The 57,047-nt window shown below is 37.9% G+C and carries 58 protein-coding genes and 2 tRNA genes (1 of these 60 running past the window's edge); 35 read left to right on the top strand and 25 right to left on the bottom strand.

Features of this window, described 5'->3' with window-relative positions; genetic code table 11:
* Both rpoC and BLW93_RS08795 read left to right on the top strand, forming a co-directional pair.
* Positions 1-1,662, top strand: the 3' end of a protein-coding gene (gene rpoC, locus BLW93_RS02320) for a DNA-directed RNA polymerase subunit beta' (RefSeq protein ID WP_078058066.1). Its footprint begins 2,772 nt before the window's first position; 1,662 of the gene's 4,434 nt are visible here — the last part of the coding sequence; its start codon lies beyond the left edge, outside the window; its stop codon occupies positions 1,660-1,662.
* A 219-nt stretch (positions 1,663-1,881) separates the two neighbouring features.
* Positions 1,882-2,031 carry a hypothetical protein gene (locus BLW93_RS08795; protein ID WP_158025369.1) on the top strand — a complete coding sequence of 50 codons (150 nt, stop codon included), beginning with the start codon at positions 1,882-1,884 and terminating at the stop codon, positions 2,029-2,031.
* Positions 2,032-2,171: 140 nt separating this feature from the next.
* On the opposite strand, the gene BLW93_RS02315 is transcribed toward BLW93_RS08795, so the two are convergent.
* Together BLW93_RS02315 and BLW93_RS02310 are read right to left on the bottom strand one after the other, a co-directional pair.
* Positions 2,172-3,377, bottom strand: coding sequence for an HD domain-containing protein (locus BLW93_RS02315; RefSeq protein ID WP_076712504.1), 1,206 nt, complete (start codon positions 3,375-3,377; stop codon positions 2,172-2,174).
* A 93-nt stretch (positions 3,378-3,470) separates the two neighbouring features.
* Entirely contained in the window at positions 3,471-3,896 is a 426-nt protein-coding gene (locus BLW93_RS02310; protein ID WP_076712503.1) for a Fur family transcriptional regulator, read from the bottom strand.
* Positions 3,897-4,125: 229 nt separating this feature from the next.
* On the opposite strand from BLW93_RS02310, the gene BLW93_RS02305 reads away from it, so the two are divergent.
* Complete coding sequence (locus tag BLW93_RS02305; RefSeq protein ID WP_076712502.1) at positions 4,126-4,425, top strand: hypothetical protein; 300 nt, start codon at positions 4,126-4,128, stop codon at positions 4,423-4,425.
* 14 nt (positions 4,426-4,439) lie between these two features.
* On the opposite strand, the gene gyrB is transcribed toward BLW93_RS02305, so the two are convergent.
* The 3 genes from gyrB to BLW93_RS02290 form a co-directional block, all read right to left on the bottom strand.
* Entirely contained in the window at positions 4,440-6,851 is a 2,412-nt protein-coding gene (gene gyrB / locus BLW93_RS02300) for a DNA topoisomerase (ATP-hydrolyzing) subunit B (protein WP_076712501.1), read from the bottom strand.
* Between the two features lie 99 nt (positions 6,852-6,950).
* Positions 6,951-7,027, bottom strand: a tRNA-Thr gene (locus tag BLW93_RS02295).
* Between the two features lie 23 nt (positions 7,028-7,050).
* A complete protein-coding gene (locus tag BLW93_RS02290) occupies positions 7,051-8,274 on the bottom strand; it encodes an NRAMP family divalent metal transporter (RefSeq protein WP_076712500.1) in 1,224 nt (407 codons plus the stop codon).
* Between the two features lie 73 nt (positions 8,275-8,347).
* Between BLW93_RS02290 and truD the strand changes: the two genes are divergently transcribed.
* Together truD and BLW93_RS02280 are read left to right on the top strand one after the other, a co-directional pair.
* Entirely contained in the window at positions 8,348-9,424 is a 1,077-nt protein-coding gene (gene truD / locus BLW93_RS02285) for a tRNA pseudouridine(13) synthase TruD (protein ID WP_158025368.1), read from the top strand.
* A 39-nt stretch (positions 9,425-9,463) separates the two neighbouring features.
* Positions 9,464-10,138, top strand: coding sequence for a type 1 glutamine amidotransferase (locus tag BLW93_RS02280; RefSeq protein WP_076712498.1), 675 nt, complete (start codon positions 9,464-9,466; stop codon positions 10,136-10,138).
* Here the strand turns inward: BLW93_RS02280 and BLW93_RS02275 are convergent.
* From BLW93_RS02275 to BLW93_RS02265, 3 genes are read right to left on the bottom strand one after another with little or no spacing between them, the layout of a single operon-like run.
* Positions 10,099-10,443, bottom strand: a complete 345-nt coding sequence (locus tag BLW93_RS02275; RefSeq protein WP_076712497.1) for an FtsB family cell division protein — start codon at positions 10,441-10,443, stop codon at positions 10,099-10,101. The genes BLW93_RS02280 and BLW93_RS02275 overlap by 40 nt on opposite strands.
* Positions 10,421-10,999: a DUF507 family protein gene (locus BLW93_RS02270; RefSeq protein ID WP_076712496.1), complete on the bottom strand. Its 579-nt coding sequence runs from the start codon at positions 10,997-10,999 to the stop codon at positions 10,421-10,423. Before BLW93_RS02270 ends, BLW93_RS02275 begins: the two co-directional genes overlap by 23 nt.
* Positions 10,983-13,724 carry a tetratricopeptide repeat protein gene (locus tag BLW93_RS02265; RefSeq protein WP_076712495.1) on the bottom strand — a complete coding sequence of 914 codons (2,742 nt, stop codon included), beginning with the start codon at positions 13,722-13,724 and terminating at the stop codon, positions 10,983-10,985. The genes BLW93_RS02270 and BLW93_RS02265 overlap by 17 nt, the downstream gene beginning before the upstream one ends.
* Before the next feature lie 47 nt (positions 13,725-13,771).
* Here BLW93_RS02265 and uvrB point away from each other — a divergent pair, with 47 nt between their 5' ends.
* From uvrB to BLW93_RS02225, 8 genes are all read left to right on the top strand, one after another.
* The gene (gene uvrB / locus BLW93_RS02260; RefSeq protein WP_076712494.1) at positions 13,772-15,757 is read left to right on the top strand and encodes an excinuclease ABC subunit UvrB; all 1,986 of its coding nucleotides are present in this window, start codon (positions 13,772-13,774) and stop codon (positions 15,755-15,757) included.
* Positions 15,758-15,808: 51 nt separating this feature from the next.
* Positions 15,809-16,369: an adenine phosphoribosyltransferase gene (locus tag BLW93_RS02255; protein WP_144443986.1), complete on the top strand. Its 561-nt coding sequence runs from the start codon at positions 15,809-15,811 to the stop codon at positions 16,367-16,369.
* A gap of 12 nt (positions 16,370-16,381) precedes the next feature.
* A complete protein-coding gene (locus tag BLW93_RS02250; RefSeq protein WP_076712493.1) occupies positions 16,382-18,310 on the top strand; it encodes a transglycosylase domain-containing protein in 1,929 nt (642 codons plus the stop codon).
* 65 nt (positions 18,311-18,375) lie between these two features.
* Complete coding sequence (locus BLW93_RS02245; protein WP_076712492.1) at positions 18,376-19,860, top strand: sensor domain-containing diguanylate cyclase; 1,485 nt, start codon at positions 18,376-18,378, stop codon at positions 19,858-19,860.
* A 1-nt stretch (position 19,861) separates the two neighbouring features.
* Entirely contained in the window at positions 19,862-20,110 is a 249-nt protein-coding gene (locus BLW93_RS02240; RefSeq protein ID WP_076712491.1) for an AtpZ/AtpI family protein, read from the top strand.
* Positions 20,103-20,498, top strand: coding sequence for an ATP synthase subunit I (locus BLW93_RS02235; protein WP_076712490.1), 396 nt, complete (start codon positions 20,103-20,105; stop codon positions 20,496-20,498). The genes BLW93_RS02240 and BLW93_RS02235 overlap by 8 nt, the downstream gene beginning before the upstream one ends.
* Complete coding sequence (atpB, locus tag BLW93_RS02230) at positions 20,459-21,121, top strand: F0F1 ATP synthase subunit A (protein ID WP_076712489.1); 663 nt, start codon at positions 20,459-20,461, stop codon at positions 21,119-21,121. The genes BLW93_RS02235 and atpB overlap by 40 nt, the downstream gene beginning before the upstream one ends.
* Positions 21,122-21,151: 30 nt before the next feature.
* Positions 21,152-21,475 carry an ATP synthase F0 subunit C gene (locus BLW93_RS02225; protein ID WP_076712488.1) on the top strand — a complete coding sequence of 108 codons (324 nt, stop codon included), beginning with the start codon at positions 21,152-21,154 and terminating at the stop codon, positions 21,473-21,475.
* 38 nt (positions 21,476-21,513) lie between these two features.
* Here BLW93_RS02225 and BLW93_RS02220 read toward each other — a convergent pair whose 3' ends face one another.
* The gene (locus BLW93_RS02220; protein ID WP_076712487.1) at positions 21,514-22,017 is read right to left on the bottom strand and encodes a BCAM0308 family protein; all 504 of its coding nucleotides are present in this window, start codon (positions 22,015-22,017) and stop codon (positions 21,514-21,516) included.
* Positions 22,018-22,124: 107 nt separating this feature from the next.
* Between BLW93_RS02220 and BLW93_RS02215 the strand changes: the two genes are divergently transcribed.
* On the top strand, positions 22,125-23,432 hold the full coding sequence (locus BLW93_RS02215; RefSeq protein ID WP_076712486.1) for a sigma-54-dependent transcriptional regulator: 1,308 nt from the start codon (positions 22,125-22,127) through the stop codon (positions 23,430-23,432).
* Positions 23,422-24,564 carry a sensor histidine kinase gene (locus BLW93_RS02210; protein WP_076712485.1) on the top strand — a complete coding sequence of 381 codons (1,143 nt, stop codon included), beginning with the start codon at positions 23,422-23,424 and terminating at the stop codon, positions 24,562-24,564. Before BLW93_RS02215 ends, BLW93_RS02210 begins: the two co-directional genes overlap by 11 nt.
* A gap of 9 nt (positions 24,565-24,573) precedes the next feature.
* Here the strand turns inward: BLW93_RS02210 and BLW93_RS02205 are convergent, their stop codons facing one another.
* The 10 genes from BLW93_RS02205 to hypD all read right to left on the bottom strand — a co-directional run bounded on the left by BLW93_RS02205 (position 24,574) and on the right by hypD (position 33,569).
* On the bottom strand, positions 24,574-25,440 hold the full coding sequence (locus BLW93_RS02205; RefSeq protein ID WP_076712484.1) for a prephenate dehydrogenase: 867 nt from the start codon (positions 25,438-25,440) through the stop codon (positions 24,574-24,576).
* Positions 25,427-26,017, bottom strand: a complete 591-nt coding sequence (locus BLW93_RS02200) for a class II aldolase/adducin family protein (RefSeq protein ID WP_076712483.1) — start codon at positions 26,015-26,017, stop codon at positions 25,427-25,429. Before BLW93_RS02200 ends, BLW93_RS02205 begins: the two co-directional genes overlap by 14 nt.
* A 1-nt stretch (position 26,018) precedes the next feature.
* Positions 26,019-26,837: an AAA family ATPase gene (locus BLW93_RS02195; RefSeq protein WP_076712482.1), complete on the bottom strand. Its 819-nt coding sequence runs from the start codon at positions 26,835-26,837 to the stop codon at positions 26,019-26,021.
* Positions 26,827-27,444 (bottom strand): dTMP kinase, encoded by a 618-nt coding sequence (tmk, locus tag BLW93_RS02190; RefSeq protein ID WP_076712481.1) that lies wholly within the window; start codon positions 27,442-27,444, stop codon positions 26,827-26,829. The genes BLW93_RS02195 and tmk overlap by 11 nt, the downstream gene beginning before the upstream one ends.
* Positions 27,445-27,453: 9 nt before the next feature.
* The gene (locus BLW93_RS02185) at positions 27,454-27,795 is read right to left on the bottom strand and encodes a histidine triad nucleotide-binding protein (protein ID WP_076712480.1); all 342 of its coding nucleotides are present in this window, start codon (positions 27,793-27,795) and stop codon (positions 27,454-27,456) included.
* Positions 27,796-27,798: 3 nt separating this feature from the next.
* A complete protein-coding gene (locus BLW93_RS02180; RefSeq protein ID WP_076712479.1) occupies positions 27,799-28,695 on the bottom strand; it encodes a fibronectin type III domain-containing protein in 897 nt (298 codons plus the stop codon).
* Positions 28,696-28,727: 32 nt separating this feature from the next.
* Entirely contained in the window at positions 28,728-30,962 is a 2,235-nt protein-coding gene (locus BLW93_RS02175; RefSeq protein WP_076712478.1) for an ATP-binding protein, read from the bottom strand.
* 5 nt (positions 30,963-30,967) lie between these two features.
* Positions 30,968-31,306, bottom strand: coding sequence for a hypothetical protein (locus BLW93_RS02170; protein WP_076712477.1), 339 nt, complete (start codon positions 31,304-31,306; stop codon positions 30,968-30,970).
* A complete protein-coding gene (locus BLW93_RS02165) occupies positions 31,303-32,388 on the bottom strand; it encodes an HD domain-containing phosphohydrolase (protein ID WP_076712476.1) in 1,086 nt (361 codons plus the stop codon). Before BLW93_RS02165 ends, BLW93_RS02170 begins: the two co-directional genes overlap by 4 nt.
* Before the next feature lie 107 nt (positions 32,389-32,495).
* Positions 32,496-33,569: a hydrogenase formation protein HypD gene (hypD, locus tag BLW93_RS02160; protein WP_076712475.1), complete on the bottom strand. Its 1,074-nt coding sequence runs from the start codon at positions 33,567-33,569 to the stop codon at positions 32,496-32,498.
* 122 nt (positions 33,570-33,691) lie between these two features.
* Here hypD and BLW93_RS02155 point away from each other — a divergent pair, with 122 nt between their 5' ends.
* The 6 genes from BLW93_RS02155 (at position 33,692) to BLW93_RS02130 (ending at position 37,733) form a co-directional block, all read left to right on the top strand.
* Positions 33,692-34,486: a TIGR00282 family metallophosphoesterase gene (locus BLW93_RS02155; protein WP_076712515.1), complete on the top strand. Its 795-nt coding sequence runs from the start codon at positions 33,692-33,694 to the stop codon at positions 34,484-34,486.
* Entirely contained in the window at positions 34,470-35,327 is an 858-nt protein-coding gene (gene folD / locus BLW93_RS02150; protein ID WP_076712474.1) for a bifunctional methylenetetrahydrofolate dehydrogenase/methenyltetrahydrofolate cyclohydrolase FolD, read from the top strand. The genes BLW93_RS02155 and folD overlap by 17 nt, the downstream gene beginning before the upstream one ends.
* Complete coding sequence (locus tag BLW93_RS02145) at positions 35,324-35,518, top strand: 4Fe-4S dicluster domain-containing protein (protein ID WP_076712473.1); 195 nt, start codon at positions 35,324-35,326, stop codon at positions 35,516-35,518. The genes folD and BLW93_RS02145 overlap by 4 nt, the downstream gene beginning before the upstream one ends.
* A gap of 55 nt (positions 35,519-35,573) precedes the next feature.
* Positions 35,574-35,879, top strand: a complete 306-nt coding sequence (locus tag BLW93_RS02140) for a hypothetical protein (protein ID WP_076712472.1) — start codon at positions 35,574-35,576, stop codon at positions 35,877-35,879.
* Positions 35,809-36,096 (top strand): RNA-binding S4 domain-containing protein, encoded by a 288-nt coding sequence (locus BLW93_RS02135; RefSeq protein WP_076712471.1) that lies wholly within the window; start codon positions 35,809-35,811, stop codon positions 36,094-36,096. Before BLW93_RS02140 ends, BLW93_RS02135 begins: the two co-directional genes overlap by 71 nt.
* Positions 36,097-36,158: 62 nt before the next feature.
* The gene (locus BLW93_RS02130; protein ID WP_076712470.1) at positions 36,159-37,733 is read left to right on the top strand and encodes an AMP-binding protein; all 1,575 of its coding nucleotides are present in this window, start codon (positions 36,159-36,161) and stop codon (positions 37,731-37,733) included.
* Between the two features lies 1 nt (position 37,734).
* Here the strand turns inward: BLW93_RS02130 and BLW93_RS02125 are convergent.
* The 5 genes from BLW93_RS02125 to BLW93_RS02105 all read right to left on the bottom strand — a co-directional run bounded on the left by BLW93_RS02125 (position 37,735) and on the right by BLW93_RS02105 (position 42,825).
* Positions 37,735-37,809, bottom strand: a tRNA-Val gene (locus BLW93_RS02125).
* Positions 37,810-37,889: 80 nt separating this feature from the next.
* A complete protein-coding gene (gene ccsB, locus BLW93_RS02120) occupies positions 37,890-38,897 on the bottom strand; it encodes a c-type cytochrome biogenesis protein CcsB (protein WP_076712469.1) in 1,008 nt (335 codons plus the stop codon).
* A complete protein-coding gene (gene resB, locus BLW93_RS02115) occupies positions 38,890-40,251 on the bottom strand; it encodes a cytochrome c biogenesis protein ResB (protein ID WP_076712468.1) in 1,362 nt (453 codons plus the stop codon). The genes ccsB and resB overlap by 8 nt, the downstream gene beginning before the upstream one ends.
* A gap of 37 nt (positions 40,252-40,288) precedes the next feature.
* Complete coding sequence (locus BLW93_RS02110; protein ID WP_076712467.1) at positions 40,289-41,446, bottom strand: amidohydrolase family protein; 1,158 nt, start codon at positions 41,444-41,446, stop codon at positions 40,289-40,291.
* Entirely contained in the window at positions 41,443-42,825 is a 1,383-nt protein-coding gene (locus tag BLW93_RS02105; protein ID WP_076712466.1) for a tRNA nucleotidyltransferase/poly(A) polymerase-related protein, read from the bottom strand. Before BLW93_RS02105 ends, BLW93_RS02110 begins: the two co-directional genes overlap by 4 nt.
* Before the next feature lie 68 nt (positions 42,826-42,893).
* Between BLW93_RS02105 and BLW93_RS02100 the strand changes: the two genes are divergently transcribed.
* From BLW93_RS02100 to hflX, 13 genes are all read left to right on the top strand, one after another.
* The gene (locus tag BLW93_RS02100) at positions 42,894-43,565 is read left to right on the top strand and encodes an ABC transporter ATP-binding protein (protein ID WP_173790641.1); all 672 of its coding nucleotides are present in this window, start codon (positions 42,894-42,896) and stop codon (positions 43,563-43,565) included.
* A gap of 11 nt (positions 43,566-43,576) precedes the next feature.
* Positions 43,577-46,036, top strand: coding sequence for an ATP-dependent Clp protease ATP-binding subunit (locus BLW93_RS02095; RefSeq protein ID WP_076712465.1), 2,460 nt, complete (start codon positions 43,577-43,579; stop codon positions 46,034-46,036).
* 270 nt (positions 46,037-46,306) lie between these two features.
* Complete coding sequence (locus tag BLW93_RS02090) at positions 46,307-47,026, top strand: 16S rRNA (uracil(1498)-N(3))-methyltransferase (protein ID WP_076712464.1); 720 nt, start codon at positions 46,307-46,309, stop codon at positions 47,024-47,026.
* A gap of 2 nt (positions 47,027-47,028) precedes the next feature.
* A complete protein-coding gene (locus tag BLW93_RS02085; protein ID WP_076712463.1) occupies positions 47,029-47,580 on the top strand; it encodes a macro domain-containing protein in 552 nt (183 codons plus the stop codon).
* A gap of 40 nt (positions 47,581-47,620) precedes the next feature.
* Positions 47,621-48,838, top strand: a complete 1,218-nt coding sequence (locus BLW93_RS02080; protein WP_076712462.1) for an aminotransferase class I/II-fold pyridoxal phosphate-dependent enzyme — start codon at positions 47,621-47,623, stop codon at positions 48,836-48,838.
* A 9-nt stretch (positions 48,839-48,847) separates the two neighbouring features.
* The gene (locus BLW93_RS02075) at positions 48,848-50,128 is read left to right on the top strand and encodes a homoserine dehydrogenase (protein ID WP_076712461.1); all 1,281 of its coding nucleotides are present in this window, start codon (positions 48,848-48,850) and stop codon (positions 50,126-50,128) included.
* 5 nt (positions 50,129-50,133) lie between these two features.
* Positions 50,134-50,802: a 7-carboxy-7-deazaguanine synthase QueE gene (locus tag BLW93_RS02070; protein WP_076712460.1), complete on the top strand. Its 669-nt coding sequence runs from the start codon at positions 50,134-50,136 to the stop codon at positions 50,800-50,802.
* Positions 50,799-52,001 (top strand): 3-deoxy-D-manno-octulosonic acid transferase, encoded by a 1,203-nt coding sequence (locus tag BLW93_RS02065; RefSeq protein WP_076712459.1) that lies wholly within the window; start codon positions 50,799-50,801, stop codon positions 51,999-52,001. Before BLW93_RS02070 ends, BLW93_RS02065 begins: the two co-directional genes overlap by 4 nt.
* Positions 51,998-53,107, top strand: a complete 1,110-nt coding sequence (gene lpxK, locus BLW93_RS02060) for a tetraacyldisaccharide 4'-kinase (RefSeq protein ID WP_076712458.1) — start codon at positions 51,998-52,000, stop codon at positions 53,105-53,107. Before BLW93_RS02065 ends, lpxK begins: the two co-directional genes overlap by 4 nt.
* Positions 53,025-53,912: a lysophospholipid acyltransferase family protein gene (locus BLW93_RS02055; RefSeq protein ID WP_076712457.1), complete on the top strand. Its 888-nt coding sequence runs from the start codon at positions 53,025-53,027 to the stop codon at positions 53,910-53,912. Before lpxK ends, BLW93_RS02055 begins: the two co-directional genes overlap by 83 nt.
* A complete protein-coding gene (miaA, locus tag BLW93_RS02050; RefSeq protein ID WP_076712456.1) occupies positions 53,891-54,805 on the top strand; it encodes a tRNA (adenosine(37)-N6)-dimethylallyltransferase MiaA in 915 nt (304 codons plus the stop codon). Before BLW93_RS02055 ends, miaA begins: the two co-directional genes overlap by 22 nt.
* Positions 54,802-55,038 (top strand): RNA chaperone Hfq, encoded by a 237-nt coding sequence (gene hfq / locus BLW93_RS02045; protein ID WP_076712455.1) that lies wholly within the window; start codon positions 54,802-54,804, stop codon positions 55,036-55,038. The genes miaA and hfq overlap by 4 nt, the downstream gene beginning before the upstream one ends.
* Positions 55,035-56,123 (top strand): GTPase HflX, encoded by a 1,089-nt coding sequence (hflX, locus tag BLW93_RS02040; protein WP_076712454.1) that lies wholly within the window; start codon positions 55,035-55,037, stop codon positions 56,121-56,123. The genes hfq and hflX overlap by 4 nt, the downstream gene beginning before the upstream one ends.
* Here hflX and BLW93_RS02035 read toward each other — a convergent pair.
* Positions 56,112-56,513, bottom strand: coding sequence for a hypothetical protein (locus BLW93_RS02035; RefSeq protein ID WP_076712453.1), 402 nt, complete (start codon positions 56,511-56,513; stop codon positions 56,112-56,114). The two genes, hflX and BLW93_RS02035, sit on opposite strands and share 12 nt — an antisense overlap.
* A gap of 96 nt (positions 56,514-56,609) precedes the next feature.
* Here BLW93_RS02035 and BLW93_RS02030 point away from each other — a divergent pair.
* Positions 56,610-57,047: transposase (locus tag BLW93_RS02030; protein WP_245791970.1), on the top strand; the 438-nt coding region annotated here is incomplete at its 3' end.

Raw genomic sequence — 57,047 nt, 5'->3', positions numbered from 1 at the left:
TGTGATGACGGTATTGAAATTTCTGCCCTTATGGAAGCAGGTGAGATTATCATTCCTCTTGCCAAAAGGATTGCAGGAAGATATGCTGCTGAAGATATAGCGGATCCTATAACCGGTGAAATTTTGGTCCGTAAGAATGAAGAGATTTCAGATGAAATGGCACAGAGGATTGAAAATCTTGGTATAGATAAGGTTAAGATTAGATCTGTTATGACCTGTAAAGCACCATTTGGTGTTTGTGCTAAGTGTTATGGAAGAGACCTTGCGAGGAGAAGGCCAGTTCAGTTAGGAGAATCTGTGGGGATTATTGCTGCCCAGTCAATTGGTGAACCGGGAACTCAGCTTACCATGCGTACCTTCCATATTGGTGGTATTGCTATGCGTGGTGCCGAAGAGTCCGAATATAAAGCCAAGCATGAAGGTATAGTTAGAATTTTTGACGTTAACACAATTACCGATACGGAAGGTAATGTTATTGTTATCAACAGAGCTGGAAAAATTGCTGTTATTGATGAAAAGACAGGTAAGCACCTTGAAAGGTATGACATTCCTTACGCTTCTTACCTGAGGGTTAAAGACGGACAGAAGGTTAAGCCCGGTACAATACTTGTTGAATGGGATCCTCTTGCTGTGCCTATTCTTGCTCTTAAATCTGGGATAATCAGATACAAAGATATTATCCCCGGTGTTACCGTATCTGAAAATGAGCCTGTTGTGCTTGAATACAGAACCCTTCCATATGAGCCGACAATTGAGATAGTTGATGAAAACGGTGAAGTTGTTGACTTCTATCCTCTGCCTGTAGGTTCTCGTATAATGGTTCATGAAGGTGAGAAGGTAACGATTGGAACGCCTTTAGCAAGACTTCCGAGAAAGATTGGCGGAACAAAGGATATTACTGGAGGTCTGCCGAGAGTTGCGGAACTTCTTGAAGCGAGAAAGCCAAAAGATGCGGCTATTCTTGCTGAAATTGATGGTAAGGTTTACGTTGAAACGGAAAGAGCCAAGAAGAAGATAACGATTCTCAATCCTGAAACAGGTGTTAAGAGGGAATATGAAGTTCCGAAAGGTAAGTATATCTATGTGAGAACGGGAGATTATGTTAAAGCTGGTGAGCCTCTAACGGACGGTCAGCTTAATCCTCATGATATACTTGCCATCATGGGTGAAAGGGCTGTTGAGAGATTTCTCCTTGACGAGGTACAATCCGTTTACCGTGCTCAGGGTGTTGAAATTAACGATAAACATTTTGAAGTGATTATCAAAAGAATGCTCAGAAAGGTTAAGATAGAGGACGCTGGCGACAGTAATTTCCTTGTTGAAGAGATAGTTGACAGAGAAGAGTTTGAAAGAGTAAGAAAGAAGCTTTTTGAGGAAGGTAAGCGTCCACCTAAAGCCAAGCCTGTTCTTACGGGTATAACAAAGGCAGCCCTTTCTACGGAAAGCTTTATCTCTGCTGCTTCTTTCCAGGAGACAACAAGGGTTCTTTCCGAAGCAGCGGTTAGAGGTAAGAGAGATTATCTCAGAGGCCTTAAAGAGAACGTTATTATTGGAAGGCTCATACCTGCTGGAACAGGTAGAAAAGAATACAGAAAGATTACATGGCAGTATTGTGAAAAGGCTAAAGAGTCTGAAAAAACAGAAGAAGCCAGGGCAAAGTAAAATTGTGGTTCCAATAATTTAAAGGGGGCTTTAAAGCCCCCTTTTCTATTTTGAGAGGTTTTTAAGAACAGTTTCAGATGTTTTGATATTGCTGGTCTGGTTAATTTTATTTAAATTTGCTGCGGTAGTATTCCATCAATTATGTTTTACTAAGATTCCAGAAGCAACTTTCTCCATAGATTTTAGAAGTCAAAAAAACTTCTAAAGGAGAAGGTTACCATGAGAGATACAAAACTTTCTCATGAGATTTTCGAAAGGAAATTCATGAGGGTAAGAGATACTATAAGAATTTACAAAACAACTTTTGAAAGGCCCATTTTGGAAGAAAGGGAGATGTATCCTGAGGAAAACATCCATATAAGAAGGTAATACTTACTATGAATCTCTCAAGAAGATATTTCCTGGAGCCAATTTTCAGGTTAGCTATCCCTCACTTTACGGGTCTTCTGAGTGGAAAAACACCTATCAGAAGCTCTATCTGTAAGGGCGGAATAATTCCTCTTGACTATTTATTGTAATGATTTCAGTTCTACTTCCGGTGGAATGAAAAGCAGAGCTTTTTTGACACGGCGGGATAGAGCTTTAAGGGCATCTGTCGGTGCAATGTTTGATACCTCTTCTATTTTACCGTTCATTTTTACAAGTATTGCGTCAAGTTTTTCTGGTGAATAGTAGGAATACGCAACCTTTGAAGGTTCTATCACGTCCATGTAGTATTCAGGGTCAAAACCTTCTTTTATCAGTTTTTCCCTTGCTTTGAGAACGATTTGCGGGCTTTCAATTTCTATTGCTCTGAAAAAGGATCTTTTGACAAACCTTTTGCTTAAATCCTGCAGGACAAAATCTTTTGATAATGTAAATTGATATACGGAAGAGATTATTGAAGCATCTGTTAGCATAAAAAACTTTTCAACGCTTTTTGTTTTTATTGTCTCTTTTAGTAAAGAATCCATTTCAACTGATGAACTGTCTGATAGCAAATGTCTCAGTCGTTTTAACATTTTTTGGAGAAGCACCTGTGCCGCTATGTTTACAGGATGGAAGTAAACTGTCCAATACATCTGGTAACGTGACATGACGTAAGATTCAAGGGCGTTGAAGCCTTTGTAATTCCATACAAGATTACTGTTATCAATCTCAATAGACGCAAGTATTCTGTTAACGTCAACTTTTCCAAAGCTAACGCCTGTGTGAAAGGCGTCTCTTTTCAAATAGTCCAGTCTGTCGCAGTCAAGCTGACTTGATATGAGTTGATGCCCGAAAGGAATAGAAAACTCTTTTTTTATAATTTTCTTTACTTTTTCAACGGTAGAGCTTTCTAAAACTTCTTCTGATTCAAGCATTTCAAGAGCTTTAAGTGTTAATTCTTCGTGACTGTAAGGAACTATTTTTCTCTCAAGGGCGTGAGAGTATGGAGAGTGTCCGAGGTCGTGAGTTAAAGCTGCAATTTTTACGTTGAATTTTAAATTTTCATCAACAGAGTAGCCTTTCTTTTCTAAAAATCCAAAAGCTTTTGTTACAAGCCAGTAGACACCAAGGGAATGTTGAAATCGGGTGTGTTCTGCTCCAGGATAGACAAAGTAGCATGGACCGAGTTGCCTTATGTATCTTAAACGTTGCATAAGAGAAGAATTGATTATATTTTCACCTGCTCCCCCTTTTTCTATCATTACAAATTCGTCATAAACAGGATCCATAAATAGTTTATATTTCATTCTTTCACCTTAATAGAATTTCTTGAAGTTATTCTATCAAATAGAAGGAAGGGGGAGAAAATGTTAAAAGGGCGACAGGAAAAGTCGCCCACATTAGTTTTGACACTTGTCGCAGACACCGTAGTAGATAATTTCACACTTTTCAACGCTGAAATTGTATTTTTTGAGTTTTTCTGTTTCTACATTAACTTCACAGTCTATGTCGATTACTCTACCGCATACTTTACAGATGAAATGGCTGTGGGGTGTTATTTTACCGTCAAACCTTGCAACACCGTTAACCGTTGCAACTTTCATTGCAAGGCCTGCGTTTTCCAGGCTTGTAAGTGTTCTATAAACTGTTGCAAGAGATATTCCCGCAAATTTTCCTTTTAGTGCGTCGTAGATGTCCTCTGCCGAAGGATGGTCGTGTCTGCTTACTAGTTCTCTGTAAATTGCCACTCTTTGTGGAGTGATTTTCATACCTTTAGAGCGTGCAATCTTCTTGAAGTTTTCAATCATAGTTTCTATATTTTTCATTGGATACTCCTTTTATCTGAAATTTCTTGCTAAATCGCATAGTAAATTGCCGTTAAAAGTTTGTTAAACCTAATAATATAACTTTTGGATTTCTGAGTCAATGCTTGCTGCTAATATATAACATTAAGCATTAATAATTTGCAACTATCTATCCTTATTTTCAAATACTACTCATTATTAAATATAATAAGTGGTAAAATAATAGCAAGTTACGTAAGGGAGAGGTGTTATGAGTGTAGAGTCTGTTTCTCTCGTTATTATAGCTGTTTGTATGGTTTTTATTACTATTTCAATCGTTGTTATGGCATTTGGTGTCTATTCTTTTCTTAAAAGATTGAGTGAATTCCTTGAGAGGACAGAGCCTGAAGTTTCAGAAGTGGCTGATACTGTTAAGGATACGGTTGATGTTGTTAAAGAGACAGTGGAATCTTTAAGAAATACGGTTGATTCTTTTCTTGAAACGTTCAGTGTTACCTTTTCTGTTTTAAGGTTTTTTAGCAATAAAAAGAAAAAGAAAAAGAAAAAGTGAGCAGAGCGCTCACTTTATATGTCAAGATTTCTGACTTCTTTTGCGAATTTCTGGATAAATTCTCTTCTTGGTTCTACTTTATCTCCCATTAATACTGTGAATATTTCGTCAGCGTTGACTGCATCTTCTACCGATACTTTAAGGAGCGTTCTGTTTTCAGGATTCATTGTAGTTTCCCAGAGTTGGTCGGGATTCATCTCTCCAAGACCTTTGTAGCGCTGAATGTAAATTCCCTCTTTACCTGTTTTCAGTATAAAGTTGTAGAGTTCGTCTATTGTTTCAAATTCCAGAGTTTCGTTTTTCTTTTTCAACCTGTAAGGCGGTTGGCCAAGATATTCTCTTATCTTAGTTTTTAATCCTTTTGCCCTTTTGAAAAGGTCAGAAATTAAAAGTTTTTCGTCAACAATGATGGTTTTCGTGAGGTAATTATCAAAAGGTATTTCTATTTCGATAAAATAGCAACAGGAGTCTTTGTTTTCTTTGATTTTTATCTCACTTTCTTTCAACGAATCGGGCAGATTTTCCCTGATTTTCTTAACGAGATTCTCTGTTTTTTTTCTGTCGTATAGGTCTTTATAGTCTGCGTGGACTCTTAGAAGTGCGTTTACGATTTCTCTGTTTCTTTTTCTTGAAAGGATGGAAATGATTTCGTTAAGTTTTCTTATCTCTTCAACAATTTTCAAACCTTTTTCTTTTTCTATTTTATTTCCTTTGCCGTCAAGGAGGGTTAAAGTGTCAAGGGCAAAGTCAGCAACAACCTTTTCAAGTTCCGCATCTGACTTTATATACATCTCTTTCTTGCCCTTTTTCACCCTGTAAAGGGGAGGCTGTGCTATGTAAAGGTATCCTTTTTCGACAATTTCAGGAAATTGGCGGAAGAAGAATGTTAAAAGAAGTGTTCTGATGTGAGCGCCATCAACGTCGGCGTCTGTCATTATTATGATTTTGTGGTAGCGGAGTTTTGATATGTCAAAGTGACTTCCGACCCCTGTTCCGAGAGCCGTTATTATTGTTTTAATTTCATCATTAGATAGGACTTTTTCTATTCTTGCCTTTTCTACGTTTATAATTTTACCTTTGAGGGGCAGGATAGCCTGAAATCTTCTGTCTCTTCCCTGTTTTGCACTTCCTCCGGCAGAGTCTCCCTCAACAAGATAAAGTTCTGTCTTTTCTGGCTCTCTCTCTGAACAGTCTGCAAGTTTTCCGGGAAGGGAAAATTCTTCGAGAGCACTTTTCCTGCGAGTCATTTCTCTTGCTCTTTTTGCTGCTTCTCTTGCTCTTGCTGCTGTTATTACCTTTTCTGCTATCTTTCTTCCAATATCGGGCCTTTCGTTCAGGAACGCCGTAAGCTTTTCGTAAACGACAGATGTTACAATAGGTTTAACTTCAGAATTTCCAAGCTTGGCCTTTGTTTGGCCTTCAAACTGAGGGTTTGGAACTTTAACTGAAATAACAGCAACAAGCCCTTCTCTTACATCGTCTCCTGTTATAGAAATTTTTGTGTTTTTAGGTATCAGGTTATTTTCGTCAATGAATTTAGTTATGGCTCTTGTTAGGGCTGCTCTAAATCCTGATACATGTGTTCCGCCTTCTCTTGTGTTGATATTGTTCACGAAGCTAAAAATCTGTTCCGAATACGTGGAGTTATACTGGAGAGCAACTTCTACAATAACGCTATTTTTCTCTCCTTCCATGTAAATAGGCTCCGGGAAAAGAGGTCCTTTTTTTTCATTTATCTTTTTAACAAACTCTACGATGCCACCTTCATAGTAAAATACCTCTTTTTTCGGTGGTTCTTCTCTTTCATCGATGAGAGTTATTTTTAGTCCTTTATTGAGAAAAGCCAGTTCTCTTAATCGATTTGCAAGTATGTCCCAACTGAATTCCGTTACTTCGAAAATTTCGGGGTCCGGTTTGAATGTAACTATTGTTCCTCTTTTGTGTGTTTCTCCGACACATGTAAATGTTGTTACCGGTTTTCCTTTTTCGTAGGTTTGCTTATAAACTCTTCCGTCTCTATGGATTTCAACGATTAACCATTCTGATAGCGCGTTAACTACCGATACGCCTACTCCATGAAGTCCACCTGAGTATTGATAAGCTTCTTTTTCGAACTTTCCGCCTGCGTGGAGCACCGTAAGCACTATCTCTGCAGCGGGTTTTCCGTATTCCGGGTGTATATCAACAGGGATTCCCCTTCCGTTGTCTGCTACGGTTATGGAATTGTCTTCGTGGATTATTACTTCTATTTCCGTGCAGTAGCCGGCTAAGGCTTCATCGACGCTGTTGTCAACGACCTCAAAAACAAGATGGTGCAGTCCATAGCTTCCCGTATCTCCAATATACATTCCAGGTCTTTTTCTGACTGCTTCAAGGCCTTCAAGAACTTTAATCGCAGACGCATCGTATTTTTTGTTTTCTGACATTTAATCCTCCTGAGACGGTAAAACGGTGCTAAAAAGGTAAAACTCTTTTATTTTGAACGGTTTATTATACCATTTCGGGGAAGAAAGGAGGAGAGAGAATGGTGCCGGCGAAGGGATTCGAACCCTTGACCTGGGCATTACGAGTGCCCCGCTCTGGCCATCTGAGCTACGCCGGCATTTTTGAGCAGCGGCTATTATATCAAACAATCATTTGCCAGAGCATAATAACGATACAGGCCAGCGAAATAATAAAGGTTACAAAACAAAATATATTGTTGAAAGCAGTATTTGTGAAGTCTCCCATTATCTTTTTGTTGTTTGCTACGATTGCTATGACGGCTACCAGAAAAGGTAACAACATACCGTCCAGTATTTGACTGTAATAAAGAGCGTTAACCGCTGATATTGGAGAAAGATTGATAATGTCCCCTATGAGAAGGGAGCCCAAGAATACGATGTAAAATCCTTTGGCACTGCTAACTTTTTCTTCAAAACCTTTTCTCCATCCAAATAGATCTGCTATTGCGTAGGCAGATGAACCTGCAAGAACGGGTATGGCGATGAATCCGGCGGCGATGATGCCTATTGAGAATAGAGTGAAGGAGAAACTTCCCGCGACAGGCTTTATTGCAATTGCCGCTTCTTTTATGGTGGATACAAAAATGTGATGTCCAAACAGGGTGTAAGCGGCAGCAATAATTATGAAGTATGCGACAACATTTGAATAGATCATACCGGCAACAGTATCGAGGGTGGCGTCCTCTATTTGAACAACCGTTTTGTGCTCTATCTTTTCTTCCGTTGCCTGCCAGAACATCATATAGGGAGAAATGGTTGTGCCTAACAGTCCCAGAGCGGCCATAAAAAATGCGCCCGAGAATTTTATATGAGGAATTAGTGTGTTTGTTATTAGTGTGCTGATATCAGGTTTGCATTTTATTGCAGAAAATATGTAAACAGCCAGTATTGCTGTAAGAGACACCAGAGTTTTTTTTACCGTTCTGTAAGTTTTAAAGATTACGAGATAGCCTATTAAAATATTTATTGGTATTAACCAGTATATTGCATGGATTCCTGTTACAATTTCAAATATCTGTGCAACTGCTTCCATATCAGCGGCTATTGTGAAAAGGTTTGCTATGAGTAGTAATGATATGACGATTGTTGCTGTTTTTTTTGTGTAAAAGGTTTTTAGAACTTCCGATAGGCTTTTGCCAGTGACTATTGCTATTCTTGCAACAGAATCCTGAACAGCTATCATCATTGGTGTAGAGAAAACCATGAGCCACAGTTGCTTAAGTCCGGTTGTTGCACCTATCATCGTGTAGGTGATTATTCCAGCAGGGTCGTTGTCCGCCCCTCCCGTTATTATTCCAGGTCCAAAATTTTTAATTCGTTCTTTTACTTTATCGTAGTTTTTCATTTTTCACCTGCGACATTTTCTTATGTTTAATATTGTCCTTTTTCATTCTTCAGAAAAGGTTAAGGAGGTAATATTGGCAAGAATAAAGGTAAAGCCGGAAGATTTCAAGGTGAAAGAAGTTTTGAAACCGGGCTTTTTGGAGGGAAGAGGTTATCGGGTTTATTCTCTCTGGAAAAAAGGATTGGAAACGGAAGAAGCTATAAAGAAAATAGCTAAGATTTCTGGTCTTTCTCACAGATTTATAGGTTACGGTGGTTTAAAGGATAAAAATGCCATTACGGTTCAGTTTATCTCTGTGCCTGAAAGATTCAGACTTAAAGAGGTGGCGGACAGGAATTTAAAGGTGATTTTTGCAGGATTTTCCAGAAAAAAAGTTTCTCCGTCTGCAGTTAACGGTAACTTTTTTGAAGTTCATGTTAGAGAATTTTTTAGGTATCCTGAAAGAGTTGATATTTTAGAGGAGTTTGGGATTCCAGGTTATTATGGAGAGCAGAGGTTTACGTCTGTTCGAAGGAATAGTTTTTTTGTTTATTATTTGATTAGAAATGATTTTAAAAATGCCCTTTTCTACCTTTTTACACCGGCAGGTTGGGAAAGTTTGAGGGGGAGGAAAGGGAAAAAACTCTTTGTTGCTGGTAGGTTTGGAGAATCTGCCTGGTTTTTTTCCGGCTGGAGAAAGAAGGTAGCCCTTTTCCTTGAAAAGTCAAACAATTTCAGAGAAGCTCTATCTCTTGTTCCTGAAAGTGAAATAAAGTTTCAGTTTAACGTTTTTCAGAGTTATCTTTTTAATCGCTACCTTAGTGAGTTGGTCAGTAAAAAAACTGATGAAAAGCTGGTTTTCAAGTATAAGTTGGGAGAGCTGGTTTTTCCTCTGGAAAGAATCTATCTTCCAGAGAAGGTTCCGGTTTTTTCTCTTGAAATTAAAGAGTTGTATGTTTCTTTTTTAAATGAGATGGGGTTGTCTCTTGATCAGTTTTCAAACTTTTCTAAATTTTTTCACCGGTTTAATAGGGAAACGATTGTTTCTATAAAAGATTTTGAGATTAAGGAAACGGCAGGTGGAGTAATACTGAAATTTTTTCTTCCGTCAGGCCACTATGCTACGAATGTTCTCAGATTCCTTTTTGATGCTGTGAAAAAAAGAAAATAGGTTAGAATATTAATTGTTATTTTTAAATGGAGGTAAGGTATGAAGGCACTTTTTGTTAAAAACATAGGAATCGAAGGTCCGGGAACACTTGCGCCGCTTTTTGAGAGGAAAGGAGTAGCAGTTGAAACTATTGATGCTTTTCGCGGTGAAATGGTTGATTCGGTTGATGACTATGAGTTTATAACGATATTGGGCGGTCCTATGGGGGTTTATGAGGCTAAAAAGTATTCTTTTCTTAATGATGAGTTTAGACTGGTTGAAGAGGCTTTGAGAAAGAACAAAAGGATTGTTGGGATCTGCCTTGGGGCTCAAATAATAGCTCATGTTTTAGGTGCTAAAGTTTATAAAGGTGAAATGGGAAAAGAGATAGGCTGGTATGAGCTTTATCCTCAAAATGAGTTTGAATTTCTATATAGGCACAAGATGGATGTTTTTGAGTGGCATGGTGATACTTTTGAGCTACCTGAAGGGGCAACGAAACTTGCTTCAACGCCTCTCTATCCCAATCAGGCTTTCAGATTAAACAGGGCTGTTGGTCTGCAGTACCACATTGAAGTTACGAAGGATGATATTAAAAGGTGGATTGAAGCTTATAGGGACGAGGTAGTTTCTGAAGGATTAACTCCAGAACAGATATTGGGAGATGATGATAAAAAATGGGAAATGCTGAAAGTTTATTCTTCTGTCTTTGTTGAGTTTTTGTTCAAAATTTGAATTTTAGGATGTTTTTTTGTCACGAATAGGAAGGTTTGTTCGCCTTTCTTTCCTTTTACAAACATTTCTCTTGCAAGTTTTTCGTAATAAAATTTTTGATTTTGTTCTATTGCTTTTATTCTTTCATTGAGGATTTCAACTTTTGTATTCCAGTAGTTCTTCTCCGCTTGAAGTTTTTGGTAGTTTTTCTGAAGTTCCCTCAAAGTTTTGAGGGAGTTTTCACCGAAAATGTAACTGTATAGATAAAAGGGCAGGAAAATTACCCACCCGATAATTAATAGTTTACTCAGTTTCTTCTGTATCAAGGAGACCTCTTGATATAAGTTCTTCTTCGTAAAATTTTCTGTATAAAGCAAACCATTCCGGAGTTCCTTCCGGTATAGGTTTTGACATTGATTCTATTTTGTGTTTTGCTGCCTGATCAACTTCTTTTTTAAGTTGAGCTATTGTGTTGAAGGCTTTTACTATTTCCTGTCTTATGATTCCTCTTTCCTGTGTGTAGTCTATTTCATCATCAGTCAGAATGAATTTTAGGATTTTTCCTGCCAGGTAGTTTGCCTTTTCTCTGCTGAAAATGCTGCCAGAAGCTGGAATGCCTCTTTCTTTTGCAAGTTTTTCTTTTATAAGTTTACGTGCTTTGAAGAAAGGGATACCTCTATACATAATTTCATCAGAATTTTCCTCCAATATTTTTTCAGCTTCTTCTTCTAACTCTTTCTCAATCTTGTATTCGTTGATAATGATTTCAAGGACTTTATCCTTAAAGTAGTTCTCGTCGTCAACGATGATGTAGTCCTTTCCAACAAGGTTTTTCGTTATCTCGTTTACAAGGAGTTGCACGAATTTACCGCCCTTCTGCATTAACGCCTCCTTTCATCTTATTCTCGATTTCCTTGATTTTTTCAAAGGCTCTTATCCCTTCCGGTGATTGCCCTTTAATTTTAACCACTTTCTTTAGTAACTTCAAAGCCTGTTGGTAACTTCCTTTTTCTTCAAGAAGATTTGCTGCCCTGTAAAGAGCGGTAGAGGTCCATGGTTCCACGCCGATTTCATAGTATATCTTCAAGTAATCCATTAGAGCTTTTTCACGGTTTCCCGTTTCCTCTTCGATGGAAGCCAGCCAGAATAAAGATTCTGCTTTTTGCTCTTTTTTTCTGGCCTTTTTGTTAGCTTCCTTCAGAAGTTCAATGGCTTCTGTATGTTTGCCTTTTTTGTCCAGAAACAGGGCAAGGTTTACCAGATCATCGTAGTTAATCTCTGAAAGATGACCTTTTTTGACTATGTAATTTAAGAGTTCCATTGCTTTTTCTTCGTTCCCTGCAAGTTTATAAAGTGACGCGAGAGTTGCTGCAAATTTTACTCTTTCGGTTTCAGGTATGTTGTTTATGTTTGTTACGGCTTTTCCTGCGTTAAGTGCGTCAAGAAGTCTTCCTTCCTTGTAGTAAATTTCAGTCAGCAGGTAGTTTTTTATATCGTTTTCTTTTTGTCCAGCATCCGGAATAAGGTTTACGTCTCTTATTGCTCTCTTATAGTTTTTAAGTTTCATGTCAATTTTTACCATTTTTGTTACCACTTCTGTTCTTATGTTGGGATCTGTTGTTCTTTCGGCTGCCAGTTTGTAAAGTCCGTAGGCTTTCAGAATACCATTTGATTCTAAATAGTCGTTGGCTTTTTCGATTATGGAATTTATGTCTGAGATGTCGTTTTCAGGGTTGTATGCTATGAATTCAGGGTTGTTTAAAAGGAGATTGTCAAACCGTCCGAATCTATAAGCGTCATATTCTTCCATTTTTTCTGCAAAGTTTGCCGTTTCCGGATTTTCCGCTACCGCTTTAAGTAGTGACAGATAAACAAAACGCTTTTCAGGTGTTTTTTCTCCGATTGCAAGTTTGTAAAGGAGAGCTTCTCTTACCATTCCTGTTGTTTTATAAATCAGGCTTTTCATAAGTTTTTTGTTGTTTGTTAAGACTGCGAACATTGCAGCTGCAAAGGGTTCCTTAGGCAGTGGGACTTTCTTTAAAGAGGAGGTTTTTCCAAGTTTTGCCGCTAAGTAGCACAGTCTTCCGTAGTTTATTTCCGGGAATAGCCTGTTGTTGTTCAGTTTTACTTTTAGGTATTCAAAAGCTGCTCGTTTTTTGCCGCCGTAAAATTCAGAGAGGATGAAGAAATGAAAGGCTTCATCATCTTTGCTTATAATAGGTTTTAAAGTTAAACTTGCTTTTTTATAATTGCCTTCATAATAGTAGGCTTCTCCGAGAAGTTTTCTCGCCTGTATGCTGTCTATTTTGAATTGCTCAATTCCGTATTTGAGGAGTTTTGCCGCTGCATCGAAGTTCCCCTTCAGTATCAGGGATTGGGCGTAGGGTATTATTGAGGCTTTGTAGTATGGTGTGTTTTGGAAATTATTGGCTATTTCCGAGTAGAGCATGTTTCCCATATCTTTGTTTATAACGGCAACTTTTCCTATAAGGTAGAGTGTTCTCGGGGTTAAATAAAAACCTTTCCTTGAGTTTACCGCACGTTTTAAGTAATCGAATGCTTTTTCAAAATTGCCTCTTTCATAAAAGAACATTCCAGCATCATGGTTGTTTATCTTTTTTACCTTTTCGTCTGCGGCAGGAGAGAATGTAAAGAGGAGAGCCCTGTAATAGTATTCCGGATAGAACTTTTTGATTTCATCGGGGTTGATTTTTCCTTCTATAAAGTTAATTGCTACTTTCAGACTTTCAGGCATTACAGGTTTTTGTATGTTCATGTTCAGTTCTTTAAAGGCTTCTCTTTTCCTGCCTGATTTGAAGTAAGCCCAGGCTCTTAAAAACTTTGCTTCCGTAGTGTTAATGTTTTTGGCAAGTTTTATCGCCGTCTTGTAGTTTCCTTTCAGATAATAAACTTTAGCCATTTCAAACAGTATTTCAGGGCTTTTATCTTTTTTGTAGAGTTTTCTCAGTTTTATGAGAGCATCATCGTATTTTTTCTGTCTTTCCAGATATTTTATGTATGGAAGTTCAAATTCTTTTCCTTTGAGCCAGTCTCCATAATTTGCGAATATGTAGTCGGTTATGTCTTGATGTTTGTTTTTTATTGTTTCCTCAGCAAACTTTTCGAGAAATCCACTGTCAGCCAGAGCCCCTTTTACATCCAGTCTTTTTTTGCCTAAGGTAAGAATGTAAAATTTCTCGTCTGTTGAAAGGGGAGCTTTTGCTAAAACTTTCAGGAAGTCTATCTTTTCTTTTACCGGTAAAGATAAAAAGGAAGTTTCGTCAAAGACATCTTTTAATTTTTTTCCTTCGCTTATGTTTACAAATGTTGATAAACCCAAATAATAACCTTTTTTATATGACGGATATCTTTCTTTCCAGACTTTAAGGAGGCGTTTTAAAGAGTTTATATCCTTTGTTTTAAGAAATGTTTCAGCCATAGGGCTCAGGTAAGGTTTGAGGTTTTCAGGAGGGGAGGTTAGTATCTGCGAAAATGTTTGATCTGCAAGCTCATACATTCCGTCCTTGTAGAGTTTCAGACCGAAGTTTATGTCTGCTGCACTTGCCGTAGCCGCGAAAAAAAGAGAGGCTATTATAATTTTTTTCATTTCTTTGTCTCCCTGTCTGTGTTCATCGGTATAAATTATACTCTACCATGAGAAAGTTTAAAGTAAATTCACCTTTTAAACCGGCTGGAGATCAGCCAAAAGCCATTAAAAAGTTAGCGGAAGGTTTAAATAAGGGATTAAAGTATCAGACGTTACTGGGCATAACGGGTAGCGGTAAAACTTTTACAATTGCCAAAGTTATAGAGAAAGTTCAAAAACCTACGCTTGTGATTTCTCACAATAAGACACTTGCTGCCCAGCTTTACCATGAGCTTAAAAATTTTTTTCCCGACAATGCCGTTGAATATTTTATAAGCTATTACGACTATTATCAGCCTGAGGCTTACCTGCCAAATAGAGATTTATATATAGAAAAAGATTGTTCCATAAATCCTGTTATTGACAGGATGAGGCATGCTGCAACTGTTTCTCTTCTTACAAGGCGTGATGTGATTGTTGTTTCTTCGGTTTCTTGTATCTATGGTCTTGGTTCCCCTTCTTTTTATTCTCAACTGGCTTTGAGATTTACTGTTGGTGAGGAGATCAGTAGAGATGATGTTATCAGGAAGTTGGTCAATCTTGGCTATGAAAGAAGCGAATTTGATATGCGTCCTGGAATTTTTAAAGTAAGGGGAGATGTTATAGATATTTTTCCTGCTGACGTTGAGGATAGGTTTATAAGGGTCGAGCTTTTTGGTGATGAAGTGGATTCGATAATAGAACAGGATTACTTTAATCGTAGAGTTATAAGGAATTTCGATTCTTATACGGTTTATCCGGCATCTCACTATGTTACTCCTCAAGAGCAGTTGGTTAGAGCTGTTAAATCGATAGAAGCAGAACTTGAGGAGAGAATAGAGTTTTTTCTCAATCAGGATAAGATTGTTGAGGCTAAAAGGATAGAGCAGAGAACCAGATATGATATGGAGCTTCTCCTTGAAATAGGACACTGTAAGGGTATTGAGAACTACTCAAGGCATCTTGACGGCAGGAAACCCGGGGAGCCTCCGTTTACGCTGCTGGACTATTTCCCGGATGATTTTCTTGTTGTTATAGATGAGTCTCACGTTACAATACCACAAATAAAAGCAATGTGGCGTGGTGATAGAGCGAGAAAATTCAATCTGGTTGAACACGGTTTCAGGCTTCCTTCGGCTTATGATAACAGACCTTTAAACTTTGAAGAGTTTTTAGAAAGGCTAAATCAGGTGATTTTTGTTTCTGCTACTCCGGGTCCTTTTGAGATGGAAGTTTCGGAGCAGATTGTTGAACAGATTGTTAGGCCTACCGGGCTACTTGACCCTGAAGTTGAGGTTAGAAAGACAGAAGGACAAATGGAAGATCTCCTTTCTGAAATTAGAAAAAGAGCGGCTAAAAATGAGAGAGTTCTGGTTACGACCTTGACTAAAAGGACGGCTGAAGAGCTTACCGACTATTTGCTTGATAAGGGTATAAAGGCAAAATACCTTCATTCGGAGATAGATTCTGTCGAGAGAGTAGAGATTATAAGATCCTTGAGACTTGGCGAGTTTGATGTTCTGGTTGGTGTTAACCTGCTGAGGGAAGGACTTGATCTTCCGGAAGTTTCTCTTGTTGCGATCCTTGATGCGGATAAAGAGGGATTTTTGCGTTCGACGACTTCGCTTATTCAAACTATGGGTAGAGCGGCAAGAAACGTTCACGGTAAGGTTATCCTTTACGCAGACAGGATAACTGACTCAATGAAGAGAGCGATAGAGGAGACAAATAGACGTCGTGAAATTCAGAGAGCTTATAATGAAAAGCACGGTATAAAGCCTGAAACGGTAAAAAGAAATATAGATTCAAGTATTCTTGAGGATGCGGGAATTGCTCCTTTCTTTAAAATTAAAGTTAAGAAAGAGGAACTTCCTAAAACGGAAGAAGAGCTTTTTGAAGAGATAGCCAGACTTGAAAAGGAGATGAGAGAAGCTGCAAAAAACTGGGAATTTGAAAAAGCTGCAAAGATAAGGGATAAAATAAAGGAGTTGAGAAAGCTGATAGTTCCTGCCTGATTTGTGGAGTTAGTATAATTATCCCTTATTACAAAACAGATGGAGGCAAAGATGGCAGAGATTCAAACAGATCTTAACGTTCAGAAGGAGATAGAGGAGCTTCGTTCCCTCATCAGGGACATACCTGACTTTCCAAAGCCGGGTATTATATTTAAGGATATTACGCCGCTTCTTCACAAGCCATGGGCGCTTCAAAAGGTAATAGATTTCATAGGCAATAGATATGTAGGTGCCGGTGTAGATATTGTTGCAGGTATAGAGTCAAGAGGTTTTATTCTTGCTTCAGCACTTGCGTATAAAATAGGTGCCGGGCTTGCGATTATCAGAAAGCCGGGGAAACTTCCTTACAAAACAATAAGTGCAACTTACACTCTTGAATATGGTGAGGATAAAATAGAGGTTCACGAAGATGCTATTCAAAGAGGCATGAAGGTTGTTCTGATAGATGATGTTCTTGCTACAGGTGGCACCATGGGAGCTGCGATAGATTTAATTGAAAAACTCGGTGGGAATATTGTTAGTGTTGACTTTTTGCTTGAACTTACCTTCCTCGAAGGTAGAAAGAAAATAGAGGATAGAGGTTATCCAATATTTTCTCTTATTAAATTTTAGTCTGGAGGCGCGTTGAGGCTTTTCGCTTTTTTCCTTTCATTTATTTTATTGTTTTCAAATGCGTGGGCTTCTCCCTCTTATAAGGAGAAGCTCCTTCCCGATTTTGCAACGACAGTTCTTGATAGACGTGGTAATGTAATAGGTTACTTCTATAAGAAGCATTTTAGATTATATGCTCCTTTTGATGAAATTCCTCAAAACCTTATCTGGGCAGTAATATCAGCGGAAGACGCAAGATTTTACGAGCACAAAGGCATAGATCCGATAGGTCTTCTTCGTGCGGCGGTAAGAGATATAACTTCAGGTAAAATTGTTCAGGGTGGAAGCACAATAACTCAACAGCTTGCAAAACTAGTATTTCTTTCATCTCAGAGGACATTTTCGAGGAAATTGAAGGAGATAGGTATAGCAAAAGAGCTGGAAAATAATCTTACAAAGAATGAAATTCTGGAACTTTATCTGAATTATGTCTATCTTGGAAGTGGCGCTTATGGTGTGAAAGCTGCTGCAAGAGTTCTTTTTGGGAAGGATTTAAAGAATCTTTCTTTAACGGAGTGTGCTTTACTTGCCGGTCTTATAAGGGGGCCCGAGTATTACAATCCTTTTAAGCATCCTGAAAGGGCATTAAGACGCAGAAACTGGGTTCTGAAGCAGATGTATAAAAACGGATATATAACAAGAAATATTTATCTTGATGCTGTAAATCAGCCCCTGGGAATTCTGCCAGAACCAGAGAAACCAAGAACGGCTGGTTATGAACTTGATTTTGTTAAATTCATGGCAAAAAAAGTGCTTTCTGCTGACCAGCTTTATACAGGTGGTTTGACTATAAAGACCACTATTGATGAAAATGTTCAAAACTTTGCTCAAAAGATTCTGGCGTCTTACGCTGAAAAATATTCCAAAGAGCATAACCTTAATGATTTGCAGTGTGCTGGAATGGCAATGACGAGACTTGGGGAAGTTCTCTTTGTTGTTGGAGGAACTGATTACAGTAAGACAAAACTAAATAGAGCCTTTCAGATTTTAAGACCTATCGGTTCAACAGCAAAACCAATAACTTATCTTTCTGCCTTTGAAAAAGGAATTTCTCCTTATGATTATGTTGAAAATACACCTCTGGAATTACCCATGGAAGAGGCGGGAAAGAAAACCAGGAAAAATGGAGAGGATAAATACTGGCGACCAGAAAACTATTCCCATCATTATACAGATTATTTGGAAGTAAAAAATGGATTGACATATTCAGTTAACCTTGCGACGATACATCTGGCGATGAAGATACCTTCTAAAATTCGTCAGAATTTCAAAAAATTTGAATTTACCAGAGGAGATTTTAACCTGTCTTATGTTCTGGGAAGTTTTCCATCAAACCTTTACAGAATTTTGAGGGCTTTTTCAGCAATAGAGAACGGAGGTGTTCTGTATAGACCATTTGTAATTAAAGAAGTACTTGATAAAAATGATCAGCTTATTTATAGGGGAACTCCTTCTTTTAAAAAGGTTGCAGACACAAAGAATATTGCTATTTTGCGTTCTATCCTTCAGGATGTTGTTAAAAAGGGGACGGCAAGGAGAATTTCGTATCTTTCTAAGAGATTTGATGTTGCGGGAAAGACTGGAACGACAAACAGCTGGCGGGATGCATATTTTACAGGTTTTACAACTTCTTTTGTCATGAGCGTGTGGTTTGGCAGAGATAGTTATAAAACGTTGTGGCGTGGTGCTGACGGTGGAAGACTTTCTTCTCCCCCCTGGGCAGAAATTGCTGAGAAGCTTTGTTCTATCTATGGTTGTGGGAAGTTTTTACCTTCTTATGAAGAGATTGTTAAAAGTTATTATCCTCTTCCCTCAATTCCGTTAAAAACGGAATTGTCACGTTATATTAAGGCCAATACACTTGGTGTTAGCTATATGGAGTCTCTGACTACATTGAATTAATGGATTAAAGTTTACTTCTTACCCAATCTTTTTGTAAAATTTCCATAACCTTTTTGGGAGAAGAATTGAAATATAAGAACATTAAACGTTCTTTTATAGGAAGAACTCTTTTTATGATTCTTATTTTAGTGGCTTTGTCTGCTTTATTATCGGGTGTATCTGATTTTTTTGTAATTAAAAAGATGGAATCAGAGATAAAGAAGAAAGAATATTGTAGGATAAAAAGAGCTTTCCCTGCCCTTCTTCATCTTTGTGACGAAAAAATAGGAAATATGCTTAATAGTTTTGGTATGTGGGACGATATGATTCATAATATTGAGCTGAAGAATGTTAGCTGGATAAAAGAAATGTTTGAAGATGATGATATGGTAACTTCTCAATTTAGCTCTTACGGGGTGTATAATTTTAAAAATTATCCTGTATATGTTAAAAATCTCATATTTTCCAGAGTAGAAGTGTTAAAAGTATCCAGCTTTATAAAGAGAAGGTTTAGAAAAGGTCAACCGGGAAAACCTGTTATATTTTTCCATATCTATGGGGGCAGAATTTATCATGTTGGTGTTTTACCTTTATGCTGGAATGATGGAAGTGTGGCTTCCTATGGGTTTATTTATTTTGCTCATGAGGTTAATGGTAAGACGTTAAAGATGTATGGTCAAATTCTGTCTGCTCGTATAAAGGCTGTTCCTAGCGTTAAAGTGTTGAAAGCCAGTGATTTGATCTATACCTTTCCTATGAAAGATATAGATAATAAAATTGTTGGTCTGTTTGGTTTTTATGAGGATATGCTTGTAATTAACATTTTTAAAAATATGAACAGATTATTTATTTTAATTGTGGTAGTTATTCTTGTGGTTTATATAGGTGCTTTTTCTTTGGTAGCTAATTCTATTAATGATGCAATGAAAAAAACATTTGGAAGTATTACTTCATCGCTTAAAAGACTTTCGGAGGGTGATTTTAATGCCCTTGAAAATCTTGATGAGTTTTGTCAGAGAGATGATGAGCTTGGAAGTCTTACAAAGAATATTAAGAAAATTGCCAGACAGTTGTCGGTGAATCTCTCTACGGATCCGCTAACAGGTATTTACAACAGACTCTATTTTTCCAAGAAGTTTGAAGAAGAGATAGAGAGGGCAAAGAGGACAGGAAGGCCTCTCTCTTTTGTTATTTTTGATCTTGATGATTTCAAAAATATTAATGATACTTATGGGCATGTGGCAGGAGATCTGGTTCTTAAAAATTTTGCGAAGTCTGTTTCATCAACTGTAAGGAGCTTTGATACATTTGCCAGGATAGGTGGAGAAGAGTTCGGACTTATTCTTCCGGAAACCGATCTAAAAACAGCAGTTCAGATTGTTGAGAGAATAAAAAGGCGGCTAAAAGATGTTTATGTGCCGGAGATAGATGGGAAGGTTAAAATTACTTTTAGTGCTGGAGTTGCCGGTTATAAGAATGGAGATAATATGGATTCCCTTTTCCACAGGGCTGATGTTGCTCTTTATAGGGCGAAGCAAAAAGGTAAAAATCGCATAGAAATTGAGGGTTGAAATGGCTAAGAAAAGATTTAAGATAACGCAGCAGGATATAAAGGATGCTTCTTTATCAACTGTAGGTTTAAGTTTTGCATTTGCCGTAGCTATCGGTTTTTTTGTGGGTTATTATCTTGATAAATGGTTAAAAACATCTCCATGGATGACAATAATCTGGCTTTTTATTGGTCTTGCAGCGGGGTTTAAGAATATTTACATGGCAGTTAAAGAAGGATATAGTAGTAATGGAGACAGTAAAGATGTATAAAAAAGTTTTTTCTAGACTTTTCGTTGCTGGCATTTTGGGTATGTTGGTATTTTTGTTGTGGAGGGGAATTAATTTTACTAATGCAGCTTCTTTTATATATGGATTTTTTGTGATTATCCTTGATTTTTTCATTTTTGCTAGATTTTCTTCTTCGTTAATTATGAAAAAATCTTTTCAGAGAAGTGTAACTTTTGGTGGAATGCTCTTAAGATACTTTATAATTTTCCCCCTTCTTTATTTAGGTATTAGGCTTGCGCCAAACTTTATGTTTGCTATAATTAGCGGTGCTGTGTGGGCTACTTTTGCCTTCACAATAACGATAACTACTCTACTAAAGGAGAGGAGCGGATGGAGCATGGAGGAGCACAACTCATCGCATGGCCGATAGTCTACTGGACATGGATTACCATGGCTTTTGTAATCGTAATTTCTTTCCTGGTAAGCAGGAATCTTAAAAAGATTCCTGGAAAGATTCAGTTCCTTTTTGAAGCTTTTATCAGTTTCATAGCGGGCGTTCTTTCAGATGCTATCGGTGAAGAAAAAGGGCTTTCATTTTTACCGCTTGTTGGTGGATTTGCTTTCTTTATTCTTTTTACAAACCTGGTCGGTTTGATTCCGGGAGCTCATCAGCCGACATCAAACTTGAATACGACTGTTGCACTTGCTCTTATTGCTTTTATTGCTTACAACATTGTAGCAGTTAAAGAACAAGGGCTCTTTAACTACATTAAGCATTTTATGGGACCTGTAAAAGCTCTTGCACCTTTGATGTTCCCTATTGAAGTTGTTTCTCATATTTCAAGGATTCTTTCTCTCTCTCTGCGTCTTTTCGGTAACATGTACGGTGATGAGATGATTGTATGGGTTCTCCTTAAAATGGTGCCTTTACTTGTACCTGTTTTCGGTCTTGCTATTGTTTTTGGAAACAGTTTTCTTCAGACGTACATATTCTGTATGCTGACAGTTGTTTACCTTTCTCTTGCAATACACTCCGAAGAGGAAGAGCACTAATAGAACACTAAGAGGTTATGGAGGTAGGACATGAAAATTAAGAAGGAAAGCCTTCTCTACACACTTTTCCTTCTGCTTGCAGGTATTGTTCCTGCTATGGCTGGAGAAGGTGGTGCATCAGCTGCTTCAATTAAAGCTGCGGCAGCAATCGGTGCAGGTCTTGCTATTGGTGGAGGTGCAGCCGGTGCTGGTGTTGGACAGGGTCTTGGTCTTAAAGGAACTCAGGAAGCTATTGCAAGAAATCCTGGTGCAGCTGGAAGACTTACAACAAACATGTTTATTGGTCTTGCCCTTATCGAAGCTCTTGCTATTTACGCTCTCGTTGTTGCACTTATTCTTCTCTTCGTGTTTTAATATTAAGGCGGGCAGGAAGGCCCGCCTTTCCTATAAATTCAGTCTCTTTTCCACATAACCCTTGCAAACTTTTCATTTTCATTATATTTAATCTCGAAATTTCCTTTAAAGGCGCTGTTGATTGCCTCCCCTATATGTCTTGCAAGGTGTTCGCTGGTCGTTGCTATTTCTATTGTTCCGTCATCTTTCTCTTCCATCCATAGGATTCTCTGAAGAGGCCTTAATGCCGAAACGTCTTCAACGACGTTTTTGATTCTATTTAAAATTTCCTCTTTGTGCTCTTTTAAGAATTTTCCTTTTAGGATAACTATTCCGCCTGGGTAATGGTCTTTCTTCCTTCTGCATGCAGGACAAAGTGCTTCATTAACATCATCAGGTAATTTCTCTTTAATATCCTCTTTCCACTGCCATCTTCCGTCTTTAAAAACGGCACCGCACTCTGGACATACGGTTGGCTCCGGATATTTTTGCCCTTCGTAGTAGGGATTTTCGCTTTCCCATGTGTACTCCTTTCTTGTAGCAGGGATATAGTTGTGTCCCATAGGTTACCTCCTTTTCCCCTTTTATATTAAATATAGGGCTATAAATTTTTGTTGCATTTCTTGCCTTTCTTTTTGGCTTAAGGTAAATTAAACAAAAGGGGTTATTTATGGCATGCAAAATACTTGTTATTGAAGATGACAAAATTCAGAGGGAATTGTTGGTTGATATTCTTGTTGAGAATGGTTTTATCGTTTTTTCATCTCATTCTGCAGAAAAGGGCGAAAAGCTTGTGGGACAAGAAAATATTGATGTAGTTATAACCGATGTTAGACTTCCGGGAAAATCAGGGATAGAGTTTCTAAAGTCTGTAAAGAGAGTAAGAGATGTTGAAGTTATAGTTGTAACTGCTTTTTCAAATATTGATGATGCAGTTAAAGCCATAAAGTTGGGAGCTTTTCATTACATTACGAAACCTTATGATGTAGATGTTTTAATTAATTTAGTTAAAAAGTGTTGTGAGCTTTCTCGTTTAAGGAGGGCTCTGCTTGATAAAGATAAAATTATATTTGCTTCACCTGTTATGGAGAGAATCCTTTCAATGGCTTCCCTTTTTGCAAAGGCCGATGCTCCGGTGCTTATAACCGGTGAAAGCGGAACAGGTAAGGAAGTGATAGCGAGATATATACATAAAGAGAGTGGAAGAAAAGGTAAATTTGTTCCGGTAAACTGCACTTCTATTCCTGAGAATCTTTTTGAGAGTGAGTTGTTCGGGTATGAAAAGGGAGCTTTCTCTGGAGCTGTCAAATCTAAGCCGGGACTTATAGAAGAAGCCGATGGAGGGACTCTTTTTCTTGATGAGATAGGGGATCTGTCGCTCTCTCTTCAAGCAAAACTTTTGAGGTTTTTGCAGGAGAAAGAAGTTAGACGGGTTGGCGGTCTTGAAACAAAAAAAGTTGATGTTAAGGTTGTTGCAGCAACAAATAGAAATTTAGAAGACCTTGTTAAAGAGGGAAAGTTTAGAGAGGACCTTTTTTACAGACTTAATGTGCTTAGAGTGAAAATACCTCCTTTAAAGCAAAGAAAAGAGGATATCCTTGAACTGTCTGGTTATTTTATAAACAGATTTTCCAGAAAGTATGGTAAGCAGATTGCTCTTTCTTCTGAAGCTATTGATTTGCTTCTGTCTTATGATTTTCCCGGTAATGTTAGAGAACTTGAAAATATTTTGCATAGGGCTGTTCTTGTTGCGGATGGAGAGATAAAACCTGAACATCTTGGAATTAATAAAAAGGAATCTGTTTTTTCTTGTGTTCTTCCTCCTGGAAAAAGGCTTCCAGATTACATTGATGAGATAGAAAAAGCTATTCTTTTAAATGCTCTTGAGGAAGCGAATTTTGTTCAAACGAGGGCAGCAAAGCTACTTGGAATAGATGAGAAATCTTTAAGGTATAAACGGAAAAAGTATGGAATATAGAAAAGAGAAAAGTTATCTTTTAATTCCACTGTTTCTTACAGCACTTTTGATGGTATTTTTCAGTTATAACTTTTACAGACTGAGGCTTGAATGGAATTCTTTTTTTCAGATTGCTGTTAAAAATGAGGCAGACAGGGTTAAATCTCTTGTTGCAAGTACGGTCGGTGGAGGTGGTGATCCTATAGAGAGTCTCTCATCTTATGTTGAAAATTCCAGATTACTTAAGGGTATTAAGGTTGAATTTGAAGGAAGAGAAATAGTAGTTCCCGGTTCTGACTTTAGCGGTGATTTTGAAAAAATAGAGATTAGTTCTCAACCTTTCAAACTTTATCTTTTTTTTGATACCTCTTACAGGAAAGAGATAAATAGACATATCCTTTTTCAATTTCTTGTAGGACTTTTGATAAACATCTTGCTACTTTTGGGAATTGCCTTTTCTTTAAGGCTCTATTTTTCTCAAAAGTTATCTTTTGACAAGGAAAAGCACGAGAAAGAGAGATTAAAAAGTGTATCGATAGCTATTTCTTCTATTCTTCATGAAGTTAAAAATGCCTTGAGTCGCCTGAATATGCTTGCTTATAGAGTTAGCAAAGAGTCGTCATCAAGGTATGCCAGATTAATGCAAAGTGAAGTGCAGAAACTTGGTCTTTTCGTAGAAGAGGCTTCAAAGATTAATAAACCTATCGTCTTAAATAGAGAGATGGTCTCCCTTAGAAAGTTGTTATTTGATGTCGTTTCTGAATTTTCTGATGTTGCTCAGGCAGAAGAGGTAAAGATAAATCTAAACGTTAATGCTGATATTCCGGTTTTTATTGATAAGGATAAGTTTCTAATTGTTTTAAGGAATCTTATAAAAAATGCCATTGAAGCAGTTGCCGAAAAGGAAGGAGACAGAATGGTAGAAATAGCTGTGGAAAAGGATGGTAATCTTGTCAGAGTTTACATTAAAGACAACGGAGGCTATCTTCCCGATGAGATTTTTAAACCTTTTAAAACAACTAAGGAAGGAGGGTTCGGACTCGGTCTTTATAACTCAAGACGAATAGTTAAGGCTCACGGTGGTAGGCTTGAGGCTTATGTTAAGGATGGATGGACGATTATGTTAATTGAGATTCCTCAAAATATTGCTTGATATGTCAGTTTAAGATATTTTGTTTCTTTTCTTCCTTGCCGTTTCAAAGAATGCTTTTAAGCCTTCTCTGTCATTTTCTTCTATCAGTTTTTCCACGTGAGTTAGTGAGTCTTTGAACGTTTTTATCGCTTCTAAAACGTTTTCTCTATTTTCCATACAGATGTCTCTCCACATTACTGGATCACTCATTGCAATTCTTGTGAAGTCTCTGAAGCCGCCTCCTGTGAACATAAAGAGGTCTTCATTTAACTGTTTTGAAAGAATGTCTATTGCATCCACTATGGAATATGCAACAACATGAGGTAGATGGCTGACAGATGCAAATATCTTGTCGTGGTAGTAAGGATCCATTTCTATAACTCTTGAACCAAGGTTGTGCCATAGTTTTTTAATCTTTTCTTTTGCTTCCGTGTCTGTATTTTCTGTCGGTGTCAGGATAAACTTTGCACCTTTAAACAGATCTTCGATGCTGTTTTCAACACCTGACTTTTCTGTTCCTGCTATTGGATGTCCGCCTACGAAACGAGCAACGTTTTTAAGCTCTTCTTCACACATGTAAACCAGATTCCCTTTCACGCTTCCAAGGTCGGTTACGATTATGTTCTTTTCTGGATTAATTTTTTCTCTGATGGTTTTTAAAACATTTTTGTAAACTCCTACAGGCGTTGCGATAGCTATAAGGTCAGCTTCTTTTAAAACATCTCCTGTTGTGTCTCCGTTGTCTATAACTTTTAGGTTTATACCTTTTTCAATGGCTTCGGGATTCAGGTCAACGGCCGTTACTTTTCCGGGAAAACCGTGTTTTTTTAGATTAAGAGCAAAAGAGCCTCCGATAAGTCCTAAACCTATGATTGATATATGTTTAAAGTCCCACATTCTGTCTCTCCATTGATTTAACTATGGATATTATCTTACATGAGTTTTCTACGGCAGAAAGGTATTTAAATGCCTCTTCCAGCGTTCTGCCAGTTGAAAATGGCCCGTGTGATTTTACCACTGCAATTTTACAATTTTTAAGAAGTTCTGGAAGTTTTTCGGCTACTTCATCGGAGCTTATAACGTTTTTTGCGGATAGGATGGGGACAGTTCCAAGTAAAAATTTAACTTCCGAATCAAGAGGAACAATTTCATCTGTCGTCAGGGAAACAGCTACGGTATAGGGGGAGTGAGCATGGACTACTGCTTTTACCTCAGGTAGTTGTTTATAGATGTTTCTGTGAACTTTTAATTCTATTGATGCTTCTCTGTCAAGTTTTTCGTTAGGTTCTAATGTCGTGATTACAATGTCATTTTCTGTAAGACGTCCGAGCATTTTCCCGGACTTTTTGATCAGAATGTATTCGTTGTATCTTGCACTTATGTTGCCTCCATGACTGTCTGTAAGTCCCATTTCAAAAATCAATTTTCCGATTTTTATTATTTTTTCTTTTAATTTTTTAATTTCGTTTTCCACATTAGCCTCCGTTTTCGGTAATATTTATTAAGATCCATTCAATAACGTTTCGGGGCCTGCCGTAAAATTTCAGAAAGGTTCTTCCTTTTTCCAGTGGTTCGAACCATTTTAGAAATGTTTTCTTTTCGGATAAAAGCAATTCTAACGCATCAATGAACAGTTCTGTTTCCTCTCTTGACATGGATGAAAAATTGGCAGAAAAAGAGGTGATGTTTTCATATAGCTTTTTTTCTTTTAAGAGTTTTATCAGTTCAGCTATCAGGTCAGGAACTTTACTATTTACCAGAGCTATTGCTTTTCCAGGACTGTTACCGCATATTTTGATGATTCTTTCATCGTATTGAATACCAAGGTTTTGGAGGACTGTTTTTACCTGTTGTTCAGTTAGTTTTCCGAAGCGGAATATTTTGCATCGCGAACGTATAGTCGGAAGTAAATAGTTTTCATTTGAAGTTATTAGAATTATTACTGCATAGCTGGGTGGTTCTTCCAGTGTTTTAAGGAGTGCATTTGCAGCTTCTGTTTTCATAGTTTCAGCATTGTCTATAATTAAGACTTTTTTTGAAGAGTATTGAGGTTTTTTAAACAGCCATGAGGAACTGTCTCGTATTTCATCGATAGTTGGTGGTTTATCTTCTCCGATAATCTTTATTCCAAATGAGTTTTCGGTTAGAAGTTTAGCCGTTTCAACAGCCACAAGTTTTTTTCCTATTCCTTTTGGACCTGAAAATAAAACAGAGGATGGAAAAGCGTTTTTCTCGATCAGCTCTTTTATAATATGGAGTTGTTCGGTATGTCCTATTACTGTGCTAAATCCCATTTTTAAGTCTTCTCTCTATGTTTTTTCTTATTTCTTCAAATATCTCTTCTGTTCTTTTAGTGCCGTCTATGACAACTATTCTTTCTGGATTTTCACTTGCTATTTGCAGGTATCCCTTTCGAACTTTTTCATGGAAAATTAGTGTTTCTTTTTCTATTCTGTCGTGCTCTCTTCCCTCTATCCTTAACATTCCGATTTCTACAGGAACGTCTATTAAAAATGTTATGTCCGGTTTTAGTCCTTCTGTTGCAAGACTATTCAGGTGGCTTATATCTTTTAAAGAGAGTCCTCTACCGTATCCTTGATATGCCAGTGTTGCGTCTGAGAATCTATCAGAGATTACTATTGTCCCCGAATTAAGGGCTGGTTTTATGAGATTTTGAACATGGAAAGACCGGGCAGCCATATAAAGCATCAATTCGGCTATTTCGGGAAATGGTTCTTCTCTGTCTGAGAGTATAAATTTCCGGATTTCTTCGGCAGCCGGTGTTCCACCCGGTTCTCTTGTTAGTATTACTTCGTAGCCGTTATCAATAAGCCATTCGTGCAAAAGCTTTGCCTGTGTGGTCTTTCCGGAACCTTCTATTCCTTCAAAAGTGATAAACATCTTTACCGCCTACTTACAAATCATCGGGCCGAGTGGTTTTCCTGCAAAGAGATGGAAGTGGATATGGTAAATTTCCTGTCCTCCGTCGCTGTTGCAATTCACAAGCATTCTGTATCCTTTTTCATCAACTCCCAGCTCTTTAGCTATTTTCTTTGCCACGAGGAAGATATGTCCTATTAGTTCCTTGTGGTTTTCTTCAAGGTCGTTTACTGTTGGGATGTGCTCCTTGGGGATAATTAAAATATGGATGGGTGCTTGTGGGTTGATGTCGTGAAATGCCATGACTTTGTCATCTTCATATACAACTTTTGCAGGAATTTCTTTGTTGACGATTTTACAAAATATACACATTTTTTACCTCCTGACTGCAGGTTTTGATAATGTAATGTTACCTGCCTTATCAACAGCACCGATTCTGTAAGTGCCTTTTAGGCAGTTTTTAATGGTGAATGTTAGGCCGGTCGTTTGTCCGATGCACTTACCATTATAAAAAATTTTGTAATACTTTACATCTTTTGATGTGGAAGGTTCCCATACAAGGTAGCAGATGTGATCTGTTATCAAGATCAGATTTTCCGGCGGTGCCGGCGGGATGTTGTCAACCGGTTTTACTAAGAAAGTTTTTGTAAAAGGTCCTTTTAGCTCATTATTGGCGTATCGTGCTTTGTAGAAGTAGATTTTTCCGTTGATTACGTTTTTATCTATAAAAATAGTGCTTGATATTGTTTTGTAAGGTTTTATCGGATTGAAATTTTTGCCGTTAGATTTGAATATTTCTATTGTCTTGTAGGTTAGTTTCCCGAATTTGATTTTGACAGAGTCGTCTCCGGCCTTTATCTCTTTTACCACGGGTGGTTGTTTAATAGAAGTTTTTATAATTCTGCATGTAGGTTCAGAAAAATCTCCTTTGAAAGTTTTATAAATTGCTGCTACTCTGAAACACACTTTTGTTCCTACAGGGAGAGGTTTATATTTAAAAAATGTTTTTGATGTCTGGAAAACCTTTTTCCCGAAGTCGATGTCAATTATATAGCTAAGTTTTTTTATTTCTTTCAGAGGAATTGCTTCACCGTCAACAAATTTTGCAGGGGGATTCCAGTAAATTAGCGGAGCTGATACAACTTGCTGAAAGTTAACTTTGTCAGGTGGCAGTGGGTGAAAGTCCCTGGGAGGTAGGGGGGTTCCTCTTCTACCGCAGGTGCTAAAGGATGACAGGAGAAGAAAACCGATAATAATCAAAACGTGCTTCACGTTACCTCCCGTTGTGTAGGAAGAATTTTACATTAATTTTCTTTTTCTTTCTTCTCTTTAATTTCTATAAAGATTTCGTAAAGTTTATCAACGTTTATCGGTTTTGTTATGTAACCGTTTGCCCCATGTTTTTTGGCTTTTATTTCTGTATCTTTGTAAGCATCTGCCGTAAGCATGTATATCGGAGTTTTGACTCCGGCTTTTCTCATTTTTTCAAGTGCTTCAAAACCATCCATTACAGGCATTTGAAGATCGAGGAATATAGCATCGTAATTGTTTTTAACAGCCTTTTCGTAAGCTTCAGCGCCGTTTTCTACCATATCTATATCTTTAATATTAAAGTTCTTTTCAAGAATTTTCTGGAACAGCTTTCTGTTAATTGGTTCGTCTTCTGCGGCCAATACTTTAAAGTTTGAAAAGTCATAGTGTTTTTGAAGTTCATCGATGGATAGTGCTGTTTTCTTCTCTTCTTCTGTTTTTGCTCTACCTTTTTTCAGTTTAAGAGAAACATAAAAAGTGCTACCTTTTCCGTATTTTGATTCAAACCAGATATCTCCTCCCATAAGTTTTGCTAATGTTTTGGAAATATACAGTCCCAGACCGGTGCCTTTTACTCCTTGAGTTTCTTTTGTGCAAACTCTACCGAAAGGTTTGAAAAGATCTTTCTTTCTGTCTTCAGGTATTCCTATACCGGTATCTTTCACGTAGAAAGTGATTTCGATTTTGTCTTTAAGATCTTTCATTTCTTTAACACCTATTTCGACAAACCCTCTTTGTGTGTATTTACATGCATTTGATACCAGGTTGTAAAAGATCTGTTTTATCCGTTTTTTGTCACCTATAAATAAAGTATCAAACTGTGGAACTTTGCATCTTATCTCAAGATTTGCGTTTTTCTTTGTTGATGTAGAAACGATAACGTCTTGAATAACGCGGTTTAGATCAAATTCTTCCTCTTTAAGTTCTATCTGGCCGGTTTGAATTTTTGTTGTGTCAAGAAGGTCTTCTATCAATTCTACAAGTTGATGGGCAGAGAGTTCCGCGTTTTTCACATAGGATTCTTGTTCTTTCGTAAGGTCTGTTTTTAGCAGCAGGTTAAGAAAGCCTATGATTCCGTTAAGAGGTGTTCTTAGTTCGTGAGATACTGACGCGATAAATATTTTTTCGTTGTAAGCAAATCTCTTAAACGCTTCCAGAAGTTTGTTTATGTTTCTGGCAATTTCTCCCATTTCTCCAGGAATATTTTCGTCCATTTTTATGTCAAATTTGCCGACTGTTGCGTGAGATAGAACTTTTTTAAGGTCGTTTATGTTTTTGTATATGTCATTGATAATTGTGAAGAAGAAGTAGATCAGTATTGCGAGGAAACATATTAAGAATAAAAGTGCGAGAATAAAGTTTGTTTTCGCTTTTTTTTCAGTCTGTATTGCAGTCTGGATTTCTTGTTTTACTATTTTTTCTTCAAAATCTTTTAATTTTTCTATGTAGCGTGTTTCTATGTCCCACCATTCTTTTGCGGATATACTGGGTTTTTCTTTGTGTAAAACTGCTTCGATGGTGTAGTAAATTTTTTGTCCTTCCGGCAATGCTTGTATTTTTTCAAGTCTTTCTTCTATATTGGGAGGGATGTGAGATATTAACACTATGTGCTTTTCGTATAGTGCTTTTTCTATATTTTTAAGGAGATCTTTGTCAAATCCGGTGAAAAGGCCTACGCCTATATAGGCCCTTAGTTTTCCTTCTATATTTTTCAGTCTGTCGAGCGGGTAGATAAAGTTAGAGTATTTAGATGGCGCTTCTTTATATTTGAAAAAGTCATACAGGTTTTCTATGAGGTTGCAGTAGTATAAAAAAATTACATTATAGTCAGGTCTCTTTTCGACAATCGTTTTTCTTACTTTTTCAAGATTTGAAATATCTTTTTCCAGTTTTTCTCTGATGGTTTTTGATATAGGAATTGAGGAATTGTTTAGATTTTCTTCTAATCTTACCAATTTGGCGTCAAATATATTTCTCTCTTCGTACATTTTGTTGCGAAAATACTTATCGTGAGAGGCAACGTATATTGTAGATAGACCTCTTTCTTTTTCTGCCTCATTTATGAAGTCAACGAGGTAGAGAGTAATTTGTGAATATTGTAGATTGTTTAGGCTTTTTCTGTATTCTTTGTAGCTGTAAAAAAGCATGTATGAAAAATTAATCAGGAAAGCAAACAGTGATACTATTACGAGGAGTAAAAGTTTCGTCCTTAAGGATAATTGTTTCATAAGCTTTATCCTTCAAGTTTACTTATCGCTTTTCTGACCTGTTCTTCAAGTTTGTCAAAACTGTTATCCTTTTCATATAGACGTTTGACTTTTCTGAATTCTTCCGCTTCGTTTTTCATTCCCATATTTAGAAGAATGCCTTTAAGAGCGTGTGTTATCTTTATTAAAGTCTCGGCATTCTTTTCTTTTAGTGCTTTTTCTATGAGAAACAGTTTGCTTTTTATTGAATTTATACCGTCTTCTATGAGTTCGTTTATGTCATCGTTTTCGAATCCAAATCCTTCAAGATGTTTTTTAGCTTTCCTATTTATATTTTCAATCATTTTCTGGTTAATTTGTGTCATACTGCCTCCCTCTCTTCCGTTTTTGAAAGAGTTTCGTAGATCTCTCTTACTTTTTTCTCATTTTCGACAAAGACGTCCAGTAATTCAGGGTCAAAACTTTTGCCTCTTTCCGATTTTACGATTTCCATTGCTTCTTCGAAGGAATATGCCCTTTTGTAAGGCCGGACAGATGTTAGAGCGTCAAATACATCTGCTATGGCGGTTATTCTTGCTTCAAGAGGAATTTCCTTTTCTTTCAATCCTTCCGGATATCCTTTGCCGTTCCATTTTTCATGATGGTAAAGGGCTATTTTTGAAGCAAATTTTAACAGTGGTATTTTGGTTCCTTTAAGTATCTCAACACCGTAAATGGTATGTTTTTTCATTATTTCCCATTCTTCTGGCGTAAGTTTCCCTCTTTTTCCCAGAATGCTTTCTGGAATGGCTATCTTTCCTATATCGTGGAGTGGAGAAGCTAAATATATATCTTCGATGAATTTTTTATCGCATCCGTATTTTTCTGCTATCAATTTGCAATACTCTGCTACTCTCTTGATGTGGTTTCCTGTGAATTGGTCTTTGTATTCTGTTACCGCTGCAAGGCGGAAGATAATTTCTTCCTCCCTTTCTCTTATTTCTTTTACCGCTTCGGCGACAGCGTTTTCAAGAAGTAAAGTTTTGTCTTTTAATAGAATGTAGTTTTCAATTAGTTTTATGTTATTCATTATTCTTATTGGAAATTCTACTGAATCAACCGGTTTTACTGTATAGTCATTTGCTCCTAAGAGAAGTGCTTTTACGCGGGATTCCTTATCTTCAAGGCTAGTAACAACTATAATTTTCAACTCTTCCATGTTGTAGTCTTTGCGTGTTTCTCTAATAAGATCATATCCGCTGATTTCCGGCATCATAATGTCTGTTATTACAAGATGAGGTCTGTTTGTTTTGATAATTTCAAGTGCTTTTTTTGATGATGTTGTGGCTTTTATGTCAAAAGTAAAAATAGAGAAGACTTTGTCAATGGCTTTTTCGACAAGTTTTTTCATTAAATTTATATTGAAAGGTTCGTCATCAACGATTAAGATCCTTATAGTTTTTTCCATGTAGCAATCCTCAATTTAAGTGGGTGAATAACCGTTCAGAAAAAAGATAATACCAATCCCCCCAAATTGCAACTTTTCCTATTTATTAGAAATTTAAATATTTTTACTTATTGATTTCCAGCTCTATACCATATGTTACAGGCTCCTTCACCGGAGACCATGCAGGGTCCTTTTGGTGTTCTTGGAGTGCATACTTTGCCGAATAGTTTGCATTGTGAAGGGTAAGCTTTTCCAAGGACAATCTTGTCGCATATACATCCTGATATCTTTTCCTCTTTTATTTCGGGAAGATTGAATTTAACTCTTGCGTTGATATTGTTATATTCTTTTTTTAGTTCAAGTCCGGATTTTGGAATGTATCCTATCCCCCTCCAGTTTACATCGGCTTTTTCGAAGTATTTATACATAAGCTCGAGTGCTTTTTTATTGCCTTCGTCTTTGACAACACCTTTGTAAACATTTTCCAGTTTGGGTTTTCCGTCTTTTATCTGGGCAAGTATTACTGTGAACGCGAGAAGCAGGTTCTCAGGTTCAAAGCCTGCAACGACAGTTGGTATTCCGTAGTTTTCTGGGAATCTTTTCCATGCATTGGCACCGACTATTGCTGAAACATGTCCAGGAGCTACAAAAGCGTCAACTCCAACTTCACTGTCCTTTACAAGAATTTCCATTATTTCAGGAGTGAGTTTTTGTGATGTAAGTATTGTTACATTTTCCGGAAGTTCCATCTCTATAAGTGCCGCAGTTGGAGCCGTTGTTGTTTCAAAGCCTATTGAGAAAAATACGATATTTTTGTCAGGATTTTCTTTGGCTATTTTTAAGACTTCGTGTGGAGCGCTTATCATTTTATAGTTTTTCCCTTCACTTCTGATAGAACCTATTTTTGTAGGGACTCTAAGCATGTCTCCGTAGGTTAGTAGTATGGTGTCATCTCTTTGAGAAAGTTTTATTGCATTGATTATGTCGCTTTCTGAACAGACACATACCGGACATCCGGGACCCGGAACCAGCTCTATCGTTTCGGGCATTAAACTTCTCATACCGCTAAACGTAATTGTATGTTCATGAGAGCCGCAGACATTCATTATCTTAACTTTTCTATCTTTAGGTGCAAGCTCATGTATTAAATGGATTAGCTTTTCAGGATTGTCATAAACTTTAAGAACTTTCTCTATGTTCATAAAAGCCTCCTTCCTTAAATATCTGAAATTTTAACATAACTGTTTCTTTTCTTGGATTTATCCCGATATTGTCGTAAAATTCCACTGATTCCTGCTTTTAGGAGTGAGTTTTGTCATCCGTTATAAGGATTGCTTTTTTAGGAGACATTTCCGGCCGGCCAGGTAGAAAGGCGCTTCAGATATGGCTTGAGGAAAACAGAAACAGTTATGATTTATGTATTGTAAACGGTGAAAATGCTGCAGCCGGTTTTGGAATAACGGAAAAAATAGCAAAGACTTTTGTTTCTCAAGGTGTTGATGTTATAACAATGGGTAATCACACCTGGGATAAAAAGGAGATTTTCAACTTTATGGATAACTATCCTATTCTCCGTCCGTTGAATTATCCCGAAGGAACTCCTGGAAAGGGTTTTATTAGATTTGAATTTGGTGGTTTTAATGTTATGGTGCTTAACTTGATGGGTAGAATATATATGGAGTGTCTTGATAATCCTTTTAAAGCCTTTGACAAAATTTATGATCAATTTCCCGATGATGTTTTTATAGTGGATTTTCATGCAGAAGCGACGTCAGAAAAGCAGGCATTTGGTTACTATGTTGATGGTAGGGCCTGTGCTGTTTTTGGGACTCATACCCATGTTCAAACAGCTGATTTAAGACTTTTGCCTGAGGGTACTTTGTATATAACAGATGCAGGAATGTGCGGTGCTGTTAATTCTGTTATAGGTATGGATTTGACGGAAAGCATCGATAGGTTTATCAAGCAGTTGCCAGTCCGCTTTAAGGTTCCGGAGAAACCGTCTAAAATTCAGGTATGTGGTGTTTCTTTTGAGCTTGATTTGGAAAGTAAAAAAGCAGTTTCTTTTGAGAGAATACAAAAAATTTACATAAGAGGTGAAGATGGCAACTATTCTTGATGGAAAAGCCCTTGCGGCAAAGATAAAAGAGAAGTTAAAAGAGGAAGTGGGAGTTTTGAAAGAACGTATAGGGCGTCCACCAACATTAGCTGTTGTTCTTATAGGAGAGGATCCCGCAAGTCAGATTTATGTGAGAAATAAAGAAAAAGCCTGTGAGGAGATAGGTATAACCTCTATAGGTATAAGAAAGCCGGCTTCTATTTCTCAAGAAGAGCTTGAAAATATAATTATTGCATTAAACGAGCAACAAGATGTTGACGGTATTTTGGTTCAACTCCCTTTGCCGGGACATTTGGATTCTCAAAAAATAATAAATTTGATTGACCCTGCTAAGGATGTTGACGGTTTTCATCCTGTCAATATGGGTAAAGTTGTTCTTGGCCTTTTTGATGAGGGGCTTATGCCCTGCACTCCGTATGGAGTTATGAAAATATTTGAGGCTTATGGTATAGAACTTCAAGGAAAAAATGCGGTTATGGTAGGTCATAGCAATATTGTGGGTAAGCCTCTTGCCAATATGATGATTAATAAGAACGCTACTGTTTCTGTGTGTCACGTTTATACTGAAGATTTGAAATCTTACACGTTGAGGGCAGATATTTTGTGTGTTGCCACAGGAGTTCCTCATCTTATAAAAGTAGATATGGTTAAAGAGGGAGCGGTAGTAATTGATATTGGTATCAGCAGAGTTAACGGAAAAATTGTAGGAGATGTTGATTTTGAAAATGTGAAGGAAAAGGTTTCTGCCATTACGCCGGTTCCCGGCGGAGTTGGTCCTATGACAATAGCCATGTTAATGTATAATACGGTTAAAGCGTTTAAGTTAAGAGAGGGAATTTGAAAAATATACCTTACATTCGTGTTGAACTTTGCACCGGTTGTGGTATTTGTGTAGATGTCTGTCCCGTAGATGTGTTTGAAATGAGTGATATAGGGAAGGCAGTGGTGGAATATCCTGACAGGTGTATGGCATGCCGGATATGTGAAGAAAACTGCCCTACCGATGCAATAGAAATTAAAATTTTGGAATGATTATTCCCCTCCGAAGTAATAAATTTAACTTTAGAATTTTTCGGAGGATTGGATAATGACATTTAAACAGCTTATTTATTCTATTTTTATTGCAGCAATTGTTATAGCCGTTTCTCTATTTGCACTTTCAAATTTCCAGGATGTTAATGTTGTAATTCCTTTTATAGGTGCTTATAAGACAAAGCTTTTTATGCTGATTGTTGTTTCGTATATAGCCGGATTTTTAACGGCAGCTTTTCTTTCTCTTTTAACAAGGCTATTTTCTATCTCTTTCAGGAGAGGCAAAAAGAGTGAGGATAGATCAGTTTCTGAAACTTTCAAGAGTGGTAAAGAGGAGAAGTCAGGCGAAGATACTGTGTGACGAAGGAGTTGTAAGATTAAACGGTTCCGTGGTGAAAGCTTCAAAAGAGGTTAAAGAAGGGGATGTTATAGAGATAGATACCGTTAACAGATACTTGAAATTTAAAATAGAAGCTATTCCTGCGGGAAAGAACGTTTCGAAAAAAACGGCACGTGAATTAATAAGAATAATTGAAGATAAAAAAAAGTCTATATCAGATATTGTTGACCTTATTTGATTCTTCCAGTAAGTGTTGTAAAATAAAGCGGCTTCTAATATTCTTTGACTGGAGGTCTGTTTATGTTTCTTGAAAGAGTGGTGGAAAATCTAGAAAAAAAATCGGATAAGGTGGTGCTTATTGATAAAAAAAATGGAAAGTATATTCCTTTGACTTTTAAAGATTTAAAAAAAAGAATTTCCACTATTCAGGATAAATTGTCCGAGTTGAACGAAGAGGATAGAGTGGTTATTTTCATGGAAAATTCTCCGTTATGGATAGCTTCTCTATTTGCTGTAATATTTAAGAGAGGAATTGCTGTTCCTTCGGATTATCTTCTCTCAGAAAAAGAAATTTTCAACATATTCAGGGATGCTCAGCCCCGCTACATAATTACCTCGTCTGCCAATGAAGAGAAGGTTAAAAAAGCAGTAAAGAAACTTGGTTATAAACCGGCTGTTATTAATGTAGATAAACTCTCCTTTGACGAAGATAAACCTTTAACGGTTAAAGTTCCAGATATTGATGAAGTGGCTGTTATTCTCTACACCTCGGGAACTACAGGGAATCCTAAAGGTGTAATGCTTACTTATAAGAATCTTAATCATAACATTGAAGGAATAGAAGATACGGGAGTTTTGAGAGAAAATGACCGTTTTGCCGCCATTTTACCTTTCCATCATACCTACCCGCTGCTTGTTACGGCAATTTTACCTATTGTAGAAGCTCTCCCCGTTGCTTTTATAGAGAAGCTTACGCCGAACGACATACTTTCTACTATAAGGGAACAGAACGTAACCATTATGGTAGGTGTTCCTAAGCTTTATCAGGTTATTTACCATAATATAATGGTGGAAATAGGAAAACTTTCAGGTCCAAAGAAAAGTATCGTCAATTCTGCTCTTAAGTTGTTTAAGAAAGTTGGCATAAAGAAGCTTCAAAGAGCGGTGTTTAAAGAGGTTCATAAAAAGATAGGACCGTCTTTAAGGTTTATGATTTCTGGTGGAGCTAAATTGAATGTTGAAGTTGCTAAAGGTCTGGAAGCATTAGGTTTTAATATTTTGGAGGGTTATGGTCTTACAGAAACATCTCCCCTTGTTTCTGTTAATAGACCTGATAAGAAGAAGATAGGTTCGGCAGGACTGCCGATTAAAGGTGTTGAAGTAAAAATAGTTAACGGAGAAATTGTAGTTAAAGGCGATAATGTGATGAAAGGTTATTACAACCGTCCTGAAGAGACAGAGGCGGTTATAAGAGATGGATGGTTTTATACCGGAGATTTAGGTTTTATTGATGATGATGGTTTTATTCACATTACCGGACGTGCAAAAGATGTTATTGTGCTTGATAACGGTAAGAATGTATATCCTGAAGATATTGAAAATGAAATTTTTAAGAGCAACTATATCCTTGAAGTTGGCGTTTTTGAAGAAGATGGTGTTATCAAGGCTATTATCAGACCTGATTTTGAACTTTTAATAGAGGAAGGCGTAGAAGATATTCATGAGTTTATAAAGCAGGAAGTGAAAAGAACGACAAGACATCTTCAGTCTTATAAGAAAGTTAAGGAGTTTAAATTAACAGATAGAGAACTTCCGAGAACAAGAATAGGAAAATTAAGGAGATTTATGCTTCCGGATATGTACAAGGAGATTTAAATGGTAGGACCGAGGGGTTTCGAACCCCTGACCTCCACCGCGTCAAGGTGGCGCTCTCCCACTGAGCTACGGTCCTATATGACGCTTCTAAAATATAGTCTAAATCTCTTCTGTTGCAAGTTTTTGAGTAAAAAGCCCGGTAAAACCGGGCTTTTTTTATTGTGCGTAGCTGTGAAGTCCAGGTAAAATGAGATTTACTCCGTAGTATGTAAAGATTACACATAAAAATCCAATGATTGTGAAGTATGCGAGCGGTTTTCCAGAGAGCCCTTTAATATATCTTGCATGCAGGTATGCAGAATAGACAAGCCACGTAATAAGTGACCATGTCTCTTTTGGATCCCATGACCAGTAACCGCCCCACGCATATTTAGCCCATACTGCACCCAGTATGATTCCGATAGTTAAAAACACAAATCCCACAGCTGCAGATTGATACATAATATCTTCAAGAGTTTCAATTGGCGGTAGATACTTGGAGTATTTACTCTTGTTAAGCCACATGAGAAAGAGTGTAAAAAGTCCTGCTACTACTACTGATATAGCTAAAAACATAAGAAGGTTGGTTCTGTAAGCTGAGTAGATGATGAAGAATACGGTGAAAACGGTTGTCAGGAAAACAACAGCCCAGTCGGTTCTATTGGTGTCTTCTCTTTTGGCAAAGTAGGCAAATGCTACTCCGGCACTTACTGCGAAGCCTGCGTATCCGATAAAGGTTGTTACGACGTGAAACAGAAGCCAGTTACTCTGGAGAGCAGGAACCAGAGGCTGTGCTTCAGGGTTGAAACCTAAAATCTGTGTGGAAGCTTCAGAGATTACTGCCAGAGGAAGAACAAACATTCCGAAGATTTTGTTTTTGTATTTTTTCTCGAATATGAGATAGATGATCACTATTGACCATCCGAAGAGCATTAGGGATTCATACATATTGGTGAAAGGTGCATACTTGTAAAATGCAAGCCAGTCACTTACCATGTTAAGCCTGGCTTTTTCCATTCCTCTTACTACAAATGCTACACCCTGGACACCGACACCCAGGAGTGAAAGGTAAGTAGCAATTTTTCCGGCTGTTTCTGATTTTGAAAATGCATGAATGGTGTAGAAGACAGAAGCAGCAAGAAAAACCACCATTCCAATGTTAAAGAGCTGGACAGAATTAATCATGGTTTTCCTCCTTAGGGGCTAAAATATTACAGTATGAAGACTTAAGAACCCCTAAGATTTTTTCCATATCTTTCTCAAGGGATTCAAACCCTTTATTTGTTCTACCTGCTATTACAATATTGACCTTATCTTCTTTAACCTGCCTAATTCTTGCAAGAATTCTCTTATGAGGTATAAAGAAAGCCACAAAAAGCCCTATTACCATTATGGTGCTTCCTGCCCATACGACCCATGTGCCTGGGTCGTAGGAAACTTGCAAACCTGTGTAAAATGCATTGTCGGCTCCACCGATAGCTACAAATTGCCCAGTCTGAGGGATTCTATACCACTGTCCGGATGTCATCTTTGCCTGTGCCAGCGTTTCTCCGTTTTGGGTTATTAAATCTACAAATATAAACTGCCCGTCCATTGCTACTGGTGACAGGTAATATTTGATGCCGTCTTTTCCTTTTCCTACGTAAAAAGGTTGTCCTAAAGCGTCTATTATAGGTTGTTCTTTTGCTTTTTGATTTACCTTTTTGAAGAAGTAAACTCTTCCCTTTCCATAGTTTGCCTGGTAGAAATAGATTCCTCTGTATGAAAGTGGAGTATTGACAACGATTCGCTGCTTTTTAACGGTTTTTCCATTTTCTATAACTTCAAGATCGCTAATGTAGGCTTTAGGCATTCCGGAAGGGTAGAAATCTATGGTGAATTTGTCACACTGAACTTCAAAAGGAAGCTCTATGATCTTTCCGTTCCCAAATAAGGTTACAAGATTACTTTTAGAACCTTCGGCAAGGTTCATATAACCTCTGTATCCGAAGATAGCGGTTAACAACCCTCCCACGAGGACTATCAGTATACCTGCATGAACAATATATACTCCGAATCTTGCAAAGACGTGTTTATCTGCAAATACATACTTTGTGTTCTCTTCGTCAGATGGAACTTTTTCAGGCTTGTATCCCATCTGCTTTAGAATGGAGACAAGTTTTTCGGCTACTTCATCCGGATTGCTTGCAGATAATGTTAACTTGTGCACCAATCTGTAAGCGTTTTCGGCTCCCTCTCTCAGCTTCTTTTTTGGATTTTTTGCTATTTTCCATATTTTCGGAAGACGTTCTATAGAGCAAACTGTGAGGTTGATTGCGAGGAGTACCAACAACAAAATGTACCACCAGGAATGGTAAACATCAGTGAATCCTAAAAATTTAAATATTTTGTAGGTTACCTCTCCGTATTCTCTCAGATACTTATCGGGATTTTGCTGCTGTTCTACGATTGTTCCGATGATAGAAGTTACGGCAAGAGAGAGAAGAATTATTATGGCAACTTTTACTGAGCTGAAAAGTCTATATAGTGATTTGAGCATTAAGTCCTCCGCTGTCTGTATTCATCGCTAATGATTCTCAATTATTGGAAAGCTGCTTAAGAGAATTTAACACTTTTTCGTCCTTTAAGTCAAATGCGGTTACTTTAATATCATCCATTAAAAGTGCTGTTAAAGGATTAGTTATCTTTTTCTCCGTTCTTATGGCGGTAAATAGACCACTTTGTTTGTAAGTGTCTTCAATGTTTAGAACTTTTGCTCCACCTATTGTGGCGGCTTTGAGAAGTTTTTTAACGTCTATTTTACCTTCTGCTTTAATGTAGATTGCTTTTATCTCAGATAACATTGATAGAGAAGTGTTTGAACTCAGTCCGTCAGTTCCTATTCCTAATTTCTCGTAGTCGATTAAAAATTCAATATCAGGGAATCCCGTTTTTAAAAAAATGTTGCTTCTTGGACAGATTACTATGCCACACTCTTTTCTCATAAGAATCTCAAGCTCTTTTCGGGATAAGTTTGTGCAGTGAACGGCAATAAGTAGATTTGTGAGTGCACCAGTTTTTTCAAGGTAGGCTACTATGTTTTCTGCATAAATATTTTCAAACCGCTTTCTCCCTATTGTAGGGTAGATTAAGGATTCAAAAAGGTTAGGTTCACCTCTTACAAATTTTTCTTCTTCGGCGGTTTCTCCTACGTGCATCTGATAGATAGTTCCGTATTTTAAAGATTTTTGAACCGCTTTTTTTATTGTTTCAACCGAAGTTGAATATACCGCATGTATGGATAACGGAGGTCTGGCGTTGGTATTGAATATATTGCCTATGATTTCATTAAAAACAATTCCGTTTTTGATTATGTGGCGGGAAATGTCGAATGATGATATATCTCCGAAAAAGCTGATTCCCCACTTTTTTGATAATTCTATACCTTTTGTAACGCCGATTTTGATCTCTTCTTTGTCCAATTTCTGCCTGTTTGATATTATCCATAACAACCAGTCAAAAAACGATTTGATTTTTATTGGATTAAAATTCATAAGTGAAAGTTCGAGATGTGTGTGTGCATTAACAAAAGATGGGAAAATTACGGTGTTTGCCAGCTTTACCTTTTCGTGAAAATCTCCATCTGGTTCGTATTTTAAGAATTTTACTTTACCTCTTTGGAATACCAGCCAGCCATTTTTTATTATGTTCATATCAAAGTCTATTATGTAATCGGCACCGATGGCTTTTCTCACGGTGAGAATCCTTTTATGGCTTTAATTGCTTCCTCTTTTGTTTTTACACGTCCCAAAATCTGAAACTCAATGAGTTTATCTTTTATCCTGCCAACGGCTTTCCCCTCTTGTATTCCTTTTATTTTCATAATTTCCTTTCCCGATAGGAGCGGCTTTACGGATTTTACCTTTAAGTAGAAATTTATTACTTTTTCGTTCAAAAACCATATGAATTCATCTGTGTCTTTGTTCATTTTTTCCGATGTTGCTTTAAAGTCGGCGATGCTGTGAATTACAATAAGTGGTAGTAAAGATCCTGCCGCCTTGATAAATTTGTATACGGCTTTTGGGGATAGCTGCTTTCCTTTAAAAAGTTGGAATAGGAAGAACGGTCTTAGGTGGAGTTCTATTATTTTTTTTGCTGAAGAGGCTGTTTTTTTGCCAAATCCTATTGTTAAAAGCCGTTTTTCTGCCATCTTGGCACCTATCTTATCATGGTTATAAAAAGTTAAATGTCCATTTTTCTCTTTTACTGTTAAAGGTTTACCGATATCATGAAGAAGTCCTGCGATGATCAGTAGCTCTCTTCCAGAAATGTTTCCAGAAAATGTCAGATTTGACACCTCTTTTATAACATAGTGGTTTATTTTCCCCCACTGTTTAAAGATATTGCAAATATATTCAACGGTCTTAAGCGTATGAATTATAAGAGGATATTGATGAAGTCCTGAAGGTGGTATTTTCTCTTCCTCGGCAAGTTCAGGAAAAATTGAATATAAAACGTTAAGTTCCCTCATGTCTTTAAATGCTTCATATGCATTTTGCAATTTAAGAATTTTTATCAGTTCTTCTCTAATTCTTTCTTTAGGTTCTTTTTCTATCAAATTTGCAAACTTTTTCGCACTTTCGGTAAACTTTTTCGAATAGGATAGATGGAATTTGCTTTTAATCCTTATTCCTCTGAGAATCCTTACAGGATCTTTTTTAAGCGCTGAAGAAGATACCGGACATAGTATTTTTTTCTGCAGGTCTTTTATTCCGTTTAAAGGGTCGATGATTTTTTTTTCTTTTAGACTGTAGGCGATTGTATTTATTGTGAAGTCTCTGTGCGAAAGATCTTCTTCTATGGTTCCCTGAAGTTTTGTTATATCTACTCGAATATTATTCAGATAGAATGTGTAAACCGGTTTTTCTCTTGTATAAAGAAAACCTTTTTGCTGGGTGGCTTTTTCTATGCAATGAATAGTCTCATAAAAGTTACCGGAAATTACTATATCTACATCTTTTATATCCTCTATTCCCAGCAGAAAATCTCTTAAAGCTCCACCAACGATGTATCCGTCTTTTACGCAGTTAATAATTTTCTCAAGTATGTTTTCCAATTGTTTAAGGTTTTCCATTGCTTCTCCATGCTTTCAATTAAATAATGGTATTATAAGTCTAAATTGCCCATGGTGAGAGGTTTAATATGATTTTGGTAGAAGTTAAAAATTTGAAGAAGATATACAGAACGGAAAGTGATACCGTTGAAGCTTTAAAGGGAATAAACCTTGTTTTGAATAAAGGGGAATTTGCTCTGATAATGGGAGCTTCAGGTTCAGGTAAAAGCACTTTGCTACATGTTCTTGGAACTCTTGACAGACCGACATCGGGAAAGGTTTTTTATAAAGGGAAGGATCTGTTTTCAATGAATGAAAAAAAGCTGGCACTTTTTAGGAATAAAAATCTGGGTTTTGTTTTTCAGTTTCACTATTTAATTATGGAGTTTACCCTGATTGAAAATGTTATGGCACCTCTTTTAATAGCTGGAGTAGATGTTGATGAGGCAAGAGAAAAGGCAGTTGACATGTTGAAAAAGGTAGGATTGGGGCATAGATTAACTCATAAACCGTTTGAGATATCCGGTGGTGAACAGCAGCGAACGGCAATTGCCCGTGCACTTGTTAATTCCCCTGAGCTTGTTCTCGCTGATGAACCAACAGGAAATCTTGACTCTAAGACTTCAGAATCCGTTCTTTCCCTTATGGCAGAACTTAACAGAGAGACTGAGACTACCTTCTTTATTGCCACGCATAACCGTGAACTGGAAAAGTTTGCCGACAGGATATACTTTATAAAAGACGGCATTATTAATATTTAAGAGAGGTGTATATGTTTGAGAAGTTTACCAAAAAAGCAAGACAAATTGTAATAAAAGCTAAAGAAGAAGCTGTTACTCTCAGAACTCCGTATCTTGGAACAGAGCATTTATTGCTTGTTCTGCTTAAAGAAGATGAAATTGTAAATCAGATAATAAGTAAGTATAACATTTCAAAGATACGTATTCAGGAGATGGTTATACATCAGATTCAACCTTCTCCAGATGAAGTTGATGTAAATACAATTGCTTTTACCACTGAAGCAAGACGGGCATTAGAACAAGCGGTTGAAGAGGCTAAAATTTTGGGACATGCCTACGTCGGGCCTGAACATATTTTTATAGGTCTTGCTAAAGAGCGACTTGGGCTTGCAGGGAGGATTCTGAGGAGTTATGGACTGGATCATTATACTCTTCGCAGGGAAGTAACAGCTATATTGAAAGGGATTTTAGGAAAAGCTAAGACTTCAAGAAAGTCAAACACTCCAAATCTTGATAAATATGGAAGAGATCTGACAAAACTTGCAGAGGAAGGTTCCCTTGATCCTGTTATCGGTCGTGATAAAGAGATAGAAAGAGTTATTCACATTCTTGCAAGGAGACGTAAAAACAATCCAGTTTTAATAGGTGAACCCGGTGTTGGTAAAACTGCGATAGTTGAAGGACTGGCTATAAGAATTGCCGAAGGAAATGTCCCGGAAAAATTGAAAGATAAAAGAATTGTTTCTCTTGATATGGCTTCCCTTATTGCCGGGACGAAGTATAGAGGCCAGTTTGAAGAGAGATTAAAATCAGTTGTAAAGGAGCTTGAAAATAACAAAGATGTGATTTTGTTTATAGATGAACTTCATACTCTCGTCGGTGCCGGTGCTGCTGAAGGTTCAATGGATGCTTCTAACATTTTGAAGCCTTCTCTCTCAAGAGGGGAGATACAGGTTATAGGTGCAACTACGCTTGATGAATACAGGAAATATATAGAGAAAGACGGGGCTCTTGAGAGAAGATTCCAGCCTGTCTTAGTTGAAGAGCCTTCTGTGGAAGAAACTGTTGAGATTTTGAAAGGTCTAAAACCTAAGTTTGAAGAGTTCCACAACGTTACTATAACCGATGAGGCTATAGAGAGAGCTGTTAAACTAGCTGTTCGTTATATAAATGACAGAAAGCTTCCTGATAAAGCGATTGATATTGTTGATGAAGCGGGAGCCAAAGCTCAACTGAGAATGGGAACCAAGCCTTCAGATATCAAAAGAATAGAAGAGAGATTGCAGGAGATTAAAGCTCTTAAGGAAGAAGCACTTGCTATGGCAGAGTATGAGAAAGCTCACGAGTATAAGCAGGAAGAGATGAAGTTAACTTCAAAACTTGAGGAGCTGAATAAGAAATGGTTTGTTAACAGGAAGAGTGAAAAACCTGTTATTGATGTTCTTGAGATAGAGGAGATAGTGGCTCTTTGGACGGGAATTCCTGTTAACCAGCTACATGAGGCAGAAAGAGAAAAGTTGCTGAGATTAGAGGCAGAGCTTCACAGAAGAGTTGTAGGTCAGGAAAAGGCTGTAAGTGCCGTAGCACGTGCTATAAAGCGTTCAAGATTAGGTATCAGAACTAATTTGAACAGACCAATAGGATCTTTTCTGTTTCTCGGCCCGACAGGTGTTGGTAAGACGGAGCTTGCTAAAACACTTGCAGAGGCTCTTTTTGGTGATGAAAAAGCAATGATTAGAATAGATATGTCTGAGTATATGGAAAAGCATACGGTTTCCAGGCTTATCGGTGCGCCTCCTGGGTATGTTGGTTATGAAGAAGGAGGACAGCTTACAGAGATAGTTAGAAGAAAACCTTATAGTGTTATTCTTCTTGATGAAATCGAAAAGGCACATCCTGATGTTCTTAATATTCTGTTACAGATAATGGAAGACGGAAGGTTGACAGATGGTCTTGGAAGGACTGTTTCCTTTACAAACACGATACTGATAATGACATCAAACCTTGGCGCCAAACATCTTGTTTCGGCTCAGAAGGGTATGGGGTTTGATACTGGCACGGAAGAAGATATGGAAAGAAAAGCTTTTGAAAGAATGAAGTCTTTTGTGATGGATGAAGTAAAGAGATACTTCAAACCGGAATTTATAAACAGGCTTGATGAAATAGTGGTATTCCATCCTCTTACGAGAGAAGATGTTAAAGAGATTGTAAGAAAGCAGGTTGATAGGTTGAATGAGGAGTTAAAAGAAAGAAATCTCAAGATTCATGTAACAAGTAAATTTGTAAATTACATTGTAGATAGAGAATTCCGTAAAGAGTATGGTGCAAGAACTATAAGAAGAGCCATTCAGTCTCTGATAGAAGACAGGTTAACTGATGAAATTCTTTCTGGAAGATTCCTTGAAGGCGGAGAAGTTGTCTTTGACATTACGCCTAAAGGGAAGATCAGTGTTAGAGAGAAGAGGAGAAAGGCAGCTGCGCAGATGAAATAATTGATAATGTTTCGAAAATGCCGATTCTTTAATAGCATTATTATCTAATCTATGTGGCAGTTTCCGAAAAACTGCCACATATTTTTTATTAAAGAATTCAGGTGTTGTTATAAGCACCATTATCGATGGAAGTTTTGATTCTCGTATAAATGGGAACATTCAAAGTAAGTTCTGACGCTATTTTTAATTAATCTGTTTCGATTCTGTTTCTCTGTTAATGTTAAAATTTTAGTTAGGTTTGGAATATCATCATTATTTATTGGAGAGGTGATGAGGAGATTTAAGGTTGATGGGATAAAAGGAGAGGTTGCTTATCTGAGAGGCCAGGAAGCGCGCCACGTGTTAAAGGTTTTAAGGCTTCGTCCCGGTGACGAAATTGTTGTGTTTGACGGAAGCGGAAAGGAGTATCTTGCCGTTATAGAGGCTTCATCTACACAATCTGTCAGACTTAAAGTTTTGGAAGAGATAACGATAAACAGAGAAAGCCCTTTGAAAACAATCCTTTATATGGGACTTACGAACAGACTTCAGAAGTTTGAATTTGCTCTTCAAAAAGCAACGGAACTCGGGGTTACCGAAATTGTGCCGGTAATATGTCAGCGCTCGGCTTTCGGCGAAAAGGTAAAAGACTGGAGCGGTAAACTGCGCCGCTGGAATGAGATTGTTCTGAATGCTTCAAAACAGTGTGGTCGTGCCGTTATCCCTCCAGTTAAAGAGCCTGTCAGGCTTTCTTCTATAAGTGATAATTCCGATTTGAAATTCGTTTTGTGGGAAAGAGGCGGAAAGAGTCTTGAAAGCTTTTCCGATGTGACTGCTACTTCGGTTTCCCTTCTTGTCGGTCCTGAAGGTGGTCTTGATGAAAAGGAGGTGGAGTTTTTAAGGGATAAAGGCTTTTACGTTATTCATTTAGGGAAGAGAATACTCAGAGCGGAGACGGCAGCCATTGTTGGGCTTGCCCTTGTCCAGTATATATGGGGAGATCTTAAGTAACTATGAATAACAGAGAAGTTGCACGCTTAAACTGGAACGGTAGAGACCTTGTAGTTGTTCAGGGTGATATAACCGAAGAAGTTGTTGATGCTATTGTTAATCCAGCCAATTCTTCTCTCAAACACGGTGGAGGAGTTGCTGGCGCTATTGTTAGAAAAGGTGGAAAGATTATTCAGGAGGAGAGCAACAGAATCGGTTATCTTCCCGTTGGTAAGGCGGTGTTTACAACGGCGGGAAAACTTCCCTGCCGTTTTGTTATTCACACTGTCGGTCCTGTCTGGGGTGAAGGTGACGAGGAGAGAAAGCTGAGAAGTGCTGTTGATTCGGTTCTTGAAGTTGCTTCCAATCTTGGCCTTTCTTCTATTTCTATTCCTGCCATAAGCACTGGTATATTCGGTTATCCCAGGAGGGAAGGTGTGTTTGTTATAGTTGATGAGGTTTTAAGCTGGCTTTTGAAAAATTCTCAAAGTTCGTTGAAGGAGATAAGGTTTATTTCAATAGACGAAGAAACTGTAAATCTCTTTAAAGAAACGGTTACAGATAGAAAAATATAGTTTAAAATAACTTTTAAATTTAAAATCCGGAGAGTTAACTATGCCGAACTTTCAGTTTGCACGTATTGACAGACTTCCCCCTTACGTTTTTGCTGTTGTTAATGATTTGAAAACGAAACTCAGGCGAGCGGGGGAAGATATTGTTGACCTTGGTATGGGAAATCCTGACCTTCCCACGCCAAAACATATTGTTGATAAACTGTGTGAGGCAGCGAAAAATCCGCGTAATCATAGATATTCTCAGACAAAAGGCCTGTTTAAGTTAAGGGAAGCACTTGCCCTTTGGTATAAAAGAAAGTATAACGTTGATCTTGATCCTGAAACAGAAGTTATAACAACAATAGGTTCAAAAGAGGGACTTGCACATCTTGCTCTGACACTTGTTAATCCCGGTGATGTTGTTATGGTTCCGACACCTGCGTATCCGATTCACCCTTACTCTTTTATAATAGCAGGGGGAGACGTAAGAAGTATTCCGCTGCTTACGGACGACGGATTTGATGAGGATGCTTTTCTTGAATCCATCATAAAGGCTTATAAGGAGAGCTGGCCAAGGCCGAAAGTTCTTCTTTTAAACTTTCCTCACAATCCGACAACGGCCTGTGTGGATATAAAATTTTTTGAAAAAATAGTTGATTTTGCAAGAGAGAATAACCTTTTACTTATTCAGGATCTTGCCTATTCTGAAATCTCTTTTGACGATTATGTTCCTCCGAGTATTTTTCAAGTTAAAGGTGCAAAAGATGTTGCAGTAGAGTTTTATTCTCTTTCAAAAACTTACTCCATGGCTGGCTGGAGGGTTGGCTTTGCAGCAGGTAACAAGGATGTTATTCATGCACTTTACAGAATGAAAAGCTATCTTGACTACGGTATGTTCCAGCCGATTCAGATTGCTGCTATTATTGCCCTTAAAGGGGATCAATCCTGCGTTGAAGAATACAGAAAAATATATGAAAAGAGAAGAGATGTTCTTGTTAACGGTTTAAACCGTATAGGGTGGCACGTTGAAAAACCCAAAGCTACTATGTTTGTATGGGCAAAGATTCCTGAAAAGTTTCGTTCCATGGGTTCTCTTGAGTTTTCAAAGATGCTTCTCCTTGACGGGAAGGTTGCAGTTTCTCCCGGTATAGGTTTTGGTGAATATGGGGACGAGTATGTTAGATTTGCACTTGTAGAGAATGAATTAAGAATCAAGCAAGCAGTTAGAGGTATTAAAAGAGCATTTGAAAAGTATGGACTCAGGAACATCAATGTTTAGGAGTAGATTATGGATTCAGTTAAGGTAGGTATTGTCGGATGCGGAACAGTCGGTTCGGGTGTGGTTAAAATACTTCTTCAGAATAGAGATATTATTGAGGAGAGGATAGGGAAGAAAATAGAGCTTTCAATGGTTGCCGATAGGGATGTTGAAAAGGTTAAAAAACTCGGCGTTCCGGAGAAATTTATTGTTAACGATGGATTTAAAGTTGTTGAGTCTGAAGTTGATATAGTTGTTGAGCTTATCGGTGGGACGACTGTTGCTAAAGACATCGTGAAATCTGCTCTTGAAAATGGAAAACATGTAGTCAGTGCCAATAAAGCCCTCTTTGCCTCTTACGGAGAAGAGCTTTTTTCAGCGGCTTTTGAAAATGGTGTTTCAATAAGGTTTGAGGCAAGCGTCGGCGGGGGTATTCCCGTTATAAAAGCTCTTAATGAAGGCCTTGTGGCAAACAGGATAGAGAAGATACTGGGAATTATAAATGGAACGGCCAATTTCATTCTTACAGAGATGACAACAAGGGGAATCTCTTTTGAGGAAGCGCTTAAAATCGCAGGAGAAAAAGGATATGCTGAAGCTGATCCTTCTCTTGATGTTGACGGTATAGACGCTGCTCATAAGATAGCCATTCTTGCGTCAATAGCTTACGGTGGTTGGGTAACTATAAATGATGTCTATGTTAAGGGAATAAGGGATATAACACCTCTTGATATAGATTTTGCTCATGAGTTTGGATACAGGATAAAACTTCTTGCAGTGGCAAAACCTGACAACGGCAAGGTAGAGGTAAGGGTTCATCCTGCCATGCTTCCCGAAGACCATATTCTCTCTTCGGTTGATGGAGTGTTTAATGCATGTCTTATAGAGGGAGATTTTGTGGGACCTACGCTCTACTACGGTATGGGAGCCGGTCAGAGACCGACTGCAAGTGCTGTTGTTGCCGACATAGCGGATATAGCCTGCGGAAGGGGGAGTAGCGTTCCGGTTTCTCTTTTAAAGAGAGGGGCAAAGATACCTGTTAAAAGGCCTGGAGAGTTTGTTTCAAGCTTTTATATAAGATTTACCGCCGTTGATAAGCCGGGTGTTCTTGCGAAAATTTCAAGTATCCTGGGGAAATACAATATAAGTATAAAGATGGCACTTCAGAAAAGCATAGCTTTAAACGGTGGCGTTCCTGTTGTTATGACAACTCATGAGGCTTCGTTTAAAACGGTTAAGGTGGCAATTGCTGAGATTGATAAACTTGACGTTATAGTGAAGCCCACATTCTTGTGTATGATAGAAGAGTAGATTTGATGAAAGTTTACGAGATATTTTCTTCTGTTCAGGGTGAAGGAGTTGATGTCGGGCTTGTTGCTTCCTTTGTTCGTTTTGCCGGTTGTCCCTTAAAGTGCAGGTATTGTGATACCCAGGAGGCAAGGATTGGAGGAACGGAGTTTTCTCATGAAGAGATAATCGGTGAGCTTAAAAATCTTGGTCTTTCGTATGTAGTTGTTACCGGTGGTGAACCTCTTTCTCAAGACGGCCTTCCCGATTTTCTCTTCAAACTTTCGTCCGAAACCTGGGTCAAAAGGATTTTTGTTGAGACGAGTGGATTCTTTTATAAAGCGGATATATTTGTTAAGAAAGTTTTTGTAAATATTTCTCCGAAGCCCCCTTCTATGGGAATGGATTTTCCTTTAGAATCTCTTGAGAATTTTATTGTTAACTTTCCCGATAGGGTGCAGGTTAAGTTTTTGATTCTTTCAGAAGAGGATCTTATTTGGATTCTTAAGATTGTAAGGAAATATGAGAATTATTTTTCTAAAAAAGGCATCATTTTTCAGCCGATAGGAATTCCGGAGAAGCCCTATTCTGAAAGTGTGAAAAGAGCTATAGACCTTGTTATGAGAGAAAAAACTATACTTTTCCGGTTTAACGTGAGGGTTATCCCTCAGATTCATAAATTAGTAGGAATAAAATGAGGATCGGCCTTTTTATTTACAATCTTCTCTACGGAGTTTCTCTGCCTGTCCTTTTAACAGTTGCAAAGTTTACGTCAAAAAAGCGCGGCGGTTTCTCTGTAAAAAGACGTTTTTTTTCATTCCCCTCTGAGTCACAGGTAGAAGGAAGAGATATCTGGATTCACTGTGCCAGTATTGGAGAGGTAAATTCTGCAAGACCGCTTATAGAAAAGTTAAAAGATAGAGCTATTGTTACGACTTTTACCGATTACGGTGCGGATAGGGCTTTAAAACTTTTTCCGGAAATTCCTGTTTATGTGATTCCTCCCGATATGAAGCCCTTTACGGATCGTTTTGTTAAAAGCCTGGGTGTGAAGAAGCTTCTTGTTTATGAAACGGAGATCTGGCCTTCCCTTCTGACTTCGGCTATTGAGCAGAAAGTAGAGGTCTATTTTGTCAGCGGTAAAATAACAGAAAGTAGTTTTTCTCTTTATAAAAGGTTATCTTTGGTTCTGAAAGAGATTTTTAACTCTTCCGTTTTTCTTGCCAGAAGTGACAAAGATGCAGAGAGGGCAAAAGAACTGGGATTTGCAAAGGTTAAGACGGTAGGTGACCTGAAATTTGACAGCGTGATGAAACCAAAACCTGTTAATGTCAGCATAGGTAACCGTTTCCCCATAATTGTTTGGGGGAGCACTCACGAGGGTGAAGAGGTGCTTGCTGGTAAAATCCATGTAAAGTTGAAAGAAGAGTTTCCACAAATTTTAACGATTGTTGCTCCTAGACACGTCGGCAGAGCGGAATCTTTGCTCTCTCTTCTGCCGGGAAAAGCTGTTTTAAGAACACAGTCAAAAAATGTTCCTTCAGATACAGATTTTTACATTGTGGATACCGTTGGTGAACTTTCATCTTTTTATAGTCTCGGAGATATTGCCGTTATAGGCGGAACATTCAACGAAAAAGTTGGTGGGCATAATCCTCTGGAACCTATGGTTTTTGGCATACCGGTTGTTTTAGGTCCCTATTACTCCCATTTCCAAGGAGTGATTTCAAAAATTAAAGAATGTATTATCTTTTCAACTCATGAAAATCTATTTGATAAAATTAGTCTGTTGATTAAAAATGACGAATTGAGACACCGTGTTGGAGTTTGCGGTAAGAGAGTTTTGGAGAAAGAAAGAAGTGTTACGGAAAGAATTTTGAAAGAGGTTTTTGTTTGAGACTTGAGGAGATTAGAAAAAAGGTTTTTAAAAAAGAAAAAGGTTGGGCTTTGCTTTATCCTATTTTCTATCTTTTGTCAAAGATTTACTGCTTAGTTTCTTCTGCGAGAATAGATCTTTATCGTCACGGTATTTTGACGTCTGTTGTTCCAAAAATTCCTGTTATATCCGTTGGGAACATAGTTGTCGGTGGAGCCGGGAAGACTCCCCTCGTTGAGTTTATTTACAGGATGCTTGAGGATATGGGCTTTTCTCCTGCAATCGTTATGAGAGGTTACGGTGGGACTGAAAAAGGGCCTGTACTTGCTCGGGACGATGCAAAAAAGTTCGGTGATGAAGCAGTGATCTTCGCCAGAAGAGGTTTCAGAGTTGTCGTCAGCAGGGATAGGCTAAAAGGAATAGATTTTGCCGCTGAGAAAGGTGCCAACATAGTTGTCCTTGATGATGGATTTCAACAGTTAAAAATAGTTTCCACTGTTAATATTGTTGTGGTTGATCCCTTCAATCCCTTTGGGGGAAATCACTGTCTCCCCTTAGGAACATTGAGAGAGCCCGTTTCGGCTCTTGAGAGGGCTCACTGCTTTGTTCTTTCCAGGTCAAATCTTGCACCTGTTGAAAAGATAAATTCAATAGAGCTTTATCTAAAAACTTTTAAAAAACCTGTTTTTAGGGCACATCAGACTTTTAATGGCTGGATGGACGAGAATCTTTCTGAGACTTCACCGCCTCCCAGGGATATTAATGTTTTTTGTGGGATAGGAAATCCGGAGCAGTTTATTGAGATGCTCAAGTTAAAAGGATTTGATCTTGAAAAAGTTTTTCTTTTTCCTGATCACTATACTTATACGGATGAAGATATTGAAAGACTTTGTAAATATCCTAACCTTGTTACTACAGAAAAAGATGCTGTAAAGTTAAAAGGAAAATTATCCTTTAAGTTTCCCGTTTTGAGCGTTGAAGTATTCGGACTTAAGGAGTTTATTGTTAACAGGATTAAGAATGTTGAGAAACATGAGGAAAAAGATGAACAAAAAGCTTTCTTACCGGACGGAGTATCTGCTTCTCAGGTTACTGAAGGAAAAGTTTTTAAGGAAATTCTCCCGTAATAGAGCTTTAAAAGTCGCAGATTCTTTTGCTTCTCTTTTTTACGCTTATCCCCGTGTTAAGAGGGTTTCGGAGGAGAATTTAAGATTTGTTGGTATGCCTTTTTCAATAGGAAAAGAGGCGTTTAAAACTTTTGTGAAATGTAGTGTTGATTTTTTTCGTTCTGAGAACTACTCATTTGATTTTCTTGATTCCATCTTTTCCCTTAGAAAAGAGAGCACAATCTCAATGGATGAACTTGTTTCCCTTAGCGGAGGAATACTACTTACGGCTCATATAGGGAATTGGGAACTTTTAGGCGGATGGTTTTCTCATGTCAGCGGCGGGAGATTATCCGTTGTTGCCAAACCGCTGAAAAATTTTTACGTAAATGAGATGGTTAATAGTATAAGAAACCACTGGAACATAAAGGTTATTCCTACTGGTAACATTCTTGAAATAATAAAAGATTTAAAAAGAAAGCGTTTTATAGGAATTCTCCTTGATCAACGCCCGAGACAAAAAGACGGTGTTCTTGTTAAGTTTTTGGGAAGAGATACATTTGTTAACAAAGGAGCTGCCGTTTTGAGCGTTAAAACCGGTAAGCCTGTAATACCTGCTTTCTGTTACATGGAACCGGATAACAGCTACACGTTTGAGATACATAGGCCTATCTATCCTGAAGGAAAGAGCGTTGAAGAGCTCACTAAAATTTACTCTGACTGGATAGAGATGGCAGTGAAAAAAAGACCGGAGCAGTGGTTCTGGAGTCACAGAAGATGGAGCAATTCACCGGAGTTTAAGAGATGGAAAGAGAAAAGCCTCTGATTGTCATTACCGGACCCACGGCGGCGGGAAAAACTGATTTTTCTATAAAGCTTGCAAAAGCCATTGGTGGTGAGATAATCAGTGCCGATTCGATGCAGGTTTACAGAGAACTTGATATAGGAACAGACAAGATTTCATCGGATAGGATGGAAGGGATTCCTCATCACTTGATAGATATTGTATACCCCGATGTCTATTTTTCCGTGGCAGACTTTGTTAAAGAGGCGGATAGGGCAATAAGAGAAATAAGGAAAAGGGGAAAGTTTCCTCTCATAGTAGGAGGAACGGCGTTTTACATAAGAGCTCTTCTCTACGGTCTTTCTCCTGTCCCACCGGCTGACGAAAGCATAAGGAGGGAGCTGAGCAAAGTTTCTACGGAAGAACTTTACAGTTCCTTAAAAAAGGTAGATCCCGGTTATGCATCAAAGATTCATAAAACGGATAGAAAGCGCATTATAAGGGCTCTGGAAGTTTACAAGCTTACAGGTAAGCCTCTGTCATCTTTCAAGCTGCCCGAAAAGCCTCGTTACGAATTTTACGGGTATTTCCTCTATCGTAACAGAGATGAACTTTATAAAAGGATAAACAACAGGGTTGATTCTCAGATAGAGAGAGGACTTGTTCAGGAGGCGAGGAAGTTACTCTCCTACGGAAAGGGAATAACAGCCTTTCAGGCTCTTGGCTACAAAGAGCTGTTGCCCTATATTGAAGGTAAAGTTTCTCTTGAAGAGGCGGTGAGAGATCTAAAGAGGCGAACAAGACAGTTTGCAAAAAGGCAGTTTACCTGGTTCAGGAGAGAGAAAGGCTTTAAGTGGATTAATCTTTCGGAAATACCGGAAGAAGAAGTAATTAACGTTATAAAAGATGATTTAAGGAAGGGAGGCGTTTTATGAGTGTTGTTAAGGTTCAGGATGCTTATTTAAACAGGTTAAGAAAAGAGAGAATTCCAGTTAATATTTTCCTTGCTAAGGGAACAAGATTGCAGGGGGTTATAACCTATTTTGACCAGTTTACAATTGTTCTCGAAGAAGGTGATAGCCAGCAGCTTGTCTATAAACACTCTATTGCAACAATAGTTCCTTCAAGGCCTGTGAGAAATCTATTTTCAGAGGGTGAGGAAAGATAGAAAAGGTTATTCTTCTTTCAGTTATAAAACACGGTGAGCAGCCGGATATTGAAGAGCTTTCCGGCCTTGTAGAAGCTTTGGGCTACAAGGTTGTTGGTTCTGTTGTTCAGCACCGCCGCTCTTTTGATCCTTCAACCTATGTCGGAAAAGGAAAGATAGAAGAACTAAAGAGATTTGCGGAAGTAAAAGACGCTTCTTTAGTTGTTACCTACCATAATCTATCTCCGTCTCAGATAAGAAATATAGAAAAGGCAACCGGGCTAAAAGTTAGAGACAGGACCGAGATTATTCTGGATATATTCGCCGAAAGAGCAAGGACTAAAGAGGCAAAGATACAGGTGGAACTTGCAAGGTGTTATCATCAGCTTTCAAGGTTAAGGGGAAAAGGAAAAGGGCTTTCAAGGCTTGGTGGCGGAATAGGGACCAGAGGGCCCGGTGAAACCTTGCTGGAAACGGAATCAAGGGCTATAAGGCGAAGGATACACTCTTTAAAAAGAGAGATAGAAAAGTATGCAAAGAGACGTTCTCTCTTTACAGAAAGACGAAGAAAGAGCGGCCTTATTACGGTTGCTGTAGCAGGCTATACGAATGTCGGCAAATCAACACTTGTTAGGCGCCTCACGGGAGAGGACCTTTTTATTAAAAATATTCCTTTTGCCACACTGGATACCAGAACGGGAAGAATCTTTCTCAGAGGTATAAATAGAAAAATTTTAATAACAGACACTGTGGGGTTTATAAAAGATATTCCTCATGAGTTGATAGCATCTTTCAAAGCGACGCTTCAGGAAGTTGCAGATTCAGATATTGTAGCTGTTGTTTATGACATTACCTCTCCGAACCTTTACACAGAATCAGAAGCGGTTGGAAAAATACTCAAAGAGATAGGAGCTTCTGACAAACCAAGGATAACGGTATTTAATAAAATAGACCTTGTTGAAGGAAAAGAAGAGCTTTTCCGGTTGATGATTGCAGGAAAGGTTAAAAATTCTGAGAATTCTGTTTTTCTTTCGGCAAAAACAGGAGAAGGCGTTGGCAGTTTTCTCACAAAAGTGGAAGAGATAGTTACAACGTTATCTCTTTAAAAGTTCGTTCCATTTTTTTCGCAGAGAATCCCTGATATCCATATAGTCTTTACCCTCGTTGAATGCTTTTTCTATCGCTTTGGAAAAAACTTTTTCATAGAACTCCCTTCCCATTCTTTCGACTATTTTCTCGTCAAATTCGGCAGGTGAGGCCATTTTGCGCCACCAGGGAGTTCCTTCATGCTTTTCTATGTATTCTCTCGTTGCTCCCCTGTATTTTGTTCTGTGTCCGTAAAATTTCCTTGCAGCTACAACTTCCGCAACGGCAAGCCCGTAAGATTTTGCATCTTCTGGATCAAGTCCCAGTTCCCTTATCCCTTTTATTCTGTTCCACTCTGCGAATATGTCAAATCTCCTTATAGGTGCTTTTGGTTTAACGGTTGCTTCCATGACTTTCCCCCTCTGTTTTCCATTTATCTACAAATAAATATAGTGAAAATTCGGCACTTTCAGTTAATTTGGTAGTGTACGATATTTTGTGTAAGCTTGAGAAATGGGATAACCTCCTGGGGAACACCCCACAAATACCAACCCCAGGAGGCAAAAATGGAACTACAGAAGATTTTACCAGACCTAGTTAAGGAAGTGGTAAAGCAAACCTTAGAGTCAATCATGACGGCTGAAAGAGAAGTGTTTCTTAAAGAACATGGAGGAACAAAGAACGGCTTTTACGTTAGAAACTTAGATACTGTTATCGGTAAGCTTGAAAATCTGAGAATTCCAAGAGATAGAGAGGGAAAATTCAGAACAAAGTTGATAGAACCTTATAGAAGAAGAGATATCAATCTTGAAGACTTAATACTTGGGATGTTTGCCTCTGGTATGAGTGCAAGAGCAGTAGCCCAGGCTCTTGAAAGCGTGTTTGAACTTAAATACTCACCCTCAACCATAAGCAAAATATCGCAGGTAACCTTAGAGGAAATA

This window comes from Desulfurobacterium indicum (assembly GCF_001968985.1).
Lineage (GTDB): Bacteria > Aquificota > Aquificia > Desulfurobacteriales > Desulfurobacteriaceae > Desulfurobacterium_A > Desulfurobacterium_A indicum.
Note: the sequence above shows the minus strand (reverse complement) of the source record. Positions and strands in the feature narration are given on the sequence as shown.

What these genes read in the sequence shown, in the direction of transcription:
- BLW93_RS08795 (WP_158025369.1), top strand. Translation starts at nt 1,882, where the DNA reads ATGAGAGATACAAAACTTTCTCATGAGATTTTCGAAAGGAAATTCATG.
- BLW93_RS02315 (WP_076712504.1), bottom strand. Translation starts at nt 3,377, where the DNA reads ATGAAATATAAACTATTTATGGATCCTGTTTATGACGAATTTGTAATG.
- BLW93_RS02310 (WP_076712503.1), bottom strand. Translation starts at nt 3,896, where the DNA reads ATGAAAAATATAGAAACTATGATTGAAAACTTCAAGAAGATTGCACGC.
- BLW93_RS02305 (WP_076712502.1), top strand. Translation starts at nt 4,126, where the DNA reads ATGAGTGTAGAGTCTGTTTCTCTCGTTATTATAGCTGTTTGTATGGTT.
- gyrB (WP_076712501.1), bottom strand. Translation starts at nt 6,851, where the DNA reads ATGTCAGAAAACAAAAAATACGATGCGTCTGCGATTAAAGTTCTTGAA.
- BLW93_RS02290 (WP_076712500.1), bottom strand. Translation starts at nt 8,274, where the DNA reads ATGAAAAACTACGATAAAGTAAAAGAACGAATTAAAAATTTTGGACCT.
- BLW93_RS02280 (WP_076712498.1), top strand. Translation starts at nt 9,464, where the DNA reads ATGAAGGCACTTTTTGTTAAAAACATAGGAATCGAAGGTCCGGGAACA.
- BLW93_RS02270 (WP_076712496.1), bottom strand. Translation starts at nt 10,999, where the DNA reads ATGCAGAAGGGCGGTAAATTCGTGCAACTCCTTGTAAACGAGATAACG.
- BLW93_RS02265 (WP_076712495.1), bottom strand. Translation starts at nt 13,724, where the DNA reads ATGAAAAAAATTATAATAGCCTCTCTTTTTTTCGCGGCTACGGCAAGT.
- uvrB (WP_076712494.1), top strand. Translation starts at nt 13,772, where the DNA reads ATGAGAAAGTTTAAAGTAAATTCACCTTTTAAACCGGCTGGAGATCAG.
- BLW93_RS02255 (WP_144443986.1), top strand. Translation starts at nt 15,809, where the DNA reads ATGGCAGAGATTCAAACAGATCTTAACGTTCAGAAGGAGATAGAGGAG.
- BLW93_RS02240 (WP_076712491.1), top strand. Translation starts at nt 19,862, where the DNA reads ATGGCTAAGAAAAGATTTAAGATAACGCAGCAGGATATAAAGGATGCT.
- BLW93_RS02235 (WP_076712490.1), top strand. Translation starts at nt 20,103, where the DNA reads ATGTATAAAAAAGTTTTTTCTAGACTTTTCGTTGCTGGCATTTTGGGT.
- atpB (WP_076712489.1), top strand. Translation starts at nt 20,459, where the DNA reads ATGGAGCATGGAGGAGCACAACTCATCGCATGGCCGATAGTCTACTGG.
- BLW93_RS02225 (WP_076712488.1), top strand. Translation starts at nt 21,152, where the DNA reads ATGAAAATTAAGAAGGAAAGCCTTCTCTACACACTTTTCCTTCTGCTT.
- BLW93_RS02220 (WP_076712487.1), bottom strand. Translation starts at nt 22,017, where the DNA reads ATGGGACACAACTATATCCCTGCTACAAGAAAGGAGTACACATGGGAA.
- BLW93_RS02215 (WP_076712486.1), top strand. Translation starts at nt 22,125, where the DNA reads ATGGCATGCAAAATACTTGTTATTGAAGATGACAAAATTCAGAGGGAA.
- BLW93_RS02210 (WP_076712485.1), top strand. Translation starts at nt 23,422, where the DNA reads ATGGAATATAGAAAAGAGAAAAGTTATCTTTTAATTCCACTGTTTCTT.
- BLW93_RS02205 (WP_076712484.1), bottom strand. Translation starts at nt 25,440, where the DNA reads ATGTGGGACTTTAAACATATATCAATCATAGGTTTAGGACTTATCGGA.
- BLW93_RS02195 (WP_076712482.1), bottom strand. Translation starts at nt 26,837, where the DNA reads ATGGGATTTAGCACAGTAATAGGACATACCGAACAACTCCATATTATA.
- tmk (WP_076712481.1), bottom strand. Translation starts at nt 27,444, where the DNA reads ATGTTTATCACTTTTGAAGGAATAGAAGGTTCCGGAAAGACCACACAG.
- BLW93_RS02185 (WP_076712480.1), bottom strand. Translation starts at nt 27,795, where the DNA reads ATGTGTATATTTTGTAAAATCGTCAACAAAGAAATTCCTGCAAAAGTT.
- BLW93_RS02175 (WP_076712478.1), bottom strand. Translation starts at nt 30,962, where the DNA reads ATGAAACAATTATCCTTAAGGACGAAACTTTTACTCCTCGTAATAGTA.
- BLW93_RS02170 (WP_076712477.1), bottom strand. Translation starts at nt 31,306, where the DNA reads ATGACACAAATTAACCAGAAAATGATTGAAAATATAAATAGGAAAGCT.
- BLW93_RS02165 (WP_076712476.1), bottom strand. Translation starts at nt 32,388, where the DNA reads ATGGAAAAAACTATAAGGATCTTAATCGTTGATGACGAACCTTTCAAT.
- hypD (WP_076712475.1), bottom strand. Translation starts at nt 33,569, where the DNA reads ATGAACATAGAGAAAGTTCTTAAAGTTTATGACAATCCTGAAAAGCTA.
- folD (WP_076712474.1), top strand. Translation starts at nt 34,470, where the DNA reads ATGGCAACTATTCTTGATGGAAAAGCCCTTGCGGCAAAGATAAAAGAG.
- BLW93_RS02140 (WP_076712472.1), top strand. Translation starts at nt 35,574, where the DNA reads ATGACATTTAAACAGCTTATTTATTCTATTTTTATTGCAGCAATTGTT.
- BLW93_RS02130 (WP_076712470.1), top strand. Translation starts at nt 36,159, where the DNA reads ATGTTTCTTGAAAGAGTGGTGGAAAATCTAGAAAAAAAATCGGATAAG.
- ccsB (WP_076712469.1), bottom strand. Translation starts at nt 38,897, where the DNA reads ATGATTAATTCTGTCCAGCTCTTTAACATTGGAATGGTGGTTTTTCTT.
- resB (WP_076712468.1), bottom strand. Translation starts at nt 40,251, where the DNA reads ATGCTCAAATCACTATATAGACTTTTCAGCTCAGTAAAAGTTGCCATA.
- BLW93_RS02105 (WP_076712466.1), bottom strand. Translation starts at nt 42,825, where the DNA reads ATGGAAAACCTTAAACAATTGGAAAACATACTTGAGAAAATTATTAAC.
- BLW93_RS02100 (WP_173790641.1), top strand. Translation starts at nt 42,894, where the DNA reads ATGATTTTGGTAGAAGTTAAAAATTTGAAGAAGATATACAGAACGGAA.
- BLW93_RS02095 (WP_076712465.1), top strand. Translation starts at nt 43,577, where the DNA reads ATGTTTGAGAAGTTTACCAAAAAAGCAAGACAAATTGTAATAAAAGCT.
- BLW93_RS02090 (WP_076712464.1), top strand. Translation starts at nt 46,307, where the DNA reads ATGAGGAGATTTAAGGTTGATGGGATAAAAGGAGAGGTTGCTTATCTG.
- BLW93_RS02085 (WP_076712463.1), top strand. Translation starts at nt 47,029, where the DNA reads ATGAATAACAGAGAAGTTGCACGCTTAAACTGGAACGGTAGAGACCTT.
- BLW93_RS02080 (WP_076712462.1), top strand. Translation starts at nt 47,621, where the DNA reads ATGCCGAACTTTCAGTTTGCACGTATTGACAGACTTCCCCCTTACGTT.
- BLW93_RS02075 (WP_076712461.1), top strand. Translation starts at nt 48,848, where the DNA reads ATGGATTCAGTTAAGGTAGGTATTGTCGGATGCGGAACAGTCGGTTCG.
- BLW93_RS02070 (WP_076712460.1), top strand. Translation starts at nt 50,134, where the DNA reads ATGAAAGTTTACGAGATATTTTCTTCTGTTCAGGGTGAAGGAGTTGAT.
- BLW93_RS02065 (WP_076712459.1), top strand. Translation starts at nt 50,799, where the DNA reads ATGAGGATCGGCCTTTTTATTTACAATCTTCTCTACGGAGTTTCTCTG.
- BLW93_RS02055 (WP_076712457.1), top strand. Translation starts at nt 53,025, where the DNA reads ATGAACAAAAAGCTTTCTTACCGGACGGAGTATCTGCTTCTCAGGTTA.
- miaA (WP_076712456.1), top strand. Translation starts at nt 53,891, where the DNA reads ATGGAAAGAGAAAAGCCTCTGATTGTCATTACCGGACCCACGGCGGCG.
- hfq (WP_076712455.1), top strand. Translation starts at nt 54,802, where the DNA reads ATGAGTGTTGTTAAGGTTCAGGATGCTTATTTAAACAGGTTAAGAAAA.
- BLW93_RS02035 (WP_076712453.1), bottom strand. Translation starts at nt 56,513, where the DNA reads ATGGAAGCAACCGTTAAACCAAAAGCACCTATAAGGAGATTTGACATA.